At 64.4% G+C, this 57,005-nt stretch carries 52 protein-coding genes and 1 tRNA gene; 29 read left to right on the top strand and 24 right to left on the bottom strand.

The window, feature by feature from the left end; genetic code table 11:
- Positions 1–84: 84 nt before the first annotated feature.
- Both SE92_RS24770 and SE92_RS24765 read right to left on the bottom strand, forming a co-directional pair.
- Positions 85–903: an ABC transporter permease gene (locus SE92_RS24770; protein WP_063199191.1), complete on the bottom strand. Its 819-nt coding sequence runs from the start codon at positions 901–903 to the stop codon at positions 85–87.
- Positions 904–1,012: 109 nt separating this feature from the next.
- Positions 1,013–1,804 carry an ABC transporter ATP-binding protein gene (locus tag SE92_RS24765; protein ID WP_063199188.1) on the bottom strand — a complete coding sequence of 264 codons (792 nt, stop codon included), beginning with the start codon at positions 1,802–1,804 and terminating at the stop codon, positions 1,013–1,015.
- Positions 1,805–1,910: 106 nt separating this feature from the next.
- Between SE92_RS24765 and SE92_RS24760 the strand changes: the two genes are divergently transcribed.
- Positions 1,911–3,233 carry an ActS/PrrB/RegB family redox-sensitive histidine kinase gene (locus SE92_RS24760; protein WP_063203742.1) on the top strand — a complete coding sequence of 441 codons (1,323 nt, stop codon included), beginning with the start codon at positions 1,911–1,913 and terminating at the stop codon, positions 3,231–3,233.
- Between the two features lie 113 nt (positions 3,234–3,346).
- Positions 3,347–3,901 (top strand): ActR/PrrA/RegA family redox response regulator transcription factor, encoded by a 555-nt coding sequence (locus tag SE92_RS24755; protein WP_063199185.1) that lies wholly within the window; start codon positions 3,347–3,349, stop codon positions 3,899–3,901.
- A 167-nt stretch (positions 3,902–4,068) separates the two neighbouring features.
- Here the strand turns inward: SE92_RS24755 and SE92_RS24750 are convergent, their stop codons facing one another.
- Entirely contained in the window at positions 4,069–4,557 is a 489-nt protein-coding gene (locus tag SE92_RS24750; RefSeq protein ID WP_063199182.1) for an MmcB family DNA repair protein, read from the bottom strand.
- Positions 4,558–4,839: 282 nt separating this feature from the next.
- Here SE92_RS24750 and SE92_RS24745 point away from each other — a divergent pair, with 282 nt between their 5' ends.
- The gene (locus tag SE92_RS24745; protein WP_063199179.1) at positions 4,840–6,537 is read left to right on the top strand and encodes an alpha-amylase family protein; all 1,698 of its coding nucleotides are present in this window, start codon (positions 4,840–4,842) and stop codon (positions 6,535–6,537) included.
- Between the two features lie 142 nt (positions 6,538–6,679).
- Here the strand turns inward: SE92_RS24745 and SE92_RS24740 are convergent, their stop codons facing one another.
- Positions 6,680–8,281, bottom strand: coding sequence for an alpha-amylase family glycosyl hydrolase (locus SE92_RS24740; protein ID WP_063199177.1), 1,602 nt, complete (start codon positions 8,279–8,281; stop codon positions 6,680–6,682).
- A 236-nt stretch (positions 8,282–8,517) separates the two neighbouring features.
- Here SE92_RS24740 and SE92_RS24735 point away from each other — a divergent pair, with 236 nt between their 5' ends.
- Both SE92_RS24735 and SE92_RS24730 read left to right on the top strand, forming a co-directional pair.
- A complete protein-coding gene (locus SE92_RS24735) occupies positions 8,518–9,636 on the top strand; it encodes a vWA domain-containing protein (RefSeq protein WP_063199174.1) in 1,119 nt (372 codons plus the stop codon).
- A 99-nt stretch (positions 9,637–9,735) separates the two neighbouring features.
- On the top strand, positions 9,736–10,416 hold the full coding sequence (locus SE92_RS24730; protein WP_063199172.1) for an MBL fold metallo-hydrolase: 681 nt from the start codon (positions 9,736–9,738) through the stop codon (positions 10,414–10,416).
- Between the two features lie 3 nt (positions 10,417–10,419).
- On the opposite strand, the gene SE92_RS24725 is transcribed toward SE92_RS24730, so the two are convergent.
- On the bottom strand, positions 10,420–10,788 hold the full coding sequence (locus SE92_RS24725; protein WP_063199169.1) for a winged helix-turn-helix transcriptional regulator: 369 nt from the start codon (positions 10,786–10,788) through the stop codon (positions 10,420–10,422).
- Between the two features lie 139 nt (positions 10,789–10,927).
- On the opposite strand from SE92_RS24725, the gene SE92_RS24720 reads away from it, so the two are divergent.
- Positions 10,928–11,230: a hypothetical protein gene (locus tag SE92_RS24720; RefSeq protein ID WP_245324684.1), complete on the top strand. Its 303-nt coding sequence runs from the start codon at positions 10,928–10,930 to the stop codon at positions 11,228–11,230.
- A gap of 66 nt (positions 11,231–11,296) precedes the next feature.
- On the opposite strand, the gene SE92_RS24715 is transcribed toward SE92_RS24720, so the two are convergent.
- On the bottom strand, positions 11,297–12,463 hold the full coding sequence (locus tag SE92_RS24715) for an extracellular catalytic domain type 1 short-chain-length polyhydroxyalkanoate depolymerase (RefSeq protein ID WP_063203741.1): 1,167 nt from the start codon (positions 12,461–12,463) through the stop codon (positions 11,297–11,299).
- 672 nt (positions 12,464–13,135) lie between these two features.
- On the opposite strand from SE92_RS24715, the gene SE92_RS24710 reads away from it, so the two are divergent.
- Positions 13,136–14,371: an LLM class flavin-dependent oxidoreductase gene (locus SE92_RS24710; protein ID WP_063199164.1), complete on the top strand. Its 1,236-nt coding sequence runs from the start codon at positions 13,136–13,138 to the stop codon at positions 14,369–14,371.
- A gap of 244 nt (positions 14,372–14,615) precedes the next feature.
- The gene (locus SE92_RS24705) at positions 14,616–15,992 is read left to right on the top strand and encodes a cytochrome P450 (RefSeq protein ID WP_063199161.1); all 1,377 of its coding nucleotides are present in this window, start codon (positions 14,616–14,618) and stop codon (positions 15,990–15,992) included.
- A gap of 109 nt (positions 15,993–16,101) precedes the next feature.
- Here the strand turns inward: SE92_RS24705 and SE92_RS24700 are convergent, their stop codons facing one another.
- Positions 16,102–16,938, bottom strand: coding sequence for an SDR family NAD(P)-dependent oxidoreductase (locus SE92_RS24700; RefSeq protein WP_063199158.1), 837 nt, complete (start codon positions 16,936–16,938; stop codon positions 16,102–16,104).
- Positions 16,939–17,117: 179 nt separating this feature from the next.
- On the opposite strand from SE92_RS24700, the gene SE92_RS24695 reads away from it, so the two are divergent.
- The 11 genes from SE92_RS24695 to SE92_RS24645 all read left to right on the top strand — a co-directional run bounded on the left by SE92_RS24695 (position 17,118) and on the right by SE92_RS24645 (position 32,189).
- Positions 17,118–18,083 carry a sensor histidine kinase gene (locus tag SE92_RS24695; RefSeq protein WP_063199156.1) on the top strand — a complete coding sequence of 322 codons (966 nt, stop codon included), beginning with the start codon at positions 17,118–17,120 and terminating at the stop codon, positions 18,081–18,083.
- 210 nt (positions 18,084–18,293) lie between these two features.
- Positions 18,294–20,030, top strand: coding sequence for a putative bifunctional diguanylate cyclase/phosphodiesterase (locus SE92_RS24690; RefSeq protein WP_063199154.1), 1,737 nt, complete (start codon positions 18,294–18,296; stop codon positions 20,028–20,030).
- Positions 20,031–20,539: 509 nt separating this feature from the next.
- Complete coding sequence (locus tag SE92_RS24685) at positions 20,540–22,567, top strand: acyl CoA:acetate/3-ketoacid CoA transferase (RefSeq protein ID WP_063199151.1); 2,028 nt, start codon at positions 20,540–20,542, stop codon at positions 22,565–22,567.
- A gap of 106 nt (positions 22,568–22,673) precedes the next feature.
- On the top strand, positions 22,674–23,858 hold the full coding sequence (locus tag SE92_RS24680) for a substrate-binding domain-containing protein (RefSeq protein ID WP_063199148.1): 1,185 nt from the start codon (positions 22,674–22,676) through the stop codon (positions 23,856–23,858).
- A gap of 222 nt (positions 23,859–24,080) precedes the next feature.
- Positions 24,081–24,845 (top strand): ABC transporter ATP-binding protein, encoded by a 765-nt coding sequence (locus tag SE92_RS24675; RefSeq protein WP_063199146.1) that lies wholly within the window; start codon positions 24,081–24,083, stop codon positions 24,843–24,845.
- Positions 24,842–25,564: an ABC transporter ATP-binding protein gene (locus SE92_RS24670; RefSeq protein WP_063199143.1), complete on the top strand. Its 723-nt coding sequence runs from the start codon at positions 24,842–24,844 to the stop codon at positions 25,562–25,564. Before SE92_RS24675 ends, SE92_RS24670 begins: the two co-directional genes overlap by 4 nt.
- The gene (locus tag SE92_RS24665; protein ID WP_063199140.1) at positions 25,561–26,571 is read left to right on the top strand and encodes a branched-chain amino acid ABC transporter permease; all 1,011 of its coding nucleotides are present in this window, start codon (positions 25,561–25,563) and stop codon (positions 26,569–26,571) included. Before SE92_RS24670 ends, SE92_RS24665 begins: the two co-directional genes overlap by 4 nt.
- Positions 26,568–27,653, top strand: a complete 1,086-nt coding sequence (locus tag SE92_RS24660; RefSeq protein WP_198172777.1) for a branched-chain amino acid ABC transporter permease — start codon at positions 26,568–26,570, stop codon at positions 27,651–27,653. The genes SE92_RS24665 and SE92_RS24660 overlap by 4 nt, the downstream gene beginning before the upstream one ends.
- A gap of 174 nt (positions 27,654–27,827) precedes the next feature.
- Positions 27,828–30,950 carry a bifunctional diguanylate cyclase/phosphodiesterase gene (locus SE92_RS24655; protein ID WP_063199135.1) on the top strand — a complete coding sequence of 1,041 codons (3,123 nt, stop codon included), beginning with the start codon at positions 27,828–27,830 and terminating at the stop codon, positions 30,948–30,950.
- Entirely contained in the window at positions 30,950–32,062 is a 1,113-nt protein-coding gene (locus SE92_RS24650) for a sensor domain-containing diguanylate cyclase (protein ID WP_063199132.1), read from the top strand. The genes SE92_RS24655 and SE92_RS24650 overlap by 1 nt, the downstream gene beginning before the upstream one ends.
- Before the next feature lie 50 nt (positions 32,063–32,112).
- Positions 32,113–32,189 (top strand) — tRNA-Arg (locus SE92_RS24645).
- 30 nt (positions 32,190–32,219) lie between these two features.
- Here the strand turns inward: SE92_RS24645 and SE92_RS24640 are convergent.
- Positions 32,220–32,429 (bottom strand): hypothetical protein, encoded by a 210-nt coding sequence (locus tag SE92_RS24640; protein WP_063199130.1) that lies wholly within the window; start codon positions 32,427–32,429, stop codon positions 32,220–32,222.
- A gap of 93 nt (positions 32,430–32,522) precedes the next feature.
- Entirely contained in the window at positions 32,523–32,966 is a 444-nt protein-coding gene (locus SE92_RS24635; protein WP_084251883.1) for a TspO/MBR family protein, read from the bottom strand.
- 43 nt (positions 32,967–33,009) lie between these two features.
- On the opposite strand from SE92_RS24635, the gene dinB reads away from it, so the two are divergent.
- A complete protein-coding gene (gene dinB / locus SE92_RS24630) occupies positions 33,010–34,110 on the top strand; it encodes a DNA polymerase IV (protein ID WP_063199127.1) in 1,101 nt (366 codons plus the stop codon).
- A gap of 92 nt (positions 34,111–34,202) precedes the next feature.
- Here the strand turns inward: dinB and SE92_RS24625 are convergent, their stop codons facing one another.
- From SE92_RS24625 to SE92_RS24615, 3 genes are all read right to left on the bottom strand, one after another.
- Positions 34,203–34,496 (bottom strand): hypothetical protein, encoded by a 294-nt coding sequence (locus tag SE92_RS24625; protein ID WP_063199124.1) that lies wholly within the window; start codon positions 34,494–34,496, stop codon positions 34,203–34,205.
- Positions 34,497–34,699: 203 nt separating this feature from the next.
- Positions 34,700–34,993 carry a DUF1330 domain-containing protein gene (locus SE92_RS24620; protein ID WP_063199121.1) on the bottom strand — a complete coding sequence of 98 codons (294 nt, stop codon included), beginning with the start codon at positions 34,991–34,993 and terminating at the stop codon, positions 34,700–34,702.
- Between the two features lie 26 nt (positions 34,994–35,019).
- Positions 35,020–35,706: a DNA-3-methyladenine glycosylase I gene (locus tag SE92_RS24615; RefSeq protein WP_063199119.1), complete on the bottom strand. Its 687-nt coding sequence runs from the start codon at positions 35,704–35,706 to the stop codon at positions 35,020–35,022.
- A 433-nt stretch (positions 35,707–36,139) separates the two neighbouring features.
- On the opposite strand from SE92_RS24615, the gene SE92_RS24610 reads away from it, so the two are divergent.
- Genes SE92_RS24610 through SE92_RS24600 form a run of 3 tightly spaced genes read left to right on the top strand, consistent with a single transcriptional unit; the run spans position 36,140 to position 39,397 of the window.
- Positions 36,140–37,435 carry an MBOAT family O-acyltransferase gene (locus SE92_RS24610; protein ID WP_198172775.1) on the top strand — a complete coding sequence of 432 codons (1,296 nt, stop codon included), beginning with the start codon at positions 36,140–36,142 and terminating at the stop codon, positions 37,433–37,435.
- A 3-nt stretch (positions 37,436–37,438) separates the two neighbouring features.
- Positions 37,439–38,509 (top strand): hypothetical protein, encoded by a 1,071-nt coding sequence (locus SE92_RS24605; protein WP_063199114.1) that lies wholly within the window; start codon positions 37,439–37,441, stop codon positions 38,507–38,509.
- A gap of 60 nt (positions 38,510–38,569) precedes the next feature.
- Entirely contained in the window at positions 38,570–39,397 is an 828-nt protein-coding gene (locus SE92_RS24600) for a metallophosphoesterase family protein (protein ID WP_063199112.1), read from the top strand.
- On the opposite strand, the gene SE92_RS24595 is transcribed toward SE92_RS24600, so the two are convergent.
- From SE92_RS24595 to SE92_RS24570, 6 genes are all read right to left on the bottom strand, one after another.
- Positions 39,336–39,821: a Crp/Fnr family transcriptional regulator gene (locus SE92_RS24595; protein ID WP_063199109.1), complete on the bottom strand. Its 486-nt coding sequence runs from the start codon at positions 39,819–39,821 to the stop codon at positions 39,336–39,338. The two genes, SE92_RS24600 and SE92_RS24595, sit on opposite strands and share 62 nt — an antisense overlap.
- Positions 39,822–39,900: 79 nt before the next feature.
- Positions 39,901–40,437 (bottom strand): GNAT family N-acetyltransferase, encoded by a 537-nt coding sequence (locus tag SE92_RS24590; RefSeq protein ID WP_063199106.1) that lies wholly within the window; start codon positions 40,435–40,437, stop codon positions 39,901–39,903.
- A gap of 171 nt (positions 40,438–40,608) precedes the next feature.
- Entirely contained in the window at positions 40,609–42,135 is a 1,527-nt protein-coding gene (bchE, locus tag SE92_RS24585; protein WP_063199103.1) for a magnesium-protoporphyrin IX monomethyl ester anaerobic oxidative cyclase, read from the bottom strand.
- A gap of 133 nt (positions 42,136–42,268) precedes the next feature.
- Complete coding sequence (locus SE92_RS24580) at positions 42,269–43,006, bottom strand: di-trans,poly-cis-decaprenylcistransferase (protein ID WP_063199100.1); 738 nt, start codon at positions 43,004–43,006, stop codon at positions 42,269–42,271.
- Positions 43,007–43,036: 30 nt separating this feature from the next.
- Positions 43,037–43,411 carry a winged helix-turn-helix domain-containing protein gene (locus SE92_RS24575; RefSeq protein ID WP_063199097.1) on the bottom strand — a complete coding sequence of 125 codons (375 nt, stop codon included), beginning with the start codon at positions 43,409–43,411 and terminating at the stop codon, positions 43,037–43,039.
- A complete protein-coding gene (locus SE92_RS24570) occupies positions 43,398–44,015 on the bottom strand; it encodes a hypothetical protein (protein ID WP_063199094.1) in 618 nt (205 codons plus the stop codon). The genes SE92_RS24575 and SE92_RS24570 overlap by 14 nt, the downstream gene beginning before the upstream one ends.
- 199 nt (positions 44,016–44,214) lie before the next feature.
- Between SE92_RS24570 and SE92_RS24565 the strand changes: the two genes are divergently transcribed.
- On the top strand, positions 44,215–45,459 hold the full coding sequence (locus SE92_RS24565) for a S1C family serine protease (protein WP_063199091.1): 1,245 nt from the start codon (positions 44,215–44,217) through the stop codon (positions 45,457–45,459).
- A gap of 10 nt (positions 45,460–45,469) precedes the next feature.
- Here the strand turns inward: SE92_RS24565 and SE92_RS24560 are convergent, their stop codons facing one another.
- A complete protein-coding gene (locus tag SE92_RS24560; protein WP_063199089.1) occupies positions 45,470–45,748 on the bottom strand; it encodes a DUF3551 domain-containing protein in 279 nt (92 codons plus the stop codon).
- A 147-nt stretch (positions 45,749–45,895) separates the two neighbouring features.
- Positions 45,896–46,870, bottom strand: a complete 975-nt coding sequence (locus tag SE92_RS24555) for a Bug family tripartite tricarboxylate transporter substrate binding protein (RefSeq protein WP_063199086.1) — start codon at positions 46,868–46,870, stop codon at positions 45,896–45,898.
- Positions 46,871–46,994: 124 nt separating this feature from the next.
- On the opposite strand from SE92_RS24555, the gene SE92_RS24550 reads away from it, so the two are divergent.
- Together SE92_RS24550 and SE92_RS24545 are read left to right on the top strand one after the other, a co-directional pair.
- Positions 46,995–47,405: a VOC family protein gene (locus SE92_RS24550; protein ID WP_063199083.1), complete on the top strand. Its 411-nt coding sequence runs from the start codon at positions 46,995–46,997 to the stop codon at positions 47,403–47,405.
- A gap of 252 nt (positions 47,406–47,657) precedes the next feature.
- On the top strand, positions 47,658–49,238 hold the full coding sequence (locus tag SE92_RS24545) for an AMP-binding protein (RefSeq protein WP_063199080.1): 1,581 nt from the start codon (positions 47,658–47,660) through the stop codon (positions 49,236–49,238).
- Positions 49,239–49,402: 164 nt separating this feature from the next.
- Here the strand turns inward: SE92_RS24545 and SE92_RS24540 are convergent, their stop codons facing one another.
- The 3 genes from SE92_RS24540 to SE92_RS24530 form a co-directional block, all read right to left on the bottom strand.
- On the bottom strand, positions 49,403–50,497 hold the full coding sequence (locus SE92_RS24540; RefSeq protein WP_063199077.1) for an HD domain-containing protein: 1,095 nt from the start codon (positions 50,495–50,497) through the stop codon (positions 49,403–49,405).
- Between the two features lie 314 nt (positions 50,498–50,811).
- Positions 50,812–53,106 (bottom strand): xanthine dehydrogenase family protein molybdopterin-binding subunit, encoded by a 2,295-nt coding sequence (locus SE92_RS24535; protein WP_063199075.1) that lies wholly within the window; start codon positions 53,104–53,106, stop codon positions 50,812–50,814.
- Positions 53,103–53,594: a (2Fe-2S)-binding protein gene (locus SE92_RS24530; RefSeq protein WP_063199072.1), complete on the bottom strand. Its 492-nt coding sequence runs from the start codon at positions 53,592–53,594 to the stop codon at positions 53,103–53,105. The genes SE92_RS24535 and SE92_RS24530 overlap by 4 nt, the downstream gene beginning before the upstream one ends.
- Before the next feature lie 361 nt (positions 53,595–53,955).
- On the opposite strand from SE92_RS24530, the gene SE92_RS24525 reads away from it, so the two are divergent.
- The 3 genes from SE92_RS24525 (at position 53,956) to SE92_RS24515 (ending at position 55,879) form a co-directional block, all read left to right on the top strand.
- Complete coding sequence (locus tag SE92_RS24525) at positions 53,956–54,720, top strand: alpha/beta fold hydrolase (protein WP_063199070.1); 765 nt, start codon at positions 53,956–53,958, stop codon at positions 54,718–54,720.
- 25 nt (positions 54,721–54,745) lie between these two features.
- Entirely contained in the window at positions 54,746–55,087 is a 342-nt protein-coding gene (locus SE92_RS24520) for a hypothetical protein (protein ID WP_063199069.1), read from the top strand.
- A 117-nt stretch (positions 55,088–55,204) separates the two neighbouring features.
- Positions 55,205–55,879 carry a dienelactone hydrolase family protein gene (locus tag SE92_RS24515; RefSeq protein ID WP_063199066.1) on the top strand — a complete coding sequence of 225 codons (675 nt, stop codon included), beginning with the start codon at positions 55,205–55,207 and terminating at the stop codon, positions 55,877–55,879.
- Positions 55,880–56,066: 187 nt separating this feature from the next.
- Here SE92_RS24515 and SE92_RS24510 read toward each other — a convergent pair whose 3' ends face one another.
- Positions 56,067–56,810 (bottom strand): polysaccharide biosynthesis/export family protein, encoded by a 744-nt coding sequence (locus SE92_RS24510; RefSeq protein WP_063199064.1) that lies wholly within the window; start codon positions 56,808–56,810, stop codon positions 56,067–56,069.
- Between the last annotated feature and the right edge of the window lie 195 nt (positions 56,811–57,005).

The raw sequence follows: 57,005 nt of genomic DNA, 5'->3' as shown, positions 1-57,005 counted from the left end.
TGCGTAATATTGCGTCAATGCATGGTTCCGTACATCTACGTAAGCAGAACGGCCAAACCAGGCTGAATCCACGAGAAAGTGACGTTATTCGCCGCCCGACAGCAATGAGCCATTTTTCTTGGCGCTGCGCAAAAGGGCAAGGAATGCCCAAAAAGAAGCTCCCAGCAGCACCGCATTGATGGCCAACGCATCCAGCATCAGATCGATCCGGAAGGTTCGCTCAATCAGCAGCGCGCGCATCCCTTCGAACACGTAAGTCGGCGGCAGCGCCCAGGCGATGGTTTGCAGCCAGGCCGGCAGCACGCTGACGGGATAGTAGACGCAGGCGAGCGGCAGGATCGCGAACATCAAGGTCCAGACGATGCTCTCGGCGCCGAGGCCGTTTCGCAGTACGAGGCCCGAGACGAAGATTCCGACCGACCAGCTGGTGAAGATCAGATTGCAGAAGAACGCGATCAACGGCAGGCCGAGCGCGTAGACATTGAAGTGAAACAGGAACAGCGCCAGCAGCGTCATCGGGATGATTCCGATCGCGAGCCGGATCAGGCTCATGACCATCAATGACAGCAGGAACTCGATCGGCTTCAGCGGGCTCATCATGAGATTGCCGATGTTGCGCGCCCACATCTCCTCCAGGAACGAGATGGAGAAGCCGAGCTGGCCTCGGAACAGGATGTCCCAAAGGATCACGGCGCCGATCAGCGTGCCGCCGGCGCGCGCGAAGAAATTGGCGTTCTGCCCGATGTAGACCTGCAGGAAGCCCCAGGTAATGACTTGCAGCGCCGGCCAGTACAACAGCTCGAGCAGCCGCGGCCAGGACGACAGCAGCAGATACCAGTAGCGCAGGATCATCGCGCCGATGCGGTGGACGGAGATGCCGCGGTGGAGGGAGATGTCGGTCATAGGAGCGATCCGTAGCCCGGATGGAGCGAAGCGCAATCCGGGAATCGTGCCACAAGCGCCAGGCGTCCCGGATTACGCTGCGCTCCATCCGGGCTACGGCTGCGTCTGCTCATCGCACCGCCTCCTTCCGGCCGCGCGCGACGTCCAAGAACACCTCCTCCAGCGTGGTGCGGTTGTAGCGGGCCATGATCGCCTCCGGCGTGTCGTCGTCCTCGATGCGGCCGCGCTTCATGATGATGACGCGGTCGCAGAGCCGCTCGACCTCGAGCATGTTGTGCGAGGCCAGCAGGATGGTGGCGTCGTTCTGCTTGCGATAGCGCTCCAGATGCGCCCGCACCCAGTCGGCGGTGTCGGGGTCGAGCGAAGCGGTCGGCTCGTCCAGCAGCAAGAGCTCGGGCTGGTTGATCAGCGCTTTGGCCAGTGCGACGCGGGTCTTCTGCCCGGCGGACAGCTTTCCGTTGGCGCGGTCGATGAAATCGGTGAGGTCGAGATCGTCGGCGAGCTCCTTGATGCGGCCGGCGAGGTTCTTCACCGCATAGAGCTTGCCGAAGACGGTGAGGTTCTGCCGCACCGTGAGCCGCATCGGCATGTCGACATAGGGGCTCTCGAAGTTCATCCGCCCCAGCACGGAAGCGCTCTCCTCGGGCATCCGATGCCCCAGCACCTGCACGCGGCCGGAGGTCGGCAGCACCAGGCCCATGATCATCGCGATGGTCGTGGTCTTGCCGGCGCCGTTGCCGCCCAGAAGCCCGGTGATGCTGCCGCGCGGCAGCGAAAAGGAGATATCGTCGACGGCGCGGGTCTGCTTGTAGAGCTTGACGAGATGATCGACCGTGATCGCCGCGGACGGGCTGCGCTCCGCGACAGTCGGCCGACTTGAAGCCTTGTCATTCTCGGTCATGCTGACCGTTCTTCTGCTATTGCGGCAGGGAGCGCAAGGCTTGTAATCCGGTGGTTCCGCGAGCCCGACGTTTGTGACCTTGGAAGGCACCGCCACATTGGCCGACATGACCGAAATTGCCGCCTCCAACTTCCGCCACGCGCAGCGGCATATCCGCCTGGACACGATCCTGCGGCTGCGCTGGCTCGCGGTGCTGGGCCAGCTCGCCGCGATCTTCATCGTGGCGCAGGGGTTGGAGTTCAACGTCGAGATCGTCCCCTGCGTCAGCATCATCGCCCTGTCGGCGGCGCTCAATCTGGCACTCCAGACCGCGGCCAATCCGATGCACCGGCTGGAGCCGATCCAGGCCGCCGGACTGCTCGCGGCGAACATCGTGGAACTGGCTGGACTGTTGTTCTTCACCGGCGGACTGCAGAACCCGTTCTCGTTCCTGTTCCTGGCGCCGGTGCTGATCTCGGCCACGGCGCTGCCGGCGCGCCTCACGTTCGGCCTCGGCCTACTCGCCGTAGCCTGCGCCTCGGTGCTGTTCTTCTTCCATCTGCCGCTGCCCTGGGATTCCGACGATCCACTGGTGCTGCCGCCGATCTATCTGGTCGGCGTCTGGCTCTCGATCGTGCTCGCGATCGGCGTCACCAGCCTCTACTCGTTCCAGGTGACGGAAGAGGCGCGCAAGCTTGCGGACGCCTTGGCCGCGACCGAGCTGGTGCTGACGCGCGAACAGCATCTCACCCAGCTCGACGGCCTCGCAGCTGCCGCCGCACACGAGCTCGGCACGCCGCTCGCCACGATCTTCCTGATCTCGCGCGAGCTGGAAAAGACGGTGAAGGACGCCAGTTTTGCCGCCGACCTGAAGACACTGCGCGAGCAGACCCAGCGCTGCCGCGATATCCTGAGCAAGATCACCCAGCTCTCTTCCACCGGCGCGCCGTTCGACCGCATGAAGCTGTCGGAGCTGATCGAGGAGGTGGTGGCCCCGCACCGCGATTTCGGCGTCGACATCAAGGTGCGGATCGCGGTTGCCGCCGTGTCCGAGCCGGTCGGCTCGCGCAATCCGGCGATCCTCTACGGCGTCGGCAACATCGTCGAGAACGCCGTCGATTTCGCCCGTACCACCGTCGAGGTGAACGCGTGGTGGAACAAGGACACGATCGAGCTTCTGATCTCCGACGACGGCCCCGGCATTCCGCCGGATATCCTGAATCGGATCGGCGAGCCCTATCTGTCGCGGCGGCGCAGCCAGGATGATGGCAGCGGTGAACGGCGCGGCCTCGGATTGGGCGTGTTCATCGCGCGCACCTTGCTGGAGCGCACTGGCGCCAAGGTGTCGTTTACCAACCGGACCTTTCCGGAACACGGCGCCGTGGTTCAGATCACATGGCCGCGACAGCGTTTTGAGGCTATCGAGAGCCTCGAAGAAACAATAGGATAGAGCGCTTTCGACCGCGACCTTGCGTCGCACAGCGGGGCTGATCGACTATCGGCGGCCTTGGCACCGCCCGATTGCGAGGCCATATGTAGACGCGTTGGAGAGAGGACAAAACCTTGAACGCCATCGCCGAACTGAACGAACAGACCGACCGCTCGCTTCTCATCGTGGAAGACGACAAGCCGTTCCTGGAGCGCCTGTCACGCGCCATGGAAACGCGCGGCTTTGCGGTGACGTCGTGCGATACCGTCTCGGACGGTCTTGCGCAGATCGGAAAATCGGCGCCGGCCTTCGCCGTGGTGGATCTGCGGCTCGGCGACGGCAACGGCCTCGACGTGGTCTCGGCGCTGAAGAAGAAGCGCCCGGACGCGCGCGCGATCGTGCTGACCGGCTATGGCAACATCGCCACCGCCGTCACCGCGGTGAAGATGGGCGCGATCGATTATCTCTCCAAGCCCGCGGATGCCGACGACGTCGTCGCGGCGCTGCTGTCGACCAGCTCGGAGAAATCCGAGCTGCCAGCCAACCCGATGTCGGCCGACCGCGTGCGCTGGGAGCACATTCAGCGCATCTACGAGATGTGCAACCGCAACGTCTCGGAGACGGCGCGCCGGCTGAACATGCACCGCCGCACGCTGCAGCGGATCCTCGCCAAGCGCGCGCCGCGGTAATTTCACCGCGCTTTCGTGCCCCGGACGCTGCGCAGCACGTAGTGATGCGCTGCAGAGCCGGGGCCCATGTCTTTGCATACTCCGTCTCTGCATACTCCAAGCCTTCTGGGTCCCGGCTCTGCGCAGCAACGCTACGCGCTGCAGCGCGTCCGGGACACGAGACCCTCCTACTCCCAAAAATCAGCATGTCCCTGCGGGTCGACCAGGCGGTTGATCCTGAGCGCTGCCGCCATCGCGAACCGCACCGTCATCTGCTTGCGCGTGGCTGCGGCGAGCTTGTGCTCGGGCGCCTCACACTGCATGTGCGCGCCATAGGCATCCGCGACGATCAGGCCGGTCTCATCAGGAAAGATCTCGCACGGCAGGTCCTGCGTGAAGGCGAAGAACAGCCGGTCGCAATGGGCGCGGTATTCGTGCCATTTCTGATCGGCGCGCAGATCCTCCACCGACGATTTGATCTCGACGATCCAGATCTCGCCACGCTCGTTCAGCGCCACGAGATCGGCGCGCCGGCCCGACGGCAGCGGCAATTCGCTGATGCAGGTAAAGCCGAGCGAACGCAGCAGCCGCGCGGTGCCGCGCGCGATGGCCAGCGCCGTCTCGGATTGGCGACGGTCGGGCGGCGGGACCAGGGTGATGCGGGCGGTGTTGTCCATGGGGAGAGGATAGCCGATTCCGTCAGGGGCGGACACTGTTCGATGGAAGCGCGCTGTTGCCACACTCTCGGGGTCGTCCCCGCGTTCGCGGGGACCCATAACCACAGGACAGAGTTGGGCGACGTCTCGTCGAACGCTACTCCTACCAGCCACGACCGATAGATCACGCGGTATGGGTCCCCGCGTTCGCGGGGACGACAGCGGGAATGCGGAACCTCCCCTCCCCCTCGCACTTATCACGCAGCCGCCGCACCCGGGCGGAACCCTTGAGGCTGCGCGCGCATGATCGACGATCTCTGGTACAAGAACGGCGTGATCTATTGCCTGTCCGTCGGCACCTATATGGACGCCAACGGCGACGGCATCGGCGATTTCAAGGGCCTGCTGCGCCGGCTCGATTATCTGCACGGCCTCGGCATCACCACGATCTGGCTGATGCCGTTTCAGACCTCGCCCGGCCGCGACGACGGCTATGACATCGCCGACTATTACAGCGTCGATCCCCGCTACGGCACGCTCGGCGATTTCGTCGAGTTCGCCCATGGCTGCAAGCAGCGCGGCATCCGCATCATCATCGACCTCGTCGTCAATCACACCTCGGACCAGCATCAATGGTTCAAGGAGGCGCGGCGCGACAGGAGCTCGCCGTATCGCGACTGGTATGTGTGGTCCGATAAAAAGCCCGCCAATGCCAACAAGGGCATGGTGTTTCCAGGCGTGCAGAAATCGACCTGGACGCGGGACAAGGAAGCAGGCGCCTACTACTTCCATCGCTTCTACGATTTCCAGCCCGATCTCAACACGTCGAACCCGCATGTGCAGGCGGAAATCCTCAAGATCATGGGGTTCTGGATCCAGCTCGGCGTCTCCGGCTTCCGCATGGATGCGGTGCCCTTCGTGATCGCGACCAAGGGCGCCAAGGTGAAGAAGCCGGTCGAGCAATACGACATGCTGCGCGCGTTCCGCGAATTCCTGCAATGGCGAAAGGGCGACGCCATCATCCTCGCGGAGGCCAATGTGCTGCCGGAAACCGACATGGAATATTTCGGCCGCGACGCCGACCGCATGCACATGATGTTCAATTTCCACGTCAACCAGCATCTGTTCTACGCGCTGGCCTCCGCCGATTCGCGCCCGCTGGCGAAGGCGCTGAAGGCGACCAAGCCGCGGCCGGCCTCGGCGCAATGGGGCCTGTTCCTGCGCAATCACGACGAGCTCGATCTGGGACGGCTGACCAAGGCACAGCGCGACACCGTGTTCAAATCGTTCGGTCCCGATAAGGACATGCAGCTCTACGACCGCGGCATTCGCCGCCGCCTCGCGCCGATGCTGGGCGGCGACCGCAGGCGGCTCGAGCTCGCCTACAGCCTGATGTGCACGCTGCCGGGAACGCCCGTGATCCGGTACGGCGACGAGATCGCGATGGGCGACGATCTCTCGCTACCCGAACGCAATTGCGCGCGCACGCCGATGCAATGGTCGACCGAGCCGCATGGCGGCTTCACCAAGAGCGACAAGCCGGCCTGCCCCGTGATCGACGAGGGCCCGTACGGCTATCCGCACCTCAACGTCGCAAAGCAGCGGCGCGACCCGAACTCGATGCTGAACTGGACCGAGCGTATCGTCCGCATGCGGAAGGAAGTGCCGGAGGTCGGCTGGGGCGATTTCGCGATCATTGCGACGCGCGATCCCGCCGTGTTCATCATGCGCTACGACTGGCGCAACAATTCGGTGCTGTTCGTGCACAATCTCGACGAGAAGCCGCGCGAGATCGCATTCTCCGTGGGGCTGTCCGGGGAGGCCGGCGCGCATTTGATCAATCTGCTCGCGGAAGACCACAGCCACGCCGACAAGCGCGGCCAGCACCGCGTCGTGCTGGAGCCGTACGGGTATCGCTGGTACCGCGTCGGCGGGCTGGATTACCTGCTGAAGCGGAGTGATATCGACGGCGATACGAAGGGGAATAGGCACCCGGGGTAGATACGTCTCCGCTGTCGTCCCCGCGAACGCGGGGACCCATAACCACAGGGCAGAGTTGGGCGACGACTCGTCCTTCGGTACTCCTGCCGGCTGCAATCGAGAGATCACGCGGTATGGGTCCCCGCGTACGCGGGGACGACAGTCAGGCGGGTGGCGCCACCACCACTCCCTCATTGCCACGCAGATCGAGCACGCCTTCGATCTTCTCGCCCTCACGATCCAGGAATGTCGACAGCAGGATGCTGCTGCCGAACCTGATCGCACTCGTCGTCACTGCGACCGGATCCGCACCGAGATTGAGTGCGACGATCACCGCCTTGCCTTCGGCCTGCCGCCGATAGATCAGCAGATCGCCTTGCGCCGCGATCGGATAATAATCGCCCTTAACCAGCGGCGGACAGCTCTGCCGCAAGCCGATCAGGCGCTTGTAGAGGTTGAGGATCGAGTGCGGATCGGCTTCGAGACTGGCGACATTGTCGCGCACATAATGCTCCGGCAGCGGCAGCCAGGGCCGCGCCGTGGAGAAGCCGGCGAAGTCTGTCGCATCCCACTGCATCGGCGTGCGGCAGCCGTCGCGGCCGACACCGATGCCCGGCACGTTCTTCTCGAAGGGGTCGCGGACATCTTCGGGCGCGATGGCGACCTGGTGCATGCCGATCTCGTCGCCGTAATAGAGCGTCGGCGTGCCGCGTAGCGTCAGCAGCAGCATGGCCGCGACGCGGGCCTGCTCGGCTCCCACGCGGCTCGCCACGCGCGGGCGGTCGTGATTGCCGAGTACCCAATTCGGCCAGGCGCCGCGCGGCAACGCCTTCTCGTAATCCTCGATGATCTTTTCGATCGAGCGCGCGCTCCAGAATGTCGAGAGCAGTGCGAAATTGAACGGCATCTGCGCGCCGGTGAGGTCGTTGCCGTAATAGGCCATGAGCCGATGCAGCGGCAGATAGATCTCGCCGATCAGGACGCGCGCGTAATAAGCATCGGTGACGCGCCGCATCTCGGCGATGACATCGTGCACCTCCTCCTGGTCGGTGGAATATTGCGTCAGGATCTTCTCGTTCGGCGGCCGGCCCTCGACATAATGCGGGTTCGGCGGATTGTCGCGGAATTCGGCATCCTTGATCAGGTGCCAGATGACGTCGACACGAAAACCATCGACGCCCTTCTCCAGCCAGAACCGCATCACGTCGTAGATAGCGTTGCGGACATCCGGATTGCGCCAGTTCAGGTCCGGCTGCTGGGCGAGGAAGGCGTGGTAGTAATATTGACCTGAGGTCTCGTCGAACTGCCAGGCGCTGCCGCCGAACTCGGACAGCCAGTTGTTCGGCACGCCGCCGTCGCGCGCCGGATCGCGCCAGATGTACCAGTCGCGCTTGGGATTGTCGCGCGAGGCGCGGCTCTCGACGAACCAAGGATGCTGGTCCGAGGTATGGTTCGGCACGAGATCGAGGATCAGCTTCAGGCCGTTGTCGTGCGCAGCCGCGATCAGCGCGTCGAAATCGTCCATCGTGCCGAACAGCGGTTCGATCCCGGTATAGTCGGAGATGTCGTAGCCGAAATCGGCCATAGGCGAAGGGAAGATCGGCGACAGCCAGATCGCATCGACCCCCAGCGATTTCACATAAGGCAGCCGCCGCAAAATGCCGGCGAGATCGCCGACGCCGTCGCCGTTCGAATCCTGAAACGAGCGCGGGTAGATCTGATAGAAGACGCCGTCGCGCCACCAATTGCCATCGCCTTGAGCCAAGGTCGCTTCCCCAATGTGCGCTTCGCGCGGACGGCAACGCAGGATCGCGCCGCGGGTTCAGACCAACAGGGCTTTAGGACGACGATGTGACGGAAGCGGCGGTGAGAGCGTCGTCAGGGTCCGCATGGCGCGGGTTTCGCCGCAATTTCGCGCTGATCCGGCCCCGGTTCCGGCCTCAGCCCACCGCGATGCCAGTGGAACCTCGGTTCCGAGGGACGAAACCACTGGAGGACCCCATGAGGTCACGCATCACACTGTGCTCGCTCGCCTTCGCTCTTGCGACCCTGCCGCTGTCGGCGGGATTGTCCGCGGCCCTGGCGCGGCCCACCGTCGAGGTCGCCTTCGTGCTCGATACCACGGGCTCGATGGCGCGCCTGATCGAGGGCGCCAAGCGCAAGATCTGGTCGATCGCCACGACGATCGTCGATTCCAATCCGGACGCCGACATCCGCATGGGCCTCGTCGCCTATCGCGACATCGGCGACGACTACGTGACCTCGAAGATCGAGCTGACCCGCGACATCCAGGATCTCTACGCCAATCTGCTGGAGCTGAAGGCGCGCGGCGGCGGCGACTGGCCGGAAAGCGTCAACGAGGCGCTCGACGTCGCCGTCAACAAGCTGCAATGGACTGGTGGCAGCGACGCCAGGCACATCGTCTTCCTGGTCGGCGATGCGCCACCGCACATGGACTACGCGCAGGACACCAAATATCCGACGACGCTTGCGGTCGCTAGGCAGAAGGACATCATCGTCAACGCCGTGCTCGCCGGCGATGCCCGCGATACCGAGCGGGTGTGGCGCGACATCGCGCAGACCGGCCAAGGCCGCTTCATCCCGATTCCGCAGGATGGCGGCCAGGTCGTGGTGATCGAGACGCCGTACGACCAGGACATCATCATCCTGCAGCAGCAGCTCAACGGCACGGTGATCCCCTATGGCCCGCGCGAGCGGCAACGGCACACCGAGATGAAGATGCGGCAGACGGCCAGCGTCGCGGCGACCGCGCCGGCAAGCGCCACCGACATGGCGAGCTACATCAACAAGCGATCCGCGGCGACCGCCGAAGCCGTCACCGGCGGCGGCGATCTCGTCGCGGACGCTGCCAAGGGCACGACCAGCGTCGCCTCGGTCAAGGACGCCGACCTGCCCGAGAACCTCCGGGCCATGAAACCCGAGCAGCGCGAGGCCGAGGTGACCAAGCAGATCGAGCAGCGCAAGGTTCTGAACGAGAAGCTCACCGCGCTGGTCGGCAAGCGCGACAAGTACATCGCCGAGAGGGCCGCGAAATCGCAGAAGACCTCGTCTTTCGACGGCGTCGTCCAGGAGACGTTGAAGGCGCAGATCAAGCGGTGATGGCGGCGCCCCGGGGAACGGTCGTTCCCCGGGTCCTCTCCTGCTCCCTGGCCCGAATCTTTTGCTTGGCGGCATGGCAAAAATCGGCATTGTGGCGCCATGACCGAGCAAAACGACACCCAAGACTCCTCGCAATCCAAGGCGGGCGCGATCATCGTCCCCGTGACGCTGTTCGAGCAGAACTGCACCATCATCTGGGACGAGCCCACCAAGAAGGCGGTGGTGATCGATCCCGGCGGCGACGTGCCGAAGATCCTGGACGCGATCAAGCAGACCGGCGTCACCGTCGAGAAGATCTGGCTGACCCACGGCCATATCGACCATGTCGGCGGCGCGGCCGATTTGCGCGACGCGCTGAAAGTGCCGATCGAGGGACCGCATGAAGCGGACAAGTTCCTGCTCGACAACGTGGTCGAAAGCGGCGCACGCTTCGGCATGACCGGCGTGCGCAATTTTGCGCCCGACCGTTGGCTCGCCGAGGGCGACACCGTGTCGATCGGCGACCTCACATTCGAGATCTTCCACTGCCCCGGCCATTCGCCCGGCAGCGTGGTGTTCTTCAACAAGGAATTACGGTTTGCCCATGTCGGCGACGTCCTGTTCGCGGGCTCGGTCGGCCGCACCGATTTGCCCGGCGGCAGTCACGCGACGCTGATCAATTCGATCCTGACAAAACTGCTGCCGCTCGGCGACGACGTCGGCTTCATCTGCGGCCACGGCGCCGGCTCGAGCATCGGCCAGGAGCGGATGACCAATCCGTTCATCACCGGCGAGATGTAAGATTTATTCCGCCGCATCCGCCGGCGCGACCGTCTCACCGAGGTGACGCTCGCCCCATTCGCGAATGGCGGCGACGACGGGCACGAAACTCTTGCCCTTCCGCGTCAGGCGATACTCGACCTTCGGCGGCACCTCGCCGAAGTCCTTGCGGTCGATCAGGCCGCTCGTCGTCAGCGCCTTCAGCTCGCGGCTGAGCACGCGCGGAGTGATCTCCGCGCTGCCGCTGCTGCCGCGGAGCAGCCCGCTTCGGATCTCGCCGTAGCGGCGCGGACCGTCCTTCAAGTCCCAGACGATGCGAAGCTTGTACTTGCCACTGATCATCTTCTGAAAGGCTGCGACCGGACAGCTGCGCGTCGGCAATGCCTTTGTCATGTCGTCTCCTCCATGCGCATCCCGCCGGCACGAGGATAGGAGCAGCGTCGGAAAAGTCCATACTATCAATTTTGTCCATACTTGCAGGATCGCGCGCAAGCCGCAGATGATGACGCACATGACGAACAGGGAGCGTCACATGAAGCACTTCATGATCCGATATGAATTCAAGCACGGCGCAACAGAGGCATGGCACCAGGAGATCGCCCGCTTCATCAAGGCGATCGACGGCGATCCGGAGCTGAAAGGGCGGGTCGGCTATCGCGTGCTGAAGAATCGCGACGACGGCCACTACTTCCATCTCGCCAGCGTCGCCGACGAAGATGCGCAGAAGACGCTGCAATCGCGCGACTTCTTCAAGGCCTATTCGGCGATGACGCGGCAAATCTCCGGGGGCGAGGTGACGACAACGCCGATCGAGTGGATCGGCCAGACAGCGTAGCTGCAAACGCCGTTGTCGTCCCTTCGCCCCCTGCGCAATGCGCGCCAGGCAGGGACGACAACGAGGCTACTTCATCAATCCCGCGGCGGTCAGCGCGCGCGTGATGATCTGGCCGAGATCGAAGCTGCGAGCCTCTTGCTTCGGCTCGGAGGACTCTTCAGCGACTGCTGCGCGGATCGAACGGGCGAGATGTGGCGCAGACGTCAGCGCCGGATGCGCTGTGGGCTTGGCTTCCGGCTTGGCTGCGTCTGCAATCCAGTCGGTGAGGCCGAAGAATTTTGCGATGTGATAGGACGAGGAGATACCGGCCTCGATCAGGAAGGCGCCTTCGACGCCATAGCGCTGATCGTTGTCGGCGATCCCAAGCGGCGTGCCGTGCGCCATGTCGGTGATGGCGTAGCATTCGACCAGCGTCTCGCCGTCCTTGTTCCACCAGGCCTGGCGCGGATGGCCGTCGACATTGGTCTCCGCCATCGGCGCTTCCGGCAGATCGTGCAGATCGAGCCACTGCTTGACGATCTCGTTGGCATTGCCGGGATTGACGGTGCGGTCGGCGCTGCCGTGCCACACCGAGATTTTCGGCCAGGGGCCACGATAATCGGAGGCGTTGCGCACGAGGTCACCGAGCTCGCGCCCGGGACGGACCGGAGAATGAAACATGCCGTCCAGTGCTTCGCGCAGGTTCGAGGCGATGCCATAGGGCAGCCCGGCAATGATCGCGCCGGCCGCAAACAGTTCCGGATAGGTCGCAAGCATCACCGAGGTCATGCCGCCGCCGGCGGACAGGCCGGTGATGAAGATGCGCCTGGGATCGATGCGATGCGCCTTAGCCATGTGCGCGATCATCTCGCGGATCGAATGCGCCTCGCCGCTGCCTCGCGCCGTATCTTCCGGATTGAACCAGTTGAAGCAGGTATTGCCGTTGTTGACGCGCTGCTGCTCGGGCATCAACAGCGCGAAGCCATAGTGCTTCGCGAGCGTCGACCAGCCCGCACCGAGATCGTAAGCTGCGGCCGTCTGCCCGCAGCCATGCAGCACGACGACCAGCCCGCGCGGCTTCTGCAACTGCGCCGGCACGAACGCGAACATGCGCAAGGCGCCGGGATTTTCGCCGAAGTCCGTGACCTCTTCCAAGGGGCTGGGCGCATCGGCGCTGCGACCGAGCTCGGCAAAGCGCAAGCCGTCCAGCTTGGTCAGACGTCTCAACAAATCGACATTTCTGGCTAACGACACGGCAAGTTCCTGGTGGGCGACGTTCAACGTCCAGCCAAACCAGATAGTTGCTGCATTGCAAAATAAAAAGACCGTGCGCTGTCAATCCGACGAAATCGGAGGGATTTCCCGTGAAATCCGCAGGCGTTAACCACAGATGCCTCAACTTCGTGCAGAGGCGCGGCGCATCCGCGCCGGGAATGCGGCGCTGGCCATCATTAATGTCACAAACGGCGCAAGCGAACGAGAGATCCTGCGCGCGCTGATTGCAAGGCTTCGACGGCGAACAACACCGCGCCGATTGCGGCCACTCCGGCCGCATTTCCGATCTGCGCCGAAGACGATCATGGTCGACGCAGCCTGCGACAAACCCGGGCAAGACGACCTCTCGTGACGATCCAAATGCAATAGCTCTGCCGCGTGCGGAGCGAGGCCGGACTCCAACGCAGTTGGAATTTCGGATGAGGGAGAGTTTCCGCGAATCGTGCCGCTACGGGAGCGAGGCACTCTCAACACGTCATTGCGCGCAAAGCTCGTCCCGGCGTTACAAGCAGGGAGAGGCGAGAAGCATCTCGCTTCGCTCTCCGCATGCCTGCATTCCGCCTTGCGGGACACCGCGTGATTGCGTTTGCCTCCTCCGGCACGTAGCCTTGCCGTCTCAAGAAACAGAAAATCATAGCCGGAGAGAACGCCATGGCGCGCCTGAAGTTCGGAGCCTTTCTTGCCCCGCATCACCCGATCGGGGAGCATCCGATGCTGCAGTTCCGGCGCGATCTCGACCTGGTCGAGCAGCTGGATGCGCTCGGTTATGACGAGTTCTGGTGCGGCGAGCATCATTCCTCGGGCTGGGAGATGATCGCCTCGCCCGAGATGTTCCTGGCGGCCGCCGGCGAACGCACCAAGCGGATCAAGCTCGGCACTGGCGTGGTGTCGCTGCCCTATCATCATCCCTACAACGTGGCCCAGCGCATGGTGCAGCTCGACCACATGACCGGCGGACGCGCCATCTTCGGCTCCGGCCCCGGCGCGCTCGCCTCCGACGCGCATACGCTCGGCATCGATCCGATGACGCAGCGCGATCGCCAGGACGAAGCCATCGGCGTGATCCGCCGGCTCTTCAACGGCGAACGCGTCACGGCCAAGAGCGACTGGTTCACCATGAACGACGCCGCGCTGCAGATCCTGCCGCTGCAGGAGGAGATGCCGTTCGTGGTGGCGTCGCAGATCTCGCCCTCCGGCATGACGCTCGCCGGAAAATACGGCATCGGCATCATCTCGCTGGGTTCGATGACGACGCAGGGGCTGATGTCGCTGCAGCAGCAATGGCAATTCGCCGAGGACGCCGCGAAAAAGCACGGCACCACGGTGAACCGTGCCGATTGGCGCGTGCTGCTCACCTTTCACATCGCCGAGACCCGCGAGCAGGCCCGCAGGGAAGCCGGCGCCGGGCTGATGCGCTGGCACAACGAATATAATGTCGGCACGCTGCAGCGACCGGGCCTCACCGCATTCTCCTCGCCGGATGAGGCCGTCGACAAGACCGCCTTCGTCGAGGGCGCCGCGTCCACCATCGGCACGCCCGACGATCTCGTCAAAACCATCAAGAACGTGATGCAGGTCTCCGGTGGCGTCGGCGCCATCATCGGCTTCGTGCACGACTGGGCCAATCCGGAAAATACGCGCCGGAGCTGGGACTTGGTGGCGCGCTACGTCGTGCCTGAGATCAACGGTTACGTCGACGGCCTGCGCCGGTCGCAAAAATTCGTGATCGAGAACCGCGCGATCTTCGAGCGCGCCGGACAGGCGGTGATGGCCAAGATCATGGAGAACGAGAAGGCCGCCGAGGCGCTGAAGGTGACCGGCCCCGGCCGCGTTGCCATCCCCGCCGTCAACGCGCCGGATCTGCAGAAGGAAGCGGCGAAGCGGTAGGACGCGCTCCACTTGTCGTCCCGGGGCGCGCGCAGCGCGAACCCGGGACCCGTGGCCACAAAATGTCGTTTTACGAAGACCAGGAGTTACCAGCCTCGCACCACAACTTCTCCCTGGGGTCATGGGTCCCGGCGTTCGCCGGGACGACAGCTGTGGGTGTGACGATTTTGTGCGTTACACGACGGCGGCTCACTGCGTCCGGATCGTGTTATGCTCGCGGTGCCTGCCAATCGGAGCAATCGTGATGTCGATGCAGAATGTGGCCGCAACGGGGCCCGACTACACCGCGCCCAAACGCAACGCCCTGACGCATATTCCCGGCGACGAAGGCTGGCCGATCATCGGCAAGACCTTGCAGGTGCTGGCCGACCCCAAGGGGCACATCGAGGCCAACGGCGCCAAATACGGTCCGGTCTACCGTACGCATTTCTTCGGCGAGACCAATGTCGTGCTGCTCGGGCCGGAGGCCAACGAGCTCGTGCTGTTCGACCAGCAGAAGCTGTTCTCGTCCACGCACGGCTGGAACAAGGTACTGGGGCTGCTGTTTCCGCGCGGGCTGATGCTGCTCGATTTCGACGAGCACCGGCTGCATCGCAAGGCGCTGTCTGTCGCGTTCAAATCCGGCCCGATGAAGTCCTATCTGTCGGACCTCGACCGCGGTATTTCCGCGCGCGTCGCGCAGTGGAAGGCCAAGCCCGGCGACATGCAACTTTATCCGGCGATGAAGCAGCTCACGCTCGATCTCGCCGCGGCGTCCTTCCTCGGTGCCGACATCGGGCCGGAGGTCGACGAGATCAACCGCGCCTTCGTCGACATGGTCGCGGCCGCCGTCGCCCCGATCCGCCGTCCCCTACCCGGCACGCAGATGGCGCGCGGCGTCGCGGGGCGCAAGCGCATCGTCGCCTATTTCCGCCAGCAGATTCCGCTCCGGCGCGGTAATCACGGTGGCGACGATCTGTTCTCGCAGCTCTGCCGCGCCACCCATGAAGATGGCGCGCTGCTGTCCGAGCAGGACATCATCGACCACATGAGCTTTCTGATGATGGCGGCGCACGACACGCTGACCTCGTCGCTGACCTCCTTCATCGGCGAGCTCGCCGCCAATCCGGATTGGCAGGACCGGCTGCGCGCGGAGGTGCTCGCGCTCGGGCTCGCTCCCGGCGCGCCGAGCAGTTTCGATGATCTCGAAAAGATGCCGCTGTCCGAGATGGCGTTCAAGGAAGCATTGCGGATCAGGCCGCCGGTGCCCTCGATGCCGCGCCGTGCCATGCGCGATTTTAGCTTCAGGGGATTCGCGATCCCCGCCGGCACGGCGGTCGGCGTCAATCCGCTCTATACGCATCACATGAAGGAGATCTGGCCGGAGCCGGACCGCTTCGATCCCATGCGCTTCACCGAGGAGGCCCAGCGCGGCCGCCACCGCTTCGCCTGGGTTCCGTTCGGCGGCGGCGCGCATATGTGCCTCGGCCTGCACTTCGCCTACATGCAGGCGAAGTGCTTCGCGCGGCACTTCTTGCAGAACCTCGAAGTGTCGCTGGAGCCCGGCTACAAGCCGGACTGGCAGATCTGGCCGATCCCGAAGCCGCGCGACGGGTTGAGGGTGCGGGTGAAGGCGGTTTAGGCGTTGCTTTGTAGGGCGGGTTAGCCGCAGGCGTAACCCGCCACTTCTGTCTCTGCGGAGGCGAAGAGGCGGATTACGCCTGCGGCTAATCCGCCCTACGCGCTATCGGCTACCCCTGATCGAATGCCTTGCGCAGGGCCACATAGCCCTGCTGCTGCTGGCTCCAGTTGCGGCCGCCGGTCATGGCGCCGTCGACGACGAGGTCGTGGCCGTTGATGAAGCTGGATTCGTCGCTGGCAAGGAACACCGCAGCCTGGGCGATGTCGTCAGGCAGGCCGGCACGCGGGATCGGCTGCGCGGACTTGTAGACTTCGCGCATCACCGCCGGCGTCTTCTCCGCGGCATCGGTCGAGAGCCCGAGCGCCTTGCCGAAAATGCCGGTCGCGATCGCGCCGGGCGAAATCGAATTGACGCGCACATTGGACTCGCCGAGCTCCATCGCCACGCATTTGGTGAGATGGATCACCGCCGCCTTGGCCGCGCTATACACCATCGAGGACGAGAAGCCGGCGAGGCGGCCGGCGATGCTGCCGTTGTTGATGATGCTGCCGCTGCCCTGCTTCTTCATGTGGGGCGCGGCGTGCTTCATGCCGAGCATGACGCTGCGCACCAGGGTTGCCATCGCCGCGTCGAAGCGCTCGGCCTCGAGGCGCTCGATGCCGCCGGTCTGCGCCGGGCCGCCGGCATTGTTGAACAGGCAGTCGATCCGGCCGAATCTGTCCACGGCCAGCGCGATCAGGGCCTGCATCTGCGCCTCGACCGTCACGTCGGTCTGGCGGAAGATGCAATTGGCCCCCAGCTGCTTCGCCAGCGCCTCGCCTTCCGGTACACGCCGGCCCGCGATCACAATTTTGGCACCTTCGGCAACGAAGACTTCCGCAGTGCGCAATCCGATCCCGCTCGTCGCCCCCGTGATCACTGCAACCTTGCCGTCCAGCCTGCCCATGGAATGTTCCTGTTTTCGAACGATTTGATGCCAAATGGCGAACATCGGCGGCTGCCATCGCCGCGGGCGCCACTATCCCTGCCTGTCTGCGACAAGGCAAGCTATGCTTGTGCGGACGGGATGCGTAACATCTTCGCGGGCCGCTCGATTTTCGAACGCATATCGCAACTGGGCTGCGCATGGGGAAGCTGATCGACGAATTCCGTAGAGGTTGGCAGGGCGAAGCCCCGCCATCGCTCGGCCTAAGCGTTGCGTTCGCGGTGGCCTGCCTTGTGGTTGCAACGTTGGCGCGCTGGGCTCTGGCGCATGTGCGGCCCGACGTCTACTTCACCCCCTACTTTCCGGCCGTGTTCTTTGCCGCCGCGTTCGGAGGTTTCCGGATCGGAATCGTGACCGCAATTGCCGGCGGCATGCTCGGCGTCGTCGTGAATTTCGGCGATGCCTTTGCCGATCGTGCACGATTTGCCCTGCTGGCCCTCTATTGGGCGGTCTGCGCGCTCACCATCTGGGGCGTCGAGCACTATCGCACCATGCTGGCCGAGCAGCGCCGGATCTCCAAGCGCCTGATCGAGGAAGAGGATTATCGCAAGCTGCTGGTCGACGAGCTGCAGCACCGGCTGAAGAACAAGCTGTCGACGGTGCATGCGGTGCTGCACCAGGTGCTGCATGACCAGCCGCAGGTCTGGACCCGGATTGATCCACGGCTGCGCTCGCTGGCGGCGACCGACGATTTGATCTCGCGCATCGACAAGGCCGGCTGCGATATCCGCGATCTCCTGATCTCCGAGCTCGGCCCCTACGGCCATGTCCGCTTCACGCTCAATGGCGAGCGACTGTTCCTGCCGCCGAAGCTCGCCGTCACGCTGTCATTGATGTTTCACGAGCTCGCCACCAATGCAGGCAAGTACGGCGCATTCTCCTCACCGAGCGGCCTGTTGCAGGTGTCGTGGACCGTCAGCGACGACCGCCTGACCGTCACCTGGGACGAAACCGAGGGACCGAGCGTGGACAAGGTGGCCGAGCCCGGCTTCGGCACCAAGCTGCTGAAATCGGCACTGTCGGCCTTCGACGGCAGAACCGAGATCTCATACTTGAAGACCGGCCTGCATTGCATCATGCAATGCCGGATCCCGCGAAGCGAATAGCATCGCGCGCCAAGCGAAAGCGCGACCCGCGCTTCAATCGCCGTTTCGCAAGCGACGTTGACCCTCTGTTAATGACGATCGTCGGCGCGCGTCGCATCGCCGCAAAACACCCCCGTATTTCTCCTGACCCCTTAACCAAACTTAAGAGGGAACCGCGCAAGATCGCGTCCATTGCAAAGGCGCGCTGAAACAACAAGATTCATGACTTCTATGAACGACAACAGATATTCCGGCGCGAGTGAAGCCGAGCTCGGTTTTCTCAAGGAAATCGTTAGAATGCTGCCGGCCGGCCTGACCGTGCAGGACGCGCAGGGCGAGCTTTTGCTGGTTAACGACGCCGCGGCCGCGCAGCTCGGCATGGATGGCAGCCGCCCCTCGCCCGATCTGGAGCCGCGCCGCGAAGCCTGCCGCAAGGCTCTGAGCGCCGGCCAACCCGTCGTCACCGAAGAGGCGCTTCATGGCGGCGCCGCGCGCCAGGTGCTGCTCACGACCCACCGTCCCGTTCGCTTCGCCGGACGCGAGCTGCTGATCTCGGCGTCCTCCGACATCACCGAGCAGAAGAATTTCGAGGACCAGCTGTTCCGCTCGGCCTATTTCGACGAGTTGACCGGACTGCCCTCGCGGCGCGTGATCGAGCATCGCGCCAACAACCTGCTCATGGCCGATCGCGGCGGCGAGCGCTTCGCGCTGGCCTTCCTCGACGTCGACAATTTCAAGCACATCAACGACTATTACGGCCACGCGGTCGGCGATGCGCTGCTGGTCGAGCTGTCGAAGCGGCTCGGACGCGACCTGCGCGATTCCGACATGCTCTCGCGCATCTCCGGCGACGAATTCCTGCTGCTGCTGTCGCCGATCCAGAGCCAGGAGGAGGTCGCCGAATTCATGCAGTCGACGCTGGAGCGACTGACGGCGCCGTTCTTCATCGACAATTCGGAGGTCTTCGCCTCCACCTCGGTCGGCATCAGCCTCTATCCCGATCACGGCCGCAGCTTCGAGACACTGCGTCAGAACGCCGACATCGCGATGTACCGCGTCAAGAACGACGGCAAGGGACTGGCCGCCTTCTTCGACTCCAGCATGGAGCGCGAGGCGCAGGCGCGCATGAAGGTCGAGCAGTCGCTGCGGCTTGCTATCCTCGAAAAACGCTTCTGCTGCGCGTTCCAGTCCAAGGTCGACATCCGCACCCAGGCCGTGAAGGGTATCGAGGCGCTGGTGCGGCTGCGCGACGACGAAGGCGTGATCCAGGCGCCCGGCTCGTTCATCAACCTCGCCAGCGAGCTCGGGCTGATCGACGAGCTCACTCATCTCGTGCTCGCCGAGATCGTCAAGTCAATCGACCTGATCAACGAGACGTTCGGCTCCGAAGCGACCATCAGCATCAACGTCGCCGCCAAGCAGGCCGGCAATCCCGAATTCATGCGCAGCTTCGCGCGGGCGCTGGACGAGACCGGTTTTCCCCAGCGTTTCATGATCGAAGTGACGGAAGACGCCTTCGTCGCCAAGAATCATTTCCAGGCCGAGATCTTGCCGATGTTCCGCAAGCTCGGCGTCGGCATCTCGATCGACGATTTCGGCACCGGCTATTCCTCGCTGTCGGCGCTCGCCGACATCACCGCCGACGAGATCAAGATCGACCGCTCCTTCATCACCGACATCCATAAGCGTCCGCGCAACCAGGGCATCTTGCGCGCGATCGAATCCCTGAGCGAAGCGCTGGGCATGACCGTGATCGCCGAGGGCCTCGAATCCTACGAAGAGCTCGCTTATCTCCAGGCCGCGACCAAGATCCGCTACGCGCAGGGCTATTACTTCTCGCGGCCGATCTTCCTGGAGGAGTTGAAGCTCGCGACACCGGCCTCGAGCGAGTCGCGCGCCAGCGTGGCGAACCGGCCGACCCAGCAGAACCGCCAGGGCTATTCGCGCGCGAGCGGATATCGGCGGTAGGCCGCGCTGCTCGACCACCCGGCGCCCCGCCGATTCCGTCACATCCCGCGTCGTCATTGCGAGCGCAGCGACTTGTTCGCCGAAGCCTTGGAAGGCGGAAGCAATCCGGAGCCTTTCCGCGGAGGGATTCTGGATTGCTTCGCCGCAGGGGCTCCTCGCAATGACGGAGGATGAGGCGGCAGGCTGCTTCTCCAAGTAGCACTGTCATTCCCCGCGCAGGCGATCCAGTACGCCGCAGCTTCTCGATTCAATCGCTGGCGTCTCTGGAATACTGGATCGCCCGCCTTCGCGGGCGATGACACCGAATGTACGACGGCGGATTGACGGAGGCCGGCACAGGGCTCCTCTCCATCGGTCCGGTCTATTTCGCGACCGAAACACGCAAGATAGTTCAGGACTGAATGTCTTGATCATGCCGCCTGTCGCGAGGAGCGAGCTGTTCCGGCAGCGCTCCCCGCGATAGGATCAACCAACATCGGCATACAGTCGAAGGGATCGGGAGGACCACCGTGAGCCATCACCCAGCTCTGCCTTACCTGCGCAATTCCGAGAAGGGCAAGGTGGTCACCGCGGCGGAGGCGGTCATGCTGATTCGCGACGGCGACACGGTCGCGACCGGCGGCTTCGTCGGCATCGGCTTTGCCGAGGAGATCGCGATCGCGCTGGAGGAGCTCTATCTCTCCCACGAGGGCGACGCACCCTATACGCAGGGCAAGCCACGCAATCTGACGCTGGTCTATGCGGCGGGCCAGGGCGACGGCAAGCAGCGCGGCCTCAACCATTTCGCGCATGAAGGCCTGGTCCGGCGCGTGATCGGGGGACATTGGGGCCTTGCGCCCAAATTGCAGCAGCTCGCGATCTCGGGCCAGATCGAGGCCTACAATTTGCCGCAGGGCGTCATCACGCACCTGTTCCGCGACATCGCCGCGCACCGCCCCGGCCATGTCACCCGCGTCGGCATGGGCACCTTCGTCGATCCCCGGCAGGGCGGCGGCAAGCTGAATGCGCGGACCACCGAGGATCTGGTCGAGCTGATCACGATCGGCGGCGAAGACTGCCTGCTCTACAAGACCTTTCCGATCAATGTCGGCATCGTCCGCGCCACCACTGGCGACCCCGACGGCAATCTCACCATGGAGAAGGAGGCGCTGACGCTGGAAGCGCTCGCCATCGCCATGGCGGCGCATAATTCCGGCGGCATCGTCATCGCCCAGGTCGAGCGCGTGGCCGAGGCCGGCAGCCTCAATCCGCGCCAGGTCAAGATTCCCGGCATCCTGGTCGACTGCGTCGTGGTGGCCAGGCCAGAGAATCACTGGCAGACCTTTGGCACGCCATACAATCCGGCTTTCTCGAGCGAGATCCGCGTTCGTGCCACCTCGTTGCCGGTAATGCCGGTCAGCGAGCGCAAGATCATCGCGCGTCGCGCCGCGCTGGAGCTGAAGGCCAACAGCGTCGTCAATCTCGGCATCGGCATGCCCGAGGGCATTGCCTCCGTGGCCAACGAGGAGCGGATCATCGATCTCATCACGCTGACGGCGGAGCCCGGCGTGATCGGCGGCATCCCCGCGAGCGGCATCGATTTCGGCGCGGCGATCAACACGCAGGCCGTGATCGACCAGCCCTATCAGTTCGACTTCTATGACGGCGGCGGGCTCGATGCCGCCTTCCTCGGGCTCGCCCAGGTCGACCGCGCCGGCAACCTCAATGTCAGCAAGTTCGGACCGAAGCTCGCCGGTGCCGGCGGCTTCATCAACATCAGCCAGAACGCCAAGGAGGTGATCTTCGTCGGCACCTTCGGCGCGGGCAAGCAGCGCATCGCGGTGAACGACGGCAAGCTCGTCATTCTCGACGAGGCCAAGTCGCGCAAGTTCGTGGGTCACGTCGAGCACGTCACTTTCAGCGGCCCGTTCGCGGCCGCGCGCAAGCAGCGCGCGCTGTACGTCACCGAACGCTGCGTATTCGAGCTCAGGCCCGACGGGCTGGAGCTGACGGAAATCGCGCCCGGCATCGACGTCGAGCGCGACATTCTGCGCCTGATGGATTTCAAGCCGTTGATCCCGCGCGATCCCGCCTTGATGGATGCGCGCATCTTCGGCGAAGGCCTGATGGATCTGCGCGAGCGGCTGCTCACCATTCCGCTCGACCAGCGCTTCACGCTGGACGAGCAGCAGAACCTGTTCTTCGTCAATCTCGAGCGCTATCCGCTGCGCAGCAAGGCCGAGATCGACACCATCGCTTCCATCGTCGAGGCCAAGCTCGCGCCGCTCGGGCGGCGGGTCTACGCCATCGTCAATTATGACAATTTTTCCATCCTGCCGGAGTTGATGGACGATTACTCGGCCATGGTGCGCAGCCTCGTCGACCGCTTCTATTCCGGCGTGTCGCGCTACACCACGTCGGGCTTCCTGCGTATCAAGCTCGGCGAAGCGCTGGAGAAGCGCGGCGTTGCGCCGCATATTTTCGAAAGCGCCGACGAGGCGCAGTCGGACCGGCGTCAGGCCGAGGGAGCCGGCAATGCGCGGCCAGCTCAAAAATGATGCAGGTTCGAAAGGCCGAAATACTCGACCGGAAGGTTCGATTGCAATGTTCGTAGTGTTGTGCAAATCGCTGTTGCAGAGAAACTTTACATCAGGAGGGACCATCGTGCGTCGACCACTCATCATAGCAGCAACCATTCTCGCGGTCGCCGCGGGCGCCTCCGCACGAGCCGACGATCTCAAGGTCGCGCTGATCTACGGCAAGACCGGTCCGCTCGAGGCCTATGCCAAGCAGACCGAGGCCGGCCTGAAATTGGGTTTTGAATACGCCACCAAGGGCACGATGACGCTCGACGGTCGCAAGATCGTCATCATCACCAAGGACGACCAGGGCAAGCCGGACCTTGCGAAGGCCGCGCTCGCCGAAGCCTATCAGGACGACAAAGCCGACATCGCGATCGGCACGACCTCGTCAGCCGCCGCGCTGGCCATCCTCCCGGTCGCCGAGGAGAACAAGAAGATCCTGATCGTCGAGCCCGCCGTCGCGGACCAGATTACCGGCGAGAAATGGAATCGCTACATCTTCCGCACCGCGCGCAATTCCTCGCAGGACGCGATCTCCAACGCGGTCGCGATCGGCAAGCAGGGCGTGACCGTCGCGACGCTGGCGCAGGACTATGCGTTCGGACGCGACGGCGTCGCCGCCTTCAAGGAGGCGCTGGCCAAGACCGGCGCGACGCTAGCTGCGGAAGAATATGCCCCGACCTCGACCACCGACTTCACCGCGGTCGGCCAACGCCTGTTCGACGCGCTGAAGGACAAGCCGGGCCGCAAGGTGATCTGGGTGATCTGGGCCGGCGCCGGCAATCCGCTCGCCAAGCTCCAGGACATGGACCCGAAGCGCTACGGCATCGAGCTCTCCACCGGAGGCAACATCCTGCCGGCGCTCGCGGCCTATAAGGGCTTGCCCGGCATGGAAGGCGCGACCTATTATTTCTACGAGATCCCGAAGAACCCGGTGAACGACTGGCTGGTGGCCGAGCACCAGAAGCGCTTCAACGCGCCGCCGGACTTCTTCACCGCGGGCGGCTTTGCCGCCGCAATGTCCGTCGTCGCCGCCGTCACCAAGGCGAAGTCGACCGACAGCGAGAAGCTGATCACGGCCATGGAAGGCCTGGAATTCGACACGCCGAAGGGCAAGATGGTGTTCCGGAAGGAAGATCATCAGGCGCTGCAGAGCATGTATGCCTTCAAGGTCAAGGTCGATCCGAACGTCGCCTGGGCGATCCTCGAGCCGGTGCGCGAGCTGAAGATCGAGGACATGGACGTTCCGATCAAGAACAAGCGGTAGAGATGTCGGCGTCGTCGGTGCGGCCCTCTTGCTTCACCTCTCCCGCGTGCGGGAGAGGCCGGGAGAGGGCTCTCTCCTTTTGGGGGGTCTCGCAAGTGGAGACAGCCCTCTCCCCAACCCTCCCCCGCATCCGCCTTCGCCAAGGCTTCGGCGGACAAGAGCGGGGGAGGGAGCGCAACGTGACTCGCGGATATATCCCGTTTCACCATTTGTAGATTCTCAATGACGCTCACCCTCGAAACCCGTGACCTCACCATCCGCTTCGGCGGCCATGTCGCGGTCAACAACGTCTCCTGCACATTCCGTCCGGGGGAGCTTACAGCGATCGTCGGGCCGAACGGCGCCGGCAAGACCACCTATTTCAACCTGATCTCGGGTCAGTTGCGCGCCTCCAGCGGCAGCATCCTGTTCGGCGGCACCGACATCACCCAGCACTCCGCGCCGCTGCGGACCCGTGCGGGTCTCGGGCGCGCCTTCCAGCTCACCAACCTGTTTCCGAACCTCACCGTGGAAGAGAACGTGCGCCTCGCGGTGCAGGCGGCGAACGGCACCCATTACGACATGCTGCGGCCCTGGATGGTGCGCCGTGACCTGATCGCGCGCGCCGACGCCATCCTCGATCAGGTCGCGCTCGGCAGCCGCCGCGGCGTCGCCGCGACCGCACTGTCGCATGGCGACCAGCGCAAGCTCGAGGTCGCGCTGATGATCGCGCTGGAGCCGAAGGTCTTCATGTTCGACGAGCCGACCGCCGGCATGAGCATCGACGAGGTGCCCGTCGTGCTCAACCTGATCGCGCAGCTGAAGCAGGACAAAAGCAAAATCATCCTGCTGGTCGAGCACAAGATGGACGTGGTGCGTTCGCTCGCCGACCGCATCATCGTGCTGCATAACGGCCAGCTCGTCGCCGACGGGCCGCCGGCCGAAGTGATCGCCTCGCCGATCGTGCAGGAAGCCTATCTCGGCGTCGCACCGAAGAGCGCAGCATGACAGACCTGCTCACACTCTCCGGCGTGCACACCCACATAGGCCGCTATCACATCCTCCAGGGCATCGATCTCGCCGTCCCGCAAGGGCAGGTCACGATGCTGCTCGGCCGCAACGGCGCCGGCAAGACCACGACGCTGCGTACCATCATGGGGTTGTGGCAGGCCTCCAGCGGCGAGATCAGCCTCGCAGGCCAGCGCATCGAGAGCCGCGCCACGCCGGACATCGCACGGCTCGGCGTCGGCTACGTGCCGGAGAGCATGGCGGTGTTCTCCGACCTCACGGTGAAGGAGAATTTGATCCTCGCCGCGCGGGACGCTGCGTTGGACGACAAGCAGCTGGAATGGATCTTCGGCTTCTTCCCGGCGCTGCGCCGGTTCTGGCTGTCGCGCGCGGGAAGTCTCTCGGGCGGGCAAAAACAGATGCTGTCGATCGCGCGCGCCATCATCGAGCCGCGCAAGCTCTTGCTGATCGACGAGCCGACCAAGGGCCTCGCGCCCGCCATCGTGATGGCGCTGATCGAGTGCCTGAGGGAGATCAAGCGCAAGGGCGCCACCATCCTGCTGGTCGAGCAGAATTTCTTCGCCGCCCGCGAGCTCGGCGACAACGTGCTGGTGATGGACAACGGCACCATCGTCCATCGCGGCGAGATGGCGGCGCTCGCCGCCGACGTGCCGTTGCAGGAGCGGCTGCTCGGCTTGAGCCTGGAGGCGCATCAGTGACTGACCTTGCCGCAACCGATCCGCTGCCGAAGCCGAAGCGCGACATCGCGCCGATCCTGCTGCCGATCGCGCTCGCGCTCCTGATGATCCCGCTGATCGGCTCGACCAGCTCCTGGCTGACGCTGACCGCGGCGAGCCTCGCCATGGGCATGATGATCTTCATCATGGCCTCGGGCCTGACGCTGGTGTTCGGCCTGATGGACGTGCTCAATTTCGGCCATGGCGCCTTCATCGCCGTCGGCGCCTATGTCGCGACCCTGGTGCTGGCACCGTTCGCGGCCTCGATCCAGGCGGATTCGCTGTGGATGAACCTCGCGGTGCTCGCCCCGGCCGCGCTGCTGTCGATGGCAGTATCCGGCGCACTCGGCCTCGTCGTCGAGCGCGTGCTGATCCTCCCCGTCTACGGCCAGCACCTGAAGCAGATCCTGATGACCACGGGCGGCCTGATCGTCGCCGAGCAGACGCTCTATGCGCTGTGGGGGCCGCAGATCATCCCGATGCCGCTGCCGGCCTCGCTGCGCGGCTCCTTCATCCTCGGCGAGGTCGCAATTGCAAAGTACCGCGTGCTGGCGATGCTGATCGGCCTTGCCATCTTCATCGCGATCCAGCTCGTGCTCAATCGCAGCAAGCTCGGCCTCTTGATCCGCGCCGGCGTCGAGAACCGCGAGATGGTGGAGGCGCTGGGCTATCGCATCCGCCGCCTGTTCCTCGGCGTGTTCATGACGGGATCGGCGCTGGCCGGCCTCGGCGGCGTGATGTGGGCGCTCTATCGCGAGCAGGTCCACGCCTCCATGAGCGACGAGCTCACCGTGCTGATCTTCGTCGTCGTCATCATCGGCGGGCTTGGCTCGATCGGCGGCTGCTTCATCGGCGCGATCCTCGTGGCCATGGTCGCCAATTACGGCGGCTTCCTGGTGCCGAAACTCGCCCTCGTCTCCAACATCCTGCTGATGGTCGCCATTCTGATGTGGCGGCCGCGCGGCCTCTATGCGGTGACCAGCCGATGATGATCCTCTCGGGCGATCCGCCCCGCAGCCGTGTCCTCACGCTCGTTCTCGTTCTCATCATCCTGGCGCTGGCGGCGACGCCGTTCCTGTTCCCGGGCGCCAAGGCGCTGAACGTCGCGGCCAAGATCTGCGTCTTCGCCGCGCTGGTCGCCTCCTACGACCTGCTGCTCGGCTATACCGGCTCGGTGTCGTTCGCCCACACCATGTTCTACGGCATCGGTAGCTACGCGATCGCGATCGCGCTGTACGGGATGGGCCCGAACTGGGCCGCCGTCGCGACCGGCATCGTCGTCGGACTGCCGCTTGCAGCCCTGCTCGCGCTCGCCATCGGGCTGTTCTCGCTGCGCGTCGCTGCGATCTTCTTCGCCATGATCACGCTCGCGGTCGCCTCCGCCTTCCAAGTGCTGGCTTCGCAGCTGTCCTGGCTGACCGGCGGTGAGGACGGGCGCAGCTTCCAGCTGCCGGAGCTGCTGCGTCCCGGCACCGTGCTGATCTCGAAGAACCTGTTCGGCTTCGAGATCAACGGCCGCATCCTGACCTTCTACCTGGTGTTCGCCGTCTCGGCCCTGATGATCCTCGCCCTGCTCCGCGTCGTGAACTCGCCGTTCGGGCGCGTGCTGCAGGCGATCCGCGAGAACCGTTTTCGCGCCGAGGCGCTCGGCTTCCGAACGGTGTTCCACCTGACCTACGCCAATTGCCTGGCCGCGCTGGTCGCGGCCGGCGCCGGCATCCTGAATGCGCTGTGGCTGCGCTATGCCGGTCCCGATACCTCGCTCAGCTTTTCGATCATGCTGGACATCCTGCTGATGGTGGTGATCGGCGGCATGGGCACGATCTACGGTGCGATCATCGGCGCCAGCATTTTCATTCTCGCGCAGAACTATTTGCAGTCGCTGATGGGCGTCGCCTCCCAGGCGGCCTCGGAAGCCGGCCTGCCGCTGCTGCCGGGGCTGCTGCACCCCGACCGCTGGCTGCTGTGGCTCGGGCTGCTGTTCATCGCCAGCGTCTACTTCTTTCCGACCGGCGTAGTCGGACGGCTGCGCAACCCCGCCGGCGACAAGAGTGGCGGCGGCTCGCATTAAGCCGCCGTTAATGATGCAGCGCGGAGATTGCCGCGCACACCGCACAACCACGACGCGATTCCCGCTGCGCTGCATACGGACGCGACTGCGCAACTGGATTAATGCTTAGGTAACTGGCTTTCCTAAGGTTTAGGCCATTTGTGCGGTGTATTCGTGTTCCTCCAGGGAGGGGGAATGCGCCAGGTCTTTTCCACGGTGGCAGCCGCAATGTCTCTAGCCGCAAGGAACGGCTGGGAGGTCTTGGCGCGGCGTGGTCCGGTCCTGTGGCTGACCTTGTGCGGCGTGTTGCTGGTCTCGGGCATCTTCGCCGTGACGGCCGTCGCCGTCGGCGAGTTTCGCGAGCGTACCCTGGCCAATCGCGAGCGCGAGCTGGAAAACACCGTGCAGCTGATCGCGCGGCACTTCGACCAGCAATTCGAGGATTCCGACATCGTCGCCGCCGATCTGATCGGGCAGATGAACCTGATGGAGATCACCTCGCCGGCGATGTTCCGTGAGCGCATGTCGGGGACTGCGGCGCACCAGATGCTGCGCAGCAAGATCAGCCCCGTGTCCTATCTCGGCGACATCGCGATCTACGATGCCGACGGCGAGCTCATCAACTGGTCGCGAGCCCAGCCGCTGCCCAAGATCAACGTCTCGTCCCGGGCCTACTTTCAGACCTTCAAGACGAATCCGCAGGCCGAGCCGGTGCTGCTGGAATCCGTGCGCAGCTTCATCATCAACAAATGGACCACGATCGTCGCTCGCCGGTTGAACGGCCCCGACGGCGCGTTCCTCGGTGCGATGGTCCGCCGGATCGATCCTGACAGCTACCAGCATTATTTCGCATCTGTCGCACTTGCCGAGGGAACGGCGATCTCGCTGTTCGACCGCGAAGGCAAGTTGCTCGCACGCTATCCGCATCGCGAGGAGCTGATCGGACGGAACTTCAAGGACGCGCCGCTGATGCAGAAGGTGCTGGCCCAAGGCGGCCAGCAGACGCTCCGTGGCAAGAGCCCCGTCGACGGCGAGGAGCGGCTCGGCTCGGCGGCATCGCTAACGCACTTCCCGCTGGTCATCCTCGCCACCAACACGACGGCCGCGGCCCTGGCGGACTGGCGGCAGCAAACCAGTTTCATGGTCACGACCGCCGCGCTTTCGGCAGCCGTCATCGCGCTCATCCTCTATCTGATCATTCGCCTGATCAACCGGCAGAACCGGGAAGCGCAGGAGCGACTGGAAGCCGAGCGGCTGCGGCTCGACACCGCCCTCAACAACATGACCCAGGGGCTGATCCTCTACGACGCCGCCGGATATATCGTCACCTGCAACCGCCGCTATGCCGAGATGTTCGGCCTCTCCCACGACGTCATCAAGCCGGGCTGTCACATCCGCGAGGCGATGAACCATCGCAAGGAGCGCGGCGCGTTCGACGGCGATGTCGAGGCGTTCTGCGCTGATGTCATGAGGGTCGTTGCCGAAGGCACGGTCTCCACGCGCACGCATCAGCTCGCCAACGGCCGCGCCTTCCAGGTCATCAACACCCCGCTCGCGCAGGGGGGTTGGGTCGCCACGATCGAGGACGTCACCGAGCGCCGCAACCTCGAGCAGGAGCGCGACCGCAACTACACGTTCCTGCGCGAGATCATCGACCATATCCCCTCCCGCATCACCGTGAAGGACGCCCAGACGCGGCGCTACCTCCTGGCCAACCAGGTCGCCGAGGAGCAGCTCGACGAGACCCATGAGACGATCGTCGGCAGGACGGCGTTCGACCTTTATCCTGCGGAAGACGCCGAGATCATCACCCGGGATGACGACAAGCTGCTGCAATCGCCGAACGGCCTGTTCCTGGATGAACACATCTGGAATACCCCGGCCATCGGGCGGCGCTACATCACCTCCCGCAGGATCGGCATCCGCGACAAGTCCGGCGAGCCACGCTACATCATCAACGTCGTCGAGGACGTCACCGAGAGGCGGCGCGCCGACGAGAAGATCGCGCACATGGCACATTATGATGCGCTGACCGACCTGCCGAACCGCGCGCTGTTCCGCGAGCAGATCGAACGCGAGCTGGCGAAGGCCGCCGACGGCGGACAGTTCGCGCTGCTCTACATCGACATCGACGAATTCAAGGGCATCAACGATTCGCTCGGCCATCACGTCGGCGACGAGCTGTTGAAGGCGATTGCCGGACGACTCCGCGGCTGCCTCAAGCAGGGCGACCTGATCGCACGGCTGGGCGGCGACGAGTTCGCCGTGATCCAGGCCGCAATCCAGTCCCCTGCCGATGTGCTGTCCTTCGTGACCCGCATCTATCAGGCGATCCGGCAGCCCTATCATTGTCTCGGCCATCAGCTCTCCACCGACGCGAGCATCGGAATCGCCCTGGCGCCGCAGGACGGCACCGATCTCGACCAGCTCGTCAAGAACGCCGATCTCGCGATGTACGGCGCCAAGGCACAGGGGCGTCGCACCCACCGCTTCTTCGAGCCGGCGATGGACGCGAGCGCCAAGGCGCGCCTGAGCATGGAGCAGGATCTGCGGCAGGCCCTAGTGAACGGCGGCTTCGAGATTCACTATCAGCCGCTGGTCGACCTGCGCTCGGGCGAGGTCTCGGGCTGCGAGGCGCTGCTGCGCTGGCGGCATCCCGAGCGCGGCATGGTGTCGCCGGCGGAGTTCATTCCGGTCGCCGAGGACACCGGCCTGATCAACGAGCTCGGCGACTGGGTGCTGCGCATGGCCTGCAACGAGGCCGCGACCTGGCCGTCGCATGTGCGCGTCGCGGTCAACGTGTCACCCGTGCAGCTCAAATGCGACACGCTGGCGCTGCGGATCGCGGGCGCCCTCGCCGCCTCCGGGCTCGACCCGCGCCGGCTCGAGCTCGAGATCACCGAGGCCGTGCTGATCCGCGACGACGAGGCCGCGCTCTCGATCCTGCATCAGCTCCGCTCGATCGGCGTGCGCATCGCGCTAGACGATTTCGGCACCGGCTACTCCTCGCTCAGCTATCTCAAGCGCTTCCCGTTCGACAAGATCAAGATCGACCGCTGCTTCGTCGCCGACATCGCCGAGGCGAGCGGCGCACCCGTGATCGTGCAGGCGGTGGTGAACATCGCGGCCGCCAGCAACATGACCACGGTCGCCGAAGGGGTGGAGACCGAGGCCCAGCGCGACCTGCTGCGCGCGCTCGGCTGCACCCAGATGCAGGGCTATCTGTTCAGCCCGCCGAAGCCGGCCAGCGAGGTCCGGAAATTGTTCGGCCCGGGCGGCGGCGGGTCCGGAGTCCTGCCGGTGGCGGCGGTGGCCTGATGACGAAGCCAGGGAAACCGTCGAGCAGGCCGTCAAGCAAGTCGCCGGGAAAGACTTCACGCAAGACGGGGGTCAAGACCGTCGACGTCGCGGATTCCTATGCCGTGCGGCTGATGCAGCATCTGGTGGTGCCGACCTTCGTGATCGACCCGAAGCGCCGCGTCGTGATCTGGAACAGGGCCTGCGAGCGGTTGACCGGCCTCGCCGCCTCGGAGGTGATCGGGACCAGCAAGCATTGGCAGGCCTTTTACGAGACCAAGCGTCCCTGCCTTGCCGACCTGGTCGCGCTCGACCGGCCGGAGCAGCTGCCGGAGTTCTATTCGGAATATGCGGCGCGCGGCCATAACGGGCTCGGCTTTTCCGCGGAGAACTGGTGCACGATGCCGAAGCTCGGCAGCCAGCTCTATCTCGCCATCGACGCCGGCCCCATCCACGACGAGGCCGGCCATCTGATCGCCGTGGTGGAGACGCTGCGCGATCTCACCGACCAGAAGCGCGCCGAGATGGCGCTGAAGGAGCTCGCCGCCAAGGACGGCCTCACCGGCCTGTCGAACCGCCGCTCGTTCGACCAGATGCTGATGAGCGAATGGGCCCGCGCCCACCGCACCCAGAAGCCGCTGGCGCTGCTGTTCGTCGACGTCGATCATTTCAAGCTGTTCAACGACCATCACGGCCACCAGACCGGCGACGAATGCCTGCGCGCGGTCGCCTCCGTCGTCAGCCGGCATGCCGTGCGTCCGCTCGATCTCGCCAGCCGCTATGGCGGCGAGGAGTTCGCGCTGATCCTCCCCGATATGGATTGCGACAGCGCCTGCGTCATCGCCGAGGAGATCCGCGGCGCCGTCATGGCCTTGGCGATCGCCCACGGCGCCACGGGCGCCGGCGACCACGTCACCCTCAGCGTCGGCGTCGCCAGCCACATTCCCGGCGGGGCCGATGGCGGTCCGGATCGGCTGCTGGGCGCGGCCGACGAGGCGCTCTACGTCGCCAAGCGGCTCGGCCGCAACCGCGTCATCTGCGCCGAGAGGGTGTTGGCCGAATTCGCCGCCCTGGGCCGGCGGGCCGAGGGGGTTCCGGCGCCTTTCCAGCGCAAATCAGCTCGCGCGCGATAGGCGGGAAGCGGTTGCTCCCCCCTCGCCAATCGGCTAAATGAACCTCGACTGCACCCGTAGCTCAGCTGGATAGAGCGTTGCCCTCCGAAGGCAAAGGTCACACGTTCGAATCGTGTCGGGTGCGCCAGTCGTTTGACCGGTCGTGCACCCCTCCCCCTCACGTCAGCATCGAGATGATCGTCTGGACCTGGTCCGAGGCAACCGTCACCAGTCCGTCATATGACGTGTGGCCATGCGCGGCCGCGTTCAGGATACATTCGGCGACGGCCGCTTTCAGGCCGAACACCGATTGATGGGCCGGCACGCTCGCCATCACCGTTTCGAGGGCGTGACGCATCGTCTGAATGAGCTCGGAGCTGTATTGCATGGGCTGTCCTCCGCGGCTCATATTAGGTCGCATGCCCGTGGCTGCCACTCACAAGCCTGAGACTGCTGTTTGAACGGTTCGAGATCGAAAGTCTCAATTCAATCGCCAGATCGCCGCATTGAGCACGCCGGCAAACGCGACCCAGCCTGCGTAGGGCAGGAACAACGCGGCTGCCAGTCGGTCGCGTGACATCTCCAGAGCGACATAGGTCACGATCGCGATGAACAGGCCGACGAGGATGACGAGCGCGGCGCCGATCTGGTGCATCGTGAACATGACCGGCGACCAGGCGAAATTGAGCGCCATTTGCGCGGCCCAGGCCAGCATCGCCTTGCCGGATGGTTCACGGCGAAAGGTTCGCCAACCCGCCACCGCGATCATGATGTAGAGAATGGTCCAGGCCACCGGGAACGCCCAGTTCGGCGGCACGAAATCCGGCTTGGCGAGGCCGGCATACCACGCGCCCGGGAGGTTGGTCGCGCCGATCAGCCAGCCGATGCCGACCACGCCCACCACGAAGACCAATAGCTGAAACATCCGTCACCTCGCGCTTCTCTTTGCGCAATTGTATCATTGTCTCATGCGCGAATCCGACACGACGAGCGGCGAGGCCCGGCCTGTCCGCAAGATCATCCATATCGACATGGATGCCTTCTATGCGTCCGTGGAGCAGCGCGACAATCCGGAGCTGCGCGGCAAGCCGGTGGCGGTCGGGGGCTCCGCGGAGCGCGGCGTGGTCGCGGCCGCGAGCTATGAGGCCCGCAAATTCGGCGTCCGCTCCGCGATGCCGTCGGTGACGGCAAAGCGGCAATGCCCCGATCTGATCTTCGTCAGACCGCGCTTCGAGATCTATAAGACGATCTCCAGGCAGATCCGCGAGATCTTTGCCGAGCACACGCCCCTCATTGAGCCGTTGTCGCTGGACGAAGCGTATCTCGACGTCACCGAAAACCTGCAAGGCATCGAGCTGGCGCGGGACATCGCGCTGCGGATCCGCGAGAAGATCAGGGCCGAGACCGGCCTCAATGCGTCGGCGGGCATCTCTTACAACAAGTTTCTGGCGAAGCTTGCCTCGGATCATCGCAAGCCGAACGGTCAGTTCGTGATTTCGCCGGAAACGGGGCCCGCCTTCGTCGAGACGCTGCCGGTCGGCAAGTTCCACGGCATCGGACCGGCGACCGCTGCGAAGATGAACGCACTCGGCCTGTTCACCGGTCTCGACATCCGCAACCAGACGCTGGAGTTCATGAATGCGAATTTCGGCAAGTCGGGTGCCTATTACTATTGGATCTCGCGCGGCGTCGACGAGCGGCCGGTCCGGGCCAACCGGATTCGCAAGTCGATCGGCGCGGAGAACACGTTCTCGACTGATCTCACCGAGTATGGCGCGCTGGCCGCCGAGCTCGAGCCGCTCGTCGACAAGGTGTGGCGCCATTGCGAGACCACCGGCAACCGCGGCCGCACCGTCACGCTGAAGATCAAGTTCGCCGACTTCGAGATCATCACGCGCAGCAGGTCCGTGCCTGCGGCGGTTGCGAACCGTGAGGAACTGAAGCGGCTGGCCTGCGGCCTGCTCGAAGCCGAGATGCCGCTGCCAAAGCGCGTCAGGCTGCTCGGAGTGTCATTGTCCGCGCTCCAGGCCGGCGGCGAGCCGGAGCCGCAGCTGACGTTGGGCATCTGAGTGAGGCGCGACGATCATGCCGCGTGACGAGCGACCGACGGTGGCGGGATTTTTCAGACCCGCCACCGATGACAACCGATTCGCTCGGCCGTTCAATGCCTGACGTGCTCGAACACCACGATCACGCCGGTCGGCTCGGGCTCGTGCGCCATCAGGCGCGTCAGGTCGGAATCGCCCCAATCGGCGAGGCTGACGACTTCGCCGCTCTGGCGATCGGCACCGGGCGACGCCGTGGGTTCGAGGACCTTGAGGCCCATTTCATCGACGAAGAAAGTGTGCTCGCCGAACATGCTGTTGAGCTGCGGCATGGCGGGATGTTCGTCGGGCAGCACCTGAGCGCCGAGTTGGTTGACGGTCTGCTTCACCTGTTCGGATGTGAGCTTCATGAGCTGCTCCGTTTCTGTGTCCGGTTTCATTGGCCAGGGCGGGAGCGCGCGTTCCCTGCACCCTTGTCCGCCTGGCTCTGGTCCGAACAGGAGCTGCGCGCAAATGTTCCGGCGAAATGTATTTTGTGATCGCGCGTTGCATCCGCCGCGCTCGCGGCACGAGATCGCCACAGAATGCGCACGATCCGTCCCGTGGAGGCGCGCTAATCGACAGCTTCGACGATCCGGATATCGCGATCTGCGCCATCTCCGAGCAGGTCGTGCGCGGCCTTGTAGGCCGGGCTCTCATACGCCGCCTTGGCGCTCGCGACGCTGTCGAACTCGATGAGAACGACGCGCTCCATCTGGCCGAGCTCGAAGACGGCCGCCGGCATCCCGCGCGCGATCACGCGGCCACCCGCCGCTTCGATGGCCTGGCGCGACACGCTGGCATAGGCCGCCATCGCATCGGGGTTCTTGATCGCACGATAGGTTGCAACCCAATAGGCTTTTGCCATTGTTCTTCTCCAGGTCGTTATAAGGGTTATTCGCTGCGGTTCTCACCGACCGAGAGCGCGCAGATGCGCGACAGATGGGTGTAGGATAGGCCGGTCTCCTCGGCCCAGGCGTTGAACTGCGCCTGCACCTTGGCGAGATCGCCCTTCGACTTGACCTCCTCGGCAATGTCGAGGCCTGCATCGCGCAGGCAGGCGACGACATCCTTCGACGTCACAAAACCGTCCCAACCGACGAAGCGCAGCAGCATCTGCCCGGTGTTGCCTCCCAGCCGGCTGCCGCGCTTGGCGAGGAGATCGAGCAGGCCGATCTCGTCGGACGAAGGCCATTTCGCCAGAAACTTGCCGAAGCTGCCATGCTCCTTCGCGATCGCCTGCACGAAGGCGGCGTTGTCGCGCACCGACATGATCTTGGCGCCGTTGCGCACGATGCGGGCGTCGCGCAACAGGCCCTCCCAATAGTCTTCCGGTTGGAAGGCGAGCTTGGCCGGCTGAAAATGCAGGAAGGCCTCTTCAAAGCCGTCCCATTTCGTCTCGATCACGCTCCAGGCAAAGCCGGCGCAAAATACCCGCTTGGTCATTTCGGCGAGGACGCGGTCGTCGCCGAGCTTGGCCAGGCGCTTGAGGTCCGGCTTTGCCGGCATCAGCTTGTCCAGGGCCTTGGGCCCGCCCTTGCGCTTCTCGGCGCGGGCGCGAATGGTCTTGAAGGAGGTCATGCGGAGATCCGCGTTGAGGGTCCGTCACGACATCAGAATTCGCTCCGCAGGTCCAGTTCCTCCGTGAGAAAAAGCCTGATGCCGTTGCGCCAAGTGCCGTTGATCGAGCGCTCGGCAGACGACGTCGCCCGTGACCAGACACGCCCGCGAATGGCGGTTGATTTCATCTCTTAGTTGTTATTGGATGCCTCCGCAAGTGAAGCAGCCTCAGTCACCGCCTCGCTGGCCCGTGGTTTATCTGCGCAATCCCGGTAGCACCCTCCGCTCGCATCGTTTTCAGACTGAGCAGAACGACGAGCGGCGGCGCGACCCAATAATGTGAACCATTGCTGCAATGTCCTTTGTCTCCGTGGCGTTCCTCTGTCTGGTTCCCGCGACCTTCCTGCTCTATCACGCCACCTCCAGACTCGCGCTCCAGAACGTCATCATCCTCGTGGCAAGCTACGTCTTTTACGGCTGGTGGGACTGGCGTTTTCTGCCTTTGCTGGTCGGGATTTCCGTCGTCAATTATGCCGCGGCGATTCTGATCGCCGCGAGCCCTCACGAGCACACAAGAAAGCTTCTGGTCTTTTCCGCCGTCGCCGTGGCGATCGTCGTGCTCGCGATATTCAAGTACTTCAGCTTCTTCGTCGATTCGTTCGTGACGATTGCACAACACGCGGGTCTCAAACCGAACCTGCCGACGTTGCGCATCATCCTGCCGCTGGGCATTTCCTTCATCACCTTCCAGGGCATCGCCTATGTCGTGGACGTCTATCGCGGCAAACATGTCGCGGAGAGAGACCTCGTCAAGTTTCTCGCCTTCAAGGCGTTCTTCCCGCAACTCGTGGCGGGTCCGATCGAAAGAGCCAGCAATCTTCTCGATCAATTTTCGAAGCCGCGACAATTTACGGCCGATCATGCCGACCGCGCGCTCTGGCTCCTGATCTACGGCTACGCCATGAAGGTCGTGGTCGCCGACAGCCTGGCGATGATCGTCGACACGCTCTTCATTCCGGAACAGCCCTTCGGCTGGTCGGTCGTGCTCGCCACGATCGCCTTCGGTATCCAGATCTACGCCGATTTCAACGGATACAGCCTGATCGCAAAGGGCGTCGCGCTGCTGTTCGGCTTCGAGCTAACCTGGAACTTCCGTTACCCCTACTGGTCGGTCTCGATCAGCGAATTCTGGCGGCGCTGGCACATCAGCCTCAGCACATGGCTACGGGACTATTTGTACATCCCCCTCGGCGGAAACCGTCGTGGCGAGGCCATCACGAACCGGAACCTGATGCTGACCATGGCCTTGGGAGGCCTCTGGCACGGCGCGTCGTGGACGTTCGTTCTCTGGGGACTGCTCCATGGCACCGTGCTTGCGCTCTGGCGAAAAGTGCCCGGCGGAGATGAGTCGCTTTCGCCGATTGCGCGCGGCGCCGGCTGGGCCGTCACCATGCTGGTCGTCTTCGTCGGCTGGTTTCTCTTTCGAGCGGCAAACTGGAATTTGCTGGTCGGCATGCTCAGTGCGCTCAAGAACTGGGAATGGGCTCCGGTGCACAGTGCCGTCACGCTCGCGGTTCTATCGCTGGCGACCCCGTTGATGCTGCTGGAATGGCAGTTGCAGGCGCACGGGGACTATTTCCTGATTCGCCGCCCTGCATGGATGAAGTATCCGCTGTTTGCGGCCCTGGCGGCTGTGACGATCGCGGCGTCCGGGCACGTCAACGCAACCTTCATCTATTTTCAGTTCTAGGCCATGCTGAAACGCGCGATCCAGCAGATCATGAATTCGCCGCTGATCAAGGCGCTTCGGCTTGTTACAAGCAGATTCGTTCCCGTCGCAGTCTTGACGGCTCTGATCCTCGGGATCGCAAGTTTCATCCATTGGCGGAGCAAGCATCAATGGTCTCGCGGAATCGAGACTTACATCGTCCTCGAGCAGATCAGGCGTTCGGAGCGGCTGCCTGCATCCGATCTCGCCTTTCTCGGCGACAGCTCTTGCCTGTTCGGGATTCACGTCCCGACCTTGTTGCACGCGTTTCCGGGATCCAGCGTCGAGGCGTTCTGCACCATTGGCTATGTTGGCCCGGATGGCTACGGCGCCATGCTCGACAAGATGGTCGCCCGCGGTCGCCAGCCCAAGAAGCTCATTCTGGTGTTCAATCCGATCCAGTTCGAGCGCGATCCAAGATGGAATGAGTGGCCGGCCTTCATCAGGAACGACCGTTTCGAACTTCCTTCCGGCCTGACCTTTCCGGCCGGCGGTCTCGAATATATCCGACTGCTGATGGAGCGCGCCGTGTACACCCCGCTGCCGGGCGCTTATGCGATTTATTACGGCGGCAAGGACCAGTTCATTTCGACCATATGGAGCGAGCACGGTGGCGCGGTCGAGCCCAACCGAATGCTCGATATTCCTTCGCTGGAAGCTTTCAAGGCCACGCTGCCCGGCCACGTTCTTCTCAAGCCGCTCCCCGCCTCGAAACCGTTCGTGATCAACGCGGAATTCGAGAAGGCGCTCGACGCCCTGTCCGTGACGCTGTCCAAGCTCGACCGGTCGAAGGTCTATCTCGTCATCTCGCCGGTCAATTCCGTCAATGCTCAGGGCGGCCCGCAGAGCTTCCACACCGAGGCGGGCCAAAGGATTGCGGCTCGGCTTGGCCTCGATCAATCGCAATTCCTGGATACCCCGGCCGTGATGCTGGACATCCTGTATGCGCACTATCCCTCGCATTTGCATCGATGGGCGCGGATGATCTACACTGAGCAACTGGCGAAGACTTTGGCCGATCGGGGAATCCTCGAGAAACATCGGGCGAGCGATTGATCGGCTGGCTGGCACCGCCAATTTGCAAGCAATTCGATTTCTCTGACCAATGGATTTTCGATGCGTTGCCTGGTCGTTGCCGACCTGCACTATTCGCTGCCTCAGCTCGACTGGCTCGTCAGCGCGGCTCCGCAATTCGACCTCGTGATCTTCGCCGGCGATGCGCTCGACATCGGCTCGATGGTGGATTTCCGGGCCCAGATCGTGGTGGTGAAGAAGTATCTTGCGCTGCTTGCGGCGAAGACCCGCGTGATCCTCTGCTCGGGCAATCACGATCTCGACGAGCGCAATGCGGAGGGCGAGAAGATCTCGCGCTGGATTTCGGAGGTGCGCGACATCGGCATTGCCTGCGACGGCGACAGCCTCGCCATCGGCGACACCCTGTTCACGGTGTGCCCGTGGTGGGACGGACCGCTGGTCAAGCAGCGCCTCATCGCCCAGCTCGGCGACGCCGCTTCCGGCCGGCTGCGACGCTGGATCTGGGCCCATCACGCGCCGCCGGCGGATTCGCCGACGAGCTGGGGCGGCAAGCGCTTCTTCGGCGACGTCGAGCTGGTGCAATGGATCAAGCAGTACCAGCCGTCGATCGTGATCTCGGGCCACGTGCACCAGTCGCCCTTCATCAAGGATGGCTCGTGGTTCGACCGGCTGGGCGAGAGCTGGATCTTCAACGCCGGCCTGCAACCCGGCCGTCCTCCAACCTACATCGTGCTCGACCTCGACGCCGACAAGGCGTTCTGGCTTGCAGCCGGCGAGGCGCAATGGATCGACCTTGATGCGCCGCTGCAGCGGCCCGCCGCGCCCATCGTTGCGCCGCCGGACTGGCTCACATTCTTGGATCGGATTGCCGATCCGAGCCGGGCGAAACCTCGAGCGGCGGCAGGTTGATCATGCTCTGGAGCACTTCGCCGACCATGGCCAGGTGTGTGCCGTGCCCGGCATATTGCCGCTTGAGATCGGCGAGATAGGTGTTGGCGACGTTGAGCCGCTGCGCCAGCATCTTTGCGATGAGCAACGCGATGCCCGGCTGCTGCTTGAGGAACGAGGCGGCATCTTCGAACTCGTAGATGACGGAGTCGGTGCAGGCCCGTACCGTCGCGGTATGCGGCTGCCCCAGCAGTACGGACATCTCACCCAGCACCGCGCCGGGCTCGGTGACGGTGGCGACCACCATCTCGCCCTTGAGTACCTCGAGCTTGCCCTGCATCAGCACGTAGAGATGGCCGGTGGTGCCGCCCTCGGTGACGACGACCGCTCCGGCCTCGACATGCCGTTCGGTCCCGCCACTGCAATAATCTAGAACCGCGCGCATCCTGCGAAAGCTCCCGCCGCTGGGATACCTGCGGACACTAGAGCACGATCCATGCCAGGCGGCAAATCAGCGCGCAGAGCTAACGCGACAAGCGCTTTGCGAGGTGGACCGACTGCCAATCGCCGAGCCCGGTGTCGTTGAAACCCGCCTTCTTCGCAAGGCCGCGCATCTCGGCATTGGCGCGCGCCGTCTCGGCGGCGATCATCTCGTGCCCGAGATCGATCGCACGCGTTTCCATCGCCGTCAGCATCTGAAGGCCGAGCCCCTTGCGCTGGAAGGCATCGGCGACCGAGATGGCAAATTCGCCATGCCGGACCGTGGCATCGTAGGCGTACAACGCCTCGCCGATGATCGTGCCCCGGCCCTCCGCCCTCAGCTCGGCGAGCAAGGTGAAATTGTCGAGGCCGCCGCTCCTGGCGATGCATTCGGCCGCGACCACGCCGGGGTCCGCCCGCGCGCCGCTGAAGCGCTTGTTGCGCGATGTCGCGGAAAGGCCGGTGAAATAGACCGACAGATTCTCCACGTCGGATGCGCCGGCGGTCCTGATGCAGACCATGCCCGCGGCGTCGGCCAGTTCGACCGGCTCGACGACGGCTGGCGGAAACAGCTGTGACATGCGTGATGCTTTCGGCGGGTTGCTGGGACTTGCAGACCTAGCCGAGGCCGCGCACCGTCCGCTTGGACGGAGCTGCCAATCATGCGGCTGAAAACGAACACCATGTTCTCATGTGCCGCGCATCACACACGGAACAGCGGAGGCTGCTTCCCGCGTGATGACCGCAAGGCTTCACGCCGCCTCTCGCCTCCCAACACGCCGCTCGGGCCGCAGCGCCGTCATCGACTGCTCCTCGGCATCCTGCGGTTCGCCCCAGAACTCCCGTACGGTGGGTCCCCATGTCAGCCGGCGTGCGCGCAAGAACTCAAGGATCTCGTGCGGCCAGACCCTGCGCCCCATCTGCGTGTACCAGCGCATGGCATGGCGCAGCCCTGCATCACGCTGAAACAGCACCCGCCAGATCGCTTTCGGACGACACTGCAAGACCATCTCCGTGAGCTTGAACCATGCCAGCACGCGCCAGGGCGCCATGTAGCGCGTGGCGAGCACCTGATGCTTGTAATCCCAACGGCGCCGGTCGGGCTGGATCACGCGGCGGTCGGCCGCGAGCCCGAAATAGGGCGTCCAGCGATGCGGCGTGACGTAGAGCAACTGGACTTGGTCGGGATCGTAGGCGAGCAGCTGTCGCAATCCGCGCCAGTGATCGCGATCGGTCTCCTCCTCGAACCCGACAACCCAGGTCGCCATCGACAGGATGCCGTGCTGCCGCAGCAGGCGAATCGCTTCGCGGTCGGTTGCGGTCGTGGCGCCCTTGCGGATCAGCTCCAGCGTCTTCTCGTCGGTATTCTCCAGCCCAAGCAGAAAGCGCTGCCAGCCGGCTTTCTTGTAGAGATGCAGGATGTCCGCATCTCGCACGATATCGTCGGCGCGCGTCGAGCCGACCAGGATGAGATCGACGTTCTCGGCGATCAAGGCTTCGAGAAAGCTGCGCCACACCTTCTTCGAGACGGTCGGATTTTCATCGGCGAAGTTGATGACCTCAACGCCGTGCTCGCGGTGCAGGCGCGCCAGCTCCTTGGCGAAGCGGATGGGATCGCGATGGCGCCAGCGCGTCCAGAAGCCGCGCTGGCCGCAATAATTGCACAAATGCGGGCAGCCGCGCGAGAATTGGACGACCACGGCGCGCAGGCCGCCCCAATAGCTGTAGCGCGCGTGATCGATCAATTCCCAACCGATGCGGTAAGCGTCGAGGTCGGCGATGACGGGCGCCGGCGGCGTTGCATGCGGCCCGGCGGGATCGCGGAATGCGATGCCGGCGATGCCGCCGAGATCGTGGCCGTCTTCCAGCGCGCGCATCAGGCGCCGCGCCGTCTCCTCGCCCTCACCGCGCACGATCGCGTTGACATAGGGTTCATTGTGCAGGATCTCGCGCCAATGATAGGTCGGAAACACGCCGCCATAGACGATCACCACACCTGGCATCGCTTTCACCAGGGCGGCGGCGATCTCCGCGATCACGGGATGGCCGGAGGTCGAGCCTGAATGCCCGAACAGCACGGCCTCGGGTGCGAAGCGGTTTGCTTCGGCCAGGATATGTTCGGTGGACATCGGACCGAACTCGGCATCGAGCAGCCGCACGGTGTGTCCGTCGTCGATCATTGGACCGCCAATCGCGAGCAGGCCGAGCGGCGGCAGGTGATCGTCCGGAATCCGGCTCCCGATCGAGGGATGAGGCACGTTGACGAGAAGAACACGCATGGACTTTCGCTCCCGCTTTGGTTGGCGTGATCGTCCGTCCCGCTTCCTGTGAAGAAGCCCAATCCCCCGACTGAACTTTTGAAGATATCAAGCGCGATTGCGGCGGAGACCCTTGCTCGGCTCCGCCTCTGCGCTACACCCGCGACAGCGACGGCACCTCCTCGGGCATGATCGCCTGGAGGCCGCCGAAGCGGCGCTCGCGGCCGTGGAAGGAGGCCAGCGCCGCGGCGAGATCGCTCGCGTCGAACTCGGGCCACATCCGCTCGGTGAAGTGCAGCTCGGCATAGGCACCTTCCCAGAGCAGGAAGTCCGACAGCCGCTTCTCGCCCGAGGTGCGGATGATGAGATCGACGTCGCGCAGGCCCGCTTCGCCGGTGACGAGCTGCGAGAAGGCTTCGCGGGTGATGCTGGTCAACGCGGCAGCCTTCGCCGCAGCATTGAGAATGGCGTCGCGCGCGGAGTAATCGACCGCGATGCGCAGGTGCAGCGTGCCGCCGCCCGCAGTCGCGTCTTCGGCGCGCTTGATCGCGGTGGCGATGCCATCAGGCAGGCGATCGCGACGACCGATCACGGTGAGACGCACGCCGTTCTTGACGAGGCTCTGCACCTCATTGGCGAGATAGAAGCGCAGCAGGGTCATCAGTGCGGCGACCTCGGCCTTCGGCCTGCGCCAATTGTCGGTGGAGAAGGCGTAGAGCGTCAGCGTGCCGATGCCTTGCTTGGGCGCGGCCTCGACGATGCGGCGGATGGCTTCGACGCCGGCCTCGTGGCCGCGCACGCGCGACAGGCCGCGGCGCGTCGCCCATCGTCCATTGCCGTCCATGATGATGCCGACATGAAGCTTCTCGCTAGGGGACGTGTCACTTTGCATTGCAAAGTCTCCGGTCAAAAAAGGGGAGGATCAGGTCGAGATCATGCCGAGGCGGCCGAGCGGCGGCGCCTCGCGGCCGGCGGCCTTCGCGGCGTCGCGCACCAGGCGTTCCAGCACGGCGAGATAGTCGAGGAAGCGTCGGCGCCCGGTCTTGGTGAGGCGGCAGGTGGTGTGCGGGCGGTTGCCCTCGTAGCCCTTGGTCACCTCGACGAAGCCGGCCTCCTGGAGCACGGCAAGGTGCCGGCTGAGATTGCCGTCGGTGAGGCCGCACAGCTGCTTGAGATCGGCGAATGCCAGCCCCTTGGGATGCGCCATCAGCGAGGTCAGAAGCCCGAGCCTCGCCTTCTCGTGGATCACGCGGTCGAGCCCTTCGTAGGAAAAGGGCGCGCTGTCAGTCTTCGACATCATGGTCTCCGGATGCGACATGCAGAATGGCCGCCATCAGCGACTGCCCGATCACGAAGGGCAGGCCCATGGTCCATGGCGACAGCGTGTGGGTCTGGCTCGCGAGCACCACCACCGCGAAGCCGGACACGAAATACCAGGCGCCGGCGAGCGCGACGCTGCGCGGCAACGAGCGGACCGAGGCGAAAATGCCGAGCGACACCAGGATCTGCCACAGGCCTGGGAGCAGCCACAGCGTCTCGCCCGCGAACTTCCACATCACCACCGCGAGCAGCACCCCGGCAACGCCGGCGGGCAGGAACTGCTCGACCGCCTGGTGGATCATGGCATCGGCCAGACCCGAATGATGACGGCGCGATCGCGCGCGCATCTCGATCCCGATCATCAGAACGGAGAGCGCGGCGGCGATCAGCCAGCCGGCAAAGAAGCCAAGCGGCTCGCCGGTGGGATCGCCGAGCAGCCAGAATTGCAGGAGCGCCGTGACGAGCGCGACGGCGCCGGTCGCAGCCATCGTCGCCGGGCCATAGCCGCGGAATGCGGTGCCGGCCGCGATCTGGCTGCGGATCGCCACGATGTCGGCCAATGCCTTGTCGAGATCGCGCATCGGTAACGCCAAACCTCGCTCCACCCGCATCTCCTGGGGTTGCCCGCCCCATGAACTTTGTCGTGCAAAGTATATGGGATCGCAAAGTAAAGGCAAGCCGAAAACCGTCGTTAGGATTCCGTTCGGGGCAAACAACTGCCGGTTGCGCGACACCTGTTCCCGCAGATAAGATGCAATCAAGAGCGTCCGGGGGCTGGGTATGTGGCTTAAGTCATTGATTGTTGCATTCTTATTGCAGGTAGGCATCGCCGGAGTTGCAAATGCGGCGGGACCGTTCGGCAGCGTCAATGTCGGCAATTGGATCGGCGGCGCCTTCAGCAATGACGAGACAGGCGCCTTCTCCCATTGCGCGGCAACGGCGCCTTACGCCAATGGAGTAAGTCTCGTCGTAGCGCAGAATGCGGCAGGCTCCTGGCTTCTCAGTTTTGCCAGCCCCAGCTTTCGCTTCAACAAGGGCGATACCGCGCCCGTTGACTTCATCTTCGATGGGCAGGAGCAGGCCAGGTTATTTGCGACCGCCGGCGTCTCCAACATGGTGACGACCATTCTGCCCCTCAATGTCGCTCGCACCTTCCAGAAGGCAAGCCTGATGGTGGTGACGACCAACGGTAGTAAGCCACTCCAATTCGTGTTGACGTCGACGGCGCCCCTGGTCGCGGCGCTGGCGAACTGCGTCACGCGGGTGAAGGCAGACGGGCTCAGCAAGGCCGGGGATTTCACGAAGGGGACCGCGAAGCCAGCGGCCGCAGCGGACAAGCAGGCGCCACCGCCGGCCAGCAAGTCCGCCAAGTCGAAGAGCGGCACCGGCTTCGTGGTCAGTGCCAGCGGGCACATCGTCACGAACCATCATGTGATCGACAGTTGCGGCGACCTCAAAGGCAATCTCACGGGCGAGGCCGCAATGGCGTTGCGCGTCGTATCGAGCGATGCAACCAACGATCTCGCCCTGTTGCAGGCGCCGTCGACAGCGACGTTCAAGGAGTTCGCCCGGATCCGCGACCGCTCAATCCGCTCCGGCGATTCCGTCGTTGCGATCGGCTTTCCCTACCGCGGGCTTCTGAGCTCGGACTTCACGGTGACGACCGGTATCGTGAGCTCGCTGAGTGGGATGCGCAACGATTCGCGCTTCCTGCAGATCAGCGCGCCCGTGCAGCCCGGCAACAGCGGAGGCCCGCTGTTCGACACCACCGGGCAGATCGTCGGCGTGGTCACGGGAAAGCTCGACAATTTGCGAATCGCGGTCGCAACCGGCAACATCCCCGAGAACATCAACTTCGCCATCAAGACCGGCGCGCTGCGCGACTTCCTCGACAATTCCGTGGTGCCCTACCAGACCGCGGAGCCTAAGGGTGAACTGAAGACCACCGACATCGCCGCCAACGCCCGCGCCTACACAATGCTGATCTCGTGTACCGGCACGGAACAGGCGGACGCGAAGCGGTAGTCGGCTTGCCCTAATAGGGCGCGACGGGGCGTACGCGCCGCGGCGGCCGGGGTTGTGGCGGCTGTCCCTGGCCGTAGGCGAAACGCGGGTTGCGGTCGCAGTAGAGCAGCCGGCCTGATACGCTGGCCTGGCATTGTTCATAGCTGCTGTAGGCGCACTCACCGGGGTAATCATATTCGCCGCCCTGGGCGCACCAGGGATACTCGCGCGCGGCCGCGGGCGTTGCGGCGGCGAAGCCGGCCAGGACCGCCGCACTGAACGTCAACAGCACCAATTGCGTCTTGCGCATGATCCAACTCCTTCAGCTGGCACCAGTTACGGGTGCCATCATTATCAGGTTTCGCCGCGCCGGTTTATTCCAGATCAACGAAGCAAAGCGGGCAAGAAAAAAGCCCTGCCGAGCGGCAGGGCTCCTATCCCGGTCATCACGAATTCGCTACTCGACCTTCAGGCCGGCGAACTCGACGACCTTCTTCCACTTCTCGGTCTCGGCCTTGATCTCCTCGCCGAACGCCTCGGGCGTCTGCGCCCTCGGCTCGCCGCCGAGCTCGACCAGACGCTTGGCCATGTCGGGCTCCTTGATCAGCGCGTTGACCTCGGCGTTGAGCTTGGCGATGATCTCCTTCGGCGTGTTCTTCGGCGCACCCATGCCGAACAGCGCGCTGGCCTCATAGCCCTTCACGGTGTCGGCGATCGGTTGCACGTCGGGCAATTGCGGCGAGCGCTCCGCGGTGGTGACGCCGATCGCACGGAGTGAGCCGGAGCGGATGTGCTGGATGATCGAGGGCATGTTGTCGAAGATCACCTGCACCTGGCCGCCGAGCATGTCGGTGATCGCGGGCGCCGCGCCGCGATAGGGCACGTGCTGCATCTTGCAGCCGGTCATCGCCATGAACATTTCGCCGGACAGGTGCACCGAGGTGCCGTTGCCGGACGAGGCCATGTTCACCTTGCCGGGATTGGCCTTCACATATTCGATGAACTCGGCGACGTTCTTCGCCGGCACGTCCTTGTTGACGGTCATCACGTTCGGCACGCGCTGGAACGAGGCGACCGGTGCCATATCGGTCACGAAGTTGAACTTCAGATTCTTGTAGAGCGAGGTGTTGATGTAGTTGGCCGGATTGACCAGCTGCAGCGTGTAGCCGTCGGGCTCGGCATTGATGACCGATTCGGTGGCGATGTTGTTGCCGGCACCCGGCTTGTTCTCGATCACGAATTGCTGGCCGAGCTTTTCCGAGAGCCGCTGGCCGATCAGCCGCGCCAGGATGTCGGTGGCGCCACCCGGCGGATAGCCGACCACCCATTTCACGGGCCGGGCCGGATAATCGGCGGCAAAGGCCTTCGACAGCGGGGTGGCTGCAAGCGGACTGGCGGCGAGCAGGCCCAGCGCGGTACGGCGAGTGATCATCTCAAGGGTTCTCCCAAGTGTTGTTCTTGAAGCCAGATGTCTTGAAGCCGGCGTCGGTGGGGTTGTAACAAAGCTTGCTGCAGGCGGAAAGTGCGCGGCGCGCATCACGACGAAAGGATAAGGCATGCCGGTCAAGGTCGACGCCCTCGATCATCTCGTCATCAACGTCGCCGACGTCGCGGCCAGTGCGGATTGGTACCGCAGGATTCTCGGCATGGAAGTCAAGGTGTTCGATCCCGGCGGCGGCAAAGCGCCGCGGACTTCGCTTCACTTTGGTAACCAGAAGATCAACGTCCGGCCGCGCGATGCCGACAAGGTGGAATGGTTCACCGCCGACCACCAGACCGCCGGCAGCGAAGACCTCTGCTTCCTCACCGCGGCCGCGCCCGACGAGGTGGTGGCGCATTTGCAGGCACACGGCGTCGCGATCGAGGAAGGCCCGGTTCCCAAGCAGGGCGCCCGCGGCACGCTGCGCTCGGTCTATTGCCGCGATCCGGACGGGAGCCTGATCGAGATTTCGTCGTACGGGGATTAGCCATGCTCGCGCGGCGCAATCGGTCGTCATGCCCGGGCTTGTCCCGGGCATCCACGTTCTTCGCGCGGCAAGGCGTGGATGGCCGGGTCAAGCCCGGCCATGACGGTGGAAAGATTGTGCGCCGATAACCAGGTGGAGCCGCGGCCACATCCGCACCTCTCCCATTTGCGCCCCGCCTCATCCGATGGCAGGAAGACGCAATCATCAAAAAACAGCCGCCGGCAAGATGCAGGCTGCACCGGGGGAGACGCCATGCCACTTCAACAGACCACCGCCGGAATCGTCGGCCCGTTCGACGGGCTCGACGTGCCCTGGCTCCTCAAGATGCGCGCCGAGGTCCGGCGGGATCATCCGTTCCTGATCTGGGCGCCGTTCGACGCGCCGGCGCGGCGCTGGAGCTATGGCGAGTTTCACGAGCGGGTCGGCGCACTCGCGGCGGGGCTGGCGAGGCGCGGCATCAAGCCCGGCGAATATGTGCTCATTCACCTCGACAATTGCATCGAGGCGATGCTGGCCTGGTTTGCCTGTGTCGAGCTCGGCGCCATCGCGGTCACCACCAACACGCGTTCGGCGCCGGCCGAGATCGCCTATTTCGCCGATCATTGCGGCGCGGTCGCCGCGATCACGCAGCCGGCCTATGCGGAGATCGTCGCGCAAAACTGCAGCAACATAAGTTGGCTGGCAGTCACTTCGCACGATGCGGGCGCGGCGCCGGCGCAAGCGGTCTCACGCGGCGACAGCTTTGAATCCCTGTTCGCCGACAGCGCCGACCGCCCGAAACGCGCGACCGATCCGCTCGCGCCGTGCAGCGTGCAGTACACCTCCGGCACGACGTCGCGGCCGAAGGCGGTGCTGTGGACCCATGCCAACGCGCTATGGGGCGCCAAGATCAACGCCGCGCATGAGGATTTGCATGCCGGCGACGTGCACCAGGCATACTTGCCGCTATTCCACACCAACGCTCTCGCCTACTCCATGCTGGCGTCGCTGTGGGTCGGCGCGACCTGCGTGATCCAGCCGCGTTTCTCGGCGAGCCGGTTCTGGGGCGTCGCGCGCAAGCACGGTTCGACCTGGACCTCGACGATCCCGTTCTGCATGAAGGCGCTGCTCGAGCAGGAGATCCCGAAAGACCACAAGTTTCGCCTGTGGGGCACCGCGATCAACGAACCGCCGGCCTTTGCCGCGTTCGGCGTCAAGATGATCGGCTGGTGGGGCATGACCGAGACCATCACCCACGGCATCGTCGGCGAGGTCGATCAGCCCAACATCCCGATGTCGATCGGCCGCGCCGCGCCGGAGTATCAAATTCGCATCACCGACGATGACGGCCGGCCGACGGACATCGGGGGCACCGGCAATCTCGCGATCAAGGGCATTCCGGGCCTGTCGCTGTTCGCGGAATATCTGCACAATGAGAAAGCCACGCGCGAGAGTTTTGACGCGCACGGCTTCTTCCTCACCGGCGACCGTGTCGAGCGGCTGCAGAACGGCTTCATCAAGTTCGGCGACCGCGCCAAGGACATGCTCAAGGTCGGCGGCGAGAACGTCGCGGCGTCCGAGATCGAGCAGGTGATCGCGGTCGTGCCGGGCGTGCGCGAAGCTGCCGTGGTGGCGAAGAAGCACCCGATGCTGGACGAAGTGCCGGTCGTCTTCATCATCCCGCATGGCGGCGTCGCGGGCGCCGCGCCCGACCTGCACGACCGCGTGATGGCAGCCTGCCGCAACGGCCTTGCCGACTTCAAGCTGCCGCGCGAGATCCGGCTGGTCGACGACATGCCGCGCTCGACCTTGGAGAAGGTGGCGAAGGCGGAGTTGCGGAAGATGGTGGGGTGAGGTTGTCGTCCCGGCGAACGCCGGGACCCATACCGCGTGATCTAACGATGACGCACAGTGTCCGTACCGAACGACCTGTCTTCGTCAGACGTCTCCCTGGGGTTATGGGTCCCCGCCTGCGCGGGGACGACACCGAGGGTGTGGCGGCAGCCGAGAATGCCGAACTAGAACGACCCCAGCGCCACCGGGCGGAATGCCTGCAGCAATTGCTGATCCAGCTTGCCGCCCATGCCTTCCATCATGCTGAACGCACGCGAATGCGTGAAGGGCATGCGGTAGGCGCGTTTCTCGACCAGCGCGGCGTAGATGTCGACGATCGTCGTCACCCGCACGATGTCGCTGATCTGGTTCGACGACAGTCCGTTGGGATAGCCGCTGCCGTCGAGGAATTCATGGTGATGCAGGACGACGTCGAGCATCTCCGGCGGGAAACCGCCTTGGGCTGCGAGCGCGTCATAGCCGCGGCGCGGATGCTGGCGGACCTCGGCCATCTCCTCGTCGGTGAGCTTGCCCGGCTTGTCGAGCAGCGCGGAGGGAACGAAGGCCTTGCCGACGTCGTGCAGCAGCGCGGCGCGGGTCAGGCGGCGCTGGTCGTCCTCGCGCATGCCGAGGTGCTGCGCGAAGGCGACGGCGAAGCCGGTGACGAACAGGCAGTGACGATAGCTGCCGACATGGTGGCAGCCGACCGTGGTGAGCCATTCGCGCAGCGAGGAGTGCTTGATCGCCTTCAGGATCTTGCTTTCGGCCGCAATGACGTCGTCGAAGGTCAAGGGCACGCCGAGCGGCAGCTTCTCGAACATCTTCGCCAGCACCGCATGCGCCGCCTCGACGCCGCGGTTGAGCGTCTTGCCGCGATCGGTCGCGTCATAGGCGGCGGTGTCGGGGAAGGCAGCGCGGATGCGCTGCAGGATGGCGTCGGCCTGAAGCGGCCGTGAGATGGTGTCGGTGGCCCCGAGCGCCCAGGCCTGCATGGTGCCGTGATGCAGGGCATCGGCGAGCACGAACAGCCGCGGCATCGAACGGTAAGCATCACCGCGCAGCTTGTTGCGCACCCGCTGCACGCTCTCGGGCGAGCGCAGGTTGATGTCGACCACGAGACCGGAGAGATCGCGCGCCGGCTGGGCGGGGATCGCCTCTGTCGACACCGTCGAGACCTCACCGACCGCTTTCAAAATGCTGGCGAGCTCGGTGCTCTCGTCGCTCCGGTCGGAGGCGAGCAGAAGCCGGCGTTTGGCGGCGGTTTTAGCTGGCGCGTTCATGGCTTCCCCAAAGCATGGGACTGGATTTGGCGTCAGCCTAAGCCGGATCAGGTTCTCCGGCCCTTAAGAGGCGTGCTCAAGGGAACCTTCCGGAATTGCGCGCAATTTTACGGATCGGGTTCCCAAGGTCGCCAAAGCAAAAGTGCGAAAACAACCCCATGCACAGTAGAACGGGCTTGATAACAAAGAGGAATTTTCTCCGTCATGGCCGGGCTTGTCCCGGCCCTGACGGCGCGCGTGTGGAAACAGTCCCAAAACAAATCCGCCGGAGGCTCTCCTCCGGCGGATCATCTCATTCGCGATCGCAGCCCGGCTTACGCCTTCATGCTCGCCTTCACCGCCTCCGCCGTGATCGGCAGTGCCCGCACGCGGGCGCCTGAGGCGTTGAAGATGGCGTTGCCGATGGCGGGCGCGACCACGGTCACCGCGGGCTCGCCGACGCCGGTGGCCTTCTCGCCATTGGCGATCACGGCAACCGCGACCTCGGGCATCTGGCTCATGCGCAAGGGCGTGTAGCTATCGAAATTGGTCTGCTCGATGCCACCGTCCTTCAGCGTCGCCTTCTCGTACATCGCCAGCGACAGGCCCCACAGCGCGGCGCCCTCGACCTGGGCACGGATGTTGTCGGGATGCACCTGCGTGCCGACGTCGGTTGCAACCGTGAGCTTCTTCACGGTGACCGCGCCCGACGGCGCCACCGCGACATGGGCGACGCAGGCCGTCCAGCTCGCCGTCGCGCGCTCCTGCGACGACACGCAGGCAACGCCCATGCCCTCGCCTTTCGGCAATGGCCTCGTGCCGTAGCCTGAAAGTCCCATCGCGGCGAGCAGCGTGTTGCGCAAACGCTGCGCGCCGCCGTCGTTCTTGCCGGCGCCGTCGAGCAGCGAGATGCGGAACTGCGCGGGATCCTTGCCCGTCGCCGCCGCGATCTCGTCGATCATGCTTTCGACCGCCCAGAAGGTCCAGCCCGGGGCCACCGAGCGGAGCTGGCCGGACGGCGTCGCATTGTGCGCGAGCTCGTTCTTGATCGCGCGCACATAATGGTTGGGCACGGTGTAGAAGAAGTCCGCGCCGTTGACCGTGAAGCTGTCGAGCGGGCCCTTCTTGTCGACGGATGGCGTCAGGAAATCAGGAATTCCCCAGCGCGCGGTCGGCCAGGCCGAGACCACGTCGTGGCTGAGCGCGACCAGCTTGCCGTCGCCGTCCACGCCGGCCTTGACCTTTTGATAGGTGAGCGGACGCGAGAAATCCATCGTCATGTCGTTCTCGCGCGAGTAGATCACCTTGACCGGCTTGCCGACCGCCTTGGCCGCCTGCACCGCCGGAATCATCATGTCGGCATCGAGCCTGCGGCCGAAGCCACCGCCGAGCCAATGCTGATGCATCACGACGAATTTCGGATCGATCCCGGCGGCACCCGCCGCGATCGCGCCGGAGCGCGTCGCGAACTGGTTGCCGGAATAGATGTGCAGGATGTCGCCCTTGAACTCCGCCGTGGCGTTCATCGGCTCCAGCGGCGCGTGGATGTTGATGCTGGTGGTGTACTCCGCCTCGACCACTTTCGCCGCCGAGCCGAAGGCCGCATTGGGATCGCCGTCCTTGACGAAGAACTGGCCGGAATCCTCCAGCTTTTGAAGCCGCTTGGCCTCGTCGAGCAATGACTGGCTCGACAGTTTTGCGTTCGGACCGCCGTCATAGGCGATCTTCAGCGCGTCCGCCGCCTTGCGGGCGTTGGCATAGGTGTTGGCGACCGCCACGACCCAGCCGGAGGTGGTTCCGGTCTTGTCGTCGAGGATGACCGCCTTCATGAAGCCGGGCACCTTCTTGGCGTCACCGTCGTCGACCGATTTCACGGTCGCACCGAAGCGCACCGGCGGGGTCACCACCTTGCCGTAGGCCATGCCGGGCAGCATCACGTCGATGCCGTATTTGGCCGTGCCGTTGGTCTTGGAGGGGATGTCGAGCTGAGGCACCGAGACGCCGATCATGGTGTATTGATCGGGCGTCTTCAGCTTGATCGCCTTCAACTCGTCCGGCGTGAAGGTCTTCGTCGCCTTGCCGCTCCTGACGATTTCGGCAAAGCTCATCTGCTTCTTCGACTTCGGATGCGAGACGACGGAGTCGCGCACCACGAGCTGGTCCTTGAAATAAGGCGGCAGGCCCATGGCTGCGGCCGCGGCCTCCGTCAGCGCGATGCGGCCGGCGGCGCCCGCACGGCTCATCGCCTCAAAATTCATCATGGTCGACCAGCTGCCGCCGGTGATCTGTGCGCCCAGGACCGGATCGTTGAACTTCGGATCGTTGGAGGCGAGCGAAACGCGCATGTCGCTCCATTTCGCGCCGAGCTCCTCGCAGACGATCTGCGCCATGGTGGAGGCGATGTGCTGGCCCATGTCGGCCTTGCCGCAAGTCACGGTGACGAGACCGTCCGGCGAGATCGCGTACCAGACGCTCGGCTCGAAATTGGCGGGCGCTGCGGCCGCTGCCTGTTCGATGCCGGGCACGCCGGCATAGCCGAGCACGAGGCCGGTTGCGGCGGTGCCGACGAGGAAGGAGCGGCGGCTGAGATCGGTCGTCTCAGGTGTCACGTTCTTCACATGCTCGTTCATGTGGGCCTCCGCTCGTTGGAGGTGGCCGACGCGGTGCGCATCTCGGATGCGGCGCGCATGATCGCCTTCTGGATCCGCGAATAGGTCATGCAACGGCACAGATTGCCGTCCATATGCGCGACCACTTCTTCCTTGGTCGGGTTGGGATTCTTCGACAGCAGCGAGGCCGCCTGCATGATCTGCCCGGACTGGCAGTAGCCGCATTGCGGCACCTGCTCGGCGATCCATGCCTTCTGCAAGGGATGATCGCCCTTGGCGGAAAGGCCTTCGATGGTGGTGATCTTCTTGCCGGCGACATCGCCGACCATGGTCTGGCACGAACGGACGGCTTCGCCGTTGACGTGCACGGTGCAGGCGCCGCACAGCCCGGCGCCGCAGCCGAACTTGGTGCCGGTCATCTGCAATTGCTCGCGGATCGCCCAGAGGAGCGGCGTATCGTTCGCCGCATCCACGGACAGACTCCGCCCGTTGATGGTGAGTGTTGGCATAGGCGTCTTCCCCTGCCGGTGCATGAAGCCGCTTACGGCGGCAACTTGAATGGCGGACGCCCACCGGGCTGGCGTCAGCCTTGGCGCCGAGAATGATCGCGTTCGGTTGCCGTGGCAAATGCAATTTGGAATGAGTCGAAACAAACGGCGTCTACACCTGCTCGTTGTGCGCCGCGCCAACGGCACCAACGCAGCGACTGGACGCAACAGAGGGCGCATCGCACATGCGTGCCATTGCGTTGAGGCAGTTTCTTCCAGGTAACTTGGCAGGCTAGAGTACGATCGTTGCCGCGGGTCCTTCTCTCCTTGTGGGAGAAGGTCCACCGGTGTCGCGGTGAGATAAAAGATAGAGGCGGAAACAATGCCTGTGATCAATCGGGACGGCGTCAAGATCTACTACGAAGTCCACGGCGAGGGACCGCCATTGCTGCTCACCCACGGCTACTCCTCGACCTCGGCGATGTGGCACGGTCAAGTCGATGCGCTCGCGAAAAATCACACGCTGATCTTGTGGGACATGCGCGGCCACGGCCAATCCGACTATCCCGATGATCCCGCCGCTTACAGCGAGGCTCTGACGGTCGGCGACATGGCGGCGATCCTCGATGCGGTTGGCGCCAAGCGCGCCATCATCGGCGGGCTGTCGCTCGGCGGCTACATGTCGCTGGCGTTCTACCGCGCCCATCCGGAGCGCGCCCGCGCGCTGCTGATCATCGACACCGGCCCGGGCTTCAAGAAGGACGACGCACGCGAGGCCTGGAACGCACGGGCACTGGCCACCGCCGACAAGCTCGAGCGCGAAGGCCTCGACGTCTTGAAAGCGGCAACGCGCGAGCGCGCCACGGCCAGTCATCGCAACGCCAAGGGGCTGGCGCTGGCGGCGCGCGGCATGCTGACCCAGCGCGATGCCCGCGTGATCGAGCTGCTGCCCGACATCAAGGTGCCCGCGCTGATCGTGGTCGGTGCCGACGACACGCCGTTCCTCGCCGCGTCCGATTACATGGCCGCAAAAATCCCCGGCGCACAAAAGGTCGTGATTCCCGCCGCCGGCCACGCCGTCAACATCGACCAGCCCAAGGCTTTTGTTGACGCCGTCGCTCCTTTCCTGAAGAACTTGCCGGCATAGCCCCAGGGCAATGGGAACGTCGACCATGATGCGAGCGATCTTCGCGGCGGGCGCAATAGCGGCGCTGCTGCCGTCGGCGGCACAGGCCGAGTGGTTCGGCGGCGCGCCGGCGCGCCAGCCTTTCGTCACGACCTTGTCGAACAACATTCCGCTCGCCTTCGGCATGGACGCCGAGCAGACCGCCCGCGCGCTCGGGCAGCCACTGCAATATGTACGCGGGCGTCCCGGCAACGAAATCTACCTGGCCCTGCGCAACATCGGCGGCAGCGGCCTGATCCCCTATCGCCATCGCCTTTTCCTGCAGTTCCGTCACGGACGGCTTGCGGGATGGAAGGAGGATTACGGCGAGAACTGGATGTGGGAGTGAGGAGGCTCTTTGTGGCGCAGAGAAGTCGTATCTGCGCCGTCTCGGGTTGAATTTGCCACATCGTCATGGCCGGGCTTGGAGTTCTCGACCAACAACCAACCAAGAAGGACAACCCGCGTGGGACAAGACATCAAGCTGACGGCATCCGACAATTTCCAGCTCGGCGCTTATCGCGCTGACCCCTCCGGCGCGCCGAAGGGCGCGGTGGTGGTGATCCAGGAGATTTTTGGCGTCAATCACCACATCCGTTCGGTCTGCGACCGCCTCACCGGGGAAGGCTATGTCGCGATCGCACCGTCGATCTTCGACCGCACCGCGCCGAACTTCCAGTCGGGCTATTCGCCCGACGAGATCGCCGAGGCGCGCAAATTCGTCGCCAGTCCGGATTGGGCGGCGATGCTGCGCGACACCCAGGCGGCGATCGATGCGGTGAAGGACGTCGGGCCTGTCGGCATCATCGGCTTTTGTCTGGGCGGAAGCATCGCTTTCGTCGCGGCGACGCGATTGGCCGGCCTGAAAGCCGCGATCGGTTATTACGGCGGCGCGGTGGTGCGCTTCGCCGACGAGACGCCAAAGGTGCCGACGCAGCTGCATTTCGGCGAGAAGGATGCCGGCATTCCCCTGACCGACGTCGAGACCATCAAGGCGAAGCGGCCGGACGTGGAGGTCTTCGTCTATCCCGGCGCCCAGCACGGCTTCCATTGCGACGAGCGCGCCAGCTACGACAAGGCCAGCGCCGACATCGCCTGGCCGCGCAGCATGGCGTTCTTCGCGAAGCATTTGACCAGGTAACACCACCCGTCATGCGCGGGCTTGACCCGCGCATCCATCAAACGAGGCATTTTTCTCAAGTGGATGGATTGCCGGGTCAAGCCCGGCAATGACACCTCGGAGCAGGAATTGGCGGCTTCCTGCCGCCCGGCACTAGAGGTGGCCGGTCAAGCCGCCGGAATGACCGAGGAAAGAGTCGGGCTGAAATCTAGAACCAGCGCTCTCCGACGAACACGGTGTCGCCGGGATTCAAGGGGGTGCCGAGCGGCACGACGGCGCGCATGGAGCCGCCATTCTCGGTGTGGGTGACGGTGACCACATCGCGCTTGGCGCGGGGCGAGAAGCCGCCGGCGATCGCGACCGCGCTCTCGACCGTCATGTTCGGCACGTAAGGATATTGGCCGGGCGCGGTGACTTCGCCGAGAATGAAGAACGGCCGATAAGACTCGATCTCCACCGCGACCGAGGGCTCGCGGATGTAACCGTTGCGCAGGCGGGCGGCGATCTCGCCGGCAAGGCCTGCCGTGGTGCGGCCGCGTGCCGGCACCGCGCCGATCAGCGGCATGGTGATGGAGCCGCCGGCATCGATGGCATAGCTGTTGGTGAGGCCTTCCTGGCCGTAGACCACGACGCGTAGCTTGTCGCCGGCGTCGAGATGGTAGGAGGCGTCATAGCGCGCCGGCATCGGCGCGGCGTAGCCGACCGGCATGGGTGCGGGCGAAGCGGCAAAGGAATTGCTGAGCGCCGCGATGGCGCCGCCGCCGTTATTGGCAACGACGACCGGCTGCGGGGCGCTGTAGGGCTGGCCATAGGCCATGGAGTCGAGATCGGCACGCGGTGACATCACCGCGACGGGGCCGGCGGTCTGCATGCAGCCGCCAAGGGTCAGCGCGGCGGACGCTGCCAGGACCACTGCCGAGATCGACGATCGAAACGCGCGTGCAACTGGCACCGGACCTATCCCTCGAAACGAGACGGCTCCAGTGATGCACCGGTTATGGTTAATAAAGCGTTTGCGGGGGGATGACAGTGCCACCCTCCCCTGGAGGGGTCCGGGACGAGCGTAGCTCGCCCGTGGTCGATCGCGCGCAGCGCGAGCGGGGTGGGGTGATCTCTCCACACGAGCACTGTTGGATGTGGAGAGACC

The organism is Bradyrhizobium sp. AT1 (assembly GCF_001590795.1).
In the GTDB taxonomy this organism is placed as follows: Bacteria; Pseudomonadota; Alphaproteobacteria; order Rhizobiales; family Xanthobacteraceae; genus Bradyrhizobium.
This window is presented reverse-complemented; position numbering and strand designations above follow the sequence as displayed.

Coding starts and splice junctions, on each gene's coding strand:
- SE92_RS24770 (WP_063199191.1), bottom strand. CDS start 903: ATGACCGACATCTCCCTCCACCGCGGCATCTCCGTCCACCGCATCGGC.
- SE92_RS24765 (WP_063199188.1), bottom strand. CDS start 1,804: ATGACCGAGAATGACAAGGCTTCAAGTCGGCCGACTGTCGCGGAGCGC.
- SE92_RS24760 (WP_063203742.1), top strand. CDS start 1,911: ATGACCGAAATTGCCGCCTCCAACTTCCGCCACGCGCAGCGGCATATC.
- SE92_RS24750 (WP_063199182.1), bottom strand. CDS start 4,557: ATGGACAACACCGCCCGCATCACCCTGGTCCCGCCGCCCGACCGTCGC.
- SE92_RS24745 (WP_063199179.1), top strand. CDS start 4,840: ATGATCGACGATCTCTGGTACAAGAACGGCGTGATCTATTGCCTGTCC.
- SE92_RS24735 (WP_063199174.1), top strand. CDS start 8,518: ATGAGGTCACGCATCACACTGTGCTCGCTCGCCTTCGCTCTTGCGACC.
- SE92_RS24730 (WP_063199172.1), top strand. CDS start 9,736: ATGACCGAGCAAAACGACACCCAAGACTCCTCGCAATCCAAGGCGGGC.
- SE92_RS24725 (WP_063199169.1), bottom strand. CDS start 10,788: ATGACAAAGGCATTGCCGACGCGCAGCTGTCCGGTCGCAGCCTTTCAG.
- SE92_RS24720 (WP_245324684.1), top strand. CDS start 10,928: ATGAAGCACTTCATGATCCGATATGAATTCAAGCACGGCGCAACAGAG.
- SE92_RS24710 (WP_063199164.1), top strand. CDS start 13,136: ATGGCGCGCCTGAAGTTCGGAGCCTTTCTTGCCCCGCATCACCCGATC.
- SE92_RS24705 (WP_063199161.1), top strand. CDS start 14,616: ATGTCGATGCAGAATGTGGCCGCAACGGGGCCCGACTACACCGCGCCC.
- SE92_RS24700 (WP_063199158.1), bottom strand. CDS start 16,938: ATGGGCAGGCTGGACGGCAAGGTTGCAGTGATCACGGGGGCGACGAGC.
- SE92_RS24695 (WP_063199156.1), top strand. CDS start 17,118: ATGGGGAAGCTGATCGACGAATTCCGTAGAGGTTGGCAGGGCGAAGCC.
- SE92_RS24690 (WP_063199154.1), top strand. CDS start 18,294: ATGAACGACAACAGATATTCCGGCGCGAGTGAAGCCGAGCTCGGTTTT.
- SE92_RS24675 (WP_063199146.1), top strand. CDS start 24,081: ATGACGCTCACCCTCGAAACCCGTGACCTCACCATCCGCTTCGGCGGC.
- SE92_RS24670 (WP_063199143.1), top strand. CDS start 24,842: ATGACAGACCTGCTCACACTCTCCGGCGTGCACACCCACATAGGCCGC.
- SE92_RS24660 (WP_198172777.1), top strand. CDS start 26,568: ATGATGATCCTCTCGGGCGATCCGCCCCGCAGCCGTGTCCTCACGCTC.
- SE92_RS24655 (WP_063199135.1), top strand. CDS start 27,828: ATGCGCCAGGTCTTTTCCACGGTGGCAGCCGCAATGTCTCTAGCCGCA.
- SE92_RS24650 (WP_063199132.1), top strand. CDS start 30,950: ATGACGAAGCCAGGGAAACCGTCGAGCAGGCCGTCAAGCAAGTCGCCG.
- SE92_RS24640 (WP_063199130.1), bottom strand. CDS start 32,429: ATGCAATACAGCTCCGAGCTCATTCAGACGATGCGTCACGCCCTCGAA.
- SE92_RS24635 (WP_084251883.1), bottom strand. CDS start 32,966: ATGTTTCAGCTATTGGTCTTCGTGGTGGGCGTGGTCGGCATCGGCTGG.
- dinB (WP_063199127.1), top strand. CDS start 33,010: ATGCGCGAATCCGACACGACGAGCGGCGAGGCCCGGCCTGTCCGCAAG.
- SE92_RS24625 (WP_063199124.1), bottom strand. CDS start 34,496: ATGAAGCTCACATCCGAACAGGTGAAGCAGACCGTCAACCAACTCGGC.
- SE92_RS24620 (WP_063199121.1), bottom strand. CDS start 34,993: ATGGCAAAAGCCTATTGGGTTGCAACCTATCGTGCGATCAAGAACCCC.
- SE92_RS24615 (WP_063199119.1), bottom strand. CDS start 35,706: ATGACCTCCTTCAAGACCATTCGCGCCCGCGCCGAGAAGCGCAAGGGC.
- SE92_RS24605 (WP_063199114.1), top strand. CDS start 37,439: ATGCTGAAACGCGCGATCCAGCAGATCATGAATTCGCCGCTGATCAAG.
- SE92_RS24600 (WP_063199112.1), top strand. CDS start 38,570: ATGCGTTGCCTGGTCGTTGCCGACCTGCACTATTCGCTGCCTCAGCTC.
- SE92_RS24595 (WP_063199109.1), bottom strand. CDS start 39,821: ATGCGCGCGGTTCTAGATTATTGCAGTGGCGGGACCGAACGGCATGTC.
- SE92_RS24590 (WP_063199106.1), bottom strand. CDS start 40,437: ATGTCACAGCTGTTTCCGCCAGCCGTCGTCGAGCCGGTCGAACTGGCC.
- bchE (WP_063199103.1), bottom strand. CDS start 42,135: ATGCGTGTTCTTCTCGTCAACGTGCCTCATCCCTCGATCGGGAGCCGG.
- SE92_RS24580 (WP_063199100.1), bottom strand. CDS start 43,006: ATGCAAAGTGACACGTCCCCTAGCGAGAAGCTTCATGTCGGCATCATC.
- SE92_RS24575 (WP_063199097.1), bottom strand. CDS start 43,411: ATGTCGAAGACTGACAGCGCGCCCTTTTCCTACGAAGGGCTCGACCGC.
- SE92_RS24570 (WP_063199094.1), bottom strand. CDS start 44,015: ATGCGCGATCTCGACAAGGCATTGGCCGACATCGTGGCGATCCGCAGC.
- SE92_RS24565 (WP_063199091.1), top strand. CDS start 44,215: ATGTGGCTTAAGTCATTGATTGTTGCATTCTTATTGCAGGTAGGCATC.
- SE92_RS24560 (WP_063199089.1), bottom strand. CDS start 45,748: ATGCGCAAGACGCAATTGGTGCTGTTGACGTTCAGTGCGGCGGTCCTG.
- SE92_RS24555 (WP_063199086.1), bottom strand. CDS start 46,870: ATGATCACTCGCCGTACCGCGCTGGGCCTGCTCGCCGCCAGTCCGCTT.
- SE92_RS24550 (WP_063199083.1), top strand. CDS start 46,995: ATGCCGGTCAAGGTCGACGCCCTCGATCATCTCGTCATCAACGTCGCC.
- SE92_RS24545 (WP_063199080.1), top strand. CDS start 47,658: ATGCCACTTCAACAGACCACCGCCGGAATCGTCGGCCCGTTCGACGGG.
- SE92_RS24540 (WP_063199077.1), bottom strand. CDS start 50,497: ATGAACGCGCCAGCTAAAACCGCCGCCAAACGCCGGCTTCTGCTCGCC.
- SE92_RS24535 (WP_063199075.1), bottom strand. CDS start 53,106: ATGAACGAGCATGTGAAGAACGTGACACCTGAGACGACCGATCTCAGC.
- SE92_RS24530 (WP_063199072.1), bottom strand. CDS start 53,594: ATGCCAACACTCACCATCAACGGGCGGAGTCTGTCCGTGGATGCGGCG.
- SE92_RS24525 (WP_063199070.1), top strand. CDS start 53,956: ATGCCTGTGATCAATCGGGACGGCGTCAAGATCTACTACGAAGTCCAC.
- SE92_RS24520 (WP_063199069.1), top strand. CDS start 54,746: ATGATGCGAGCGATCTTCGCGGCGGGCGCAATAGCGGCGCTGCTGCCG.